Genomic DNA, 56,686 nt, shown 5'->3' with positions numbered 1-56,686 from the left:
ACACAAGGTTCACTATGGATTTTTTATGTGTTCAATTTCATTTTATAATTAAGTATGTAAAATTATTTATATCAAAGTGTTTAATTTCTACTTGCAATTTAAGACTTAAAATATATTTAACAGATGAAGAAAAAGAAATCTTTGAAAAGAAAATGAAACTTGCAAATTGCAAAACCATGTCCCACTTTCTTAGAAAATGTGTATTAGAAAAAGAAATTTATATTGTAGACCTAGAACCATTTAGAAACCTACAATGGCTACTTTCAAATATAACAAATAATATAAACCAGATTGCAAAAGCGACTAATACAACTGGTGTTATTTATAAGAAAGATATTGATTATATGAGAGAAAAAATAGAAAAATTGTCAAAAGAAATATGGTATATACATTCCTTTTTATTATACAGAACTAAATAGAATTACTTCCTTACAATATCTTAGACCTGTAAGAAGTTTTTAAAATATGATATAATATAATTAATTGAAATGCCAATTTTTAAAATTACAAGGGAGAGAAATTTATGCAAAACTTTGGGAAAATTATTTTTAAAATAGACCAGGTTTTAGAAGAAAAAAATATAAGCAAAAACAAATTAGAAAAAGAAGCAAACCTTCAAAGGACGCAACTTAATTCTTATTGTAATAACAAGGTTAAAAGGATTGACTTAGAAACTATAGCGAAGATTTGCTATGTTCTTGAGTGTAGAGTTGAAGATATTATGGATTATGTGAGGTAATAAAATGAATAGATACGAAATTATTCAAAAAATAGATGACATGTATCAGATGGGTAATACTGAATCAGGAGAATTTAGTTATGTTCAAGTACTTAGGACTGTTGGCAAAAATATAAAAGATTACCAAAAAGGAGACACAGATACAAACCATCAATACTTAGACATAAGATTTGAAAAATGATAGATTAGTTATATTAATAGAAACAAAAAATATCTTTAAGTCAAGAAAAAATAATAATAAAAGATGTAAGAAATCTTCTATCAAGATTGTTATCTAAAACAATGATGTGGACACTATAAATAAATCTGGAAAATTATCTGTGTTAAGTAGCAAGGTACTATATGATCCAGATATAGTAAATTTAACGTATGATGAGTTGCAAAAAATATTGGAATTTATAGATAATAATATAATTCCTTTTATTAATGATTCAAATACTGAAGGACAAGATTTATTAAGTTTATTCTTTACAACAATTAATAAATATGTTGGTAAATCAGATAAAAATTAGGCGTTTACCCCAGATTACATTTGTGAATTTATGTATAAAGCTTTAGGAGTAAATAATAATTCATGAATTTTAGATACATGTTCTGGGCTTCTTGTTATAGTAGTGATAGAGGAAAATAGTTATGTAAATATAAGGAGTTCAATACTTCTACTAAAGTTTAAAACTCAAGTAATAAATAATTGATGTGCTGCTTTGAGCCATGATCATTGTAAAGAGTACACTAGTATAAGGAGAGAGCAAATTGTCAAAAATAAATAAAGAACAAATTTCTGCTAAAGGATTTTCAATTCAGGTTTATACTGAAGATTTTAAAAATGACTATATAAGCTTAACGGATATAGCAAAATATAAAAATACAGATGATCCAAGATTCGTTATTCAAAACTGGATGAGAAATAGGAATACTCTTGAATTTATAGGATTATGGGAAGCACTTAATAATCCAAATTTTAACCGTGTGCAATTCGACACGTTTAGAAATGAAGCTGGTTTAAATAGATTCACGATGACACCAAGTAAATGGATAGAATCTACTGAAGCTATTGGAATAGTCTCAAAATCTGGTAGATATGGTGGAACTTATGCTCATTATGATATAGCGATAGAATTTGCGTCTTGGCTTTCTCCAGAGTTTAAGCTATATATTATTCAAGATTATAAAAGACTAAAAGAAGATGAAAATTCAAAATTATCATTAACTTGGAATCTGCATAGAGAAATATCAAAGATTAATTATAAAATCCATACAGATGCAATTAAAGAATACTTGCTTAAAGATTTAACTAATGAGCAATTATCTTTTAAATATGCAAGCGAGGCGGATATGCTGAATGTAGCACTATTTAATAAAAGAGCAAAAGAGTGGAGAAAAGAAAATCCTAATTTAAAAGGAAATATGAGAGACTATGCAAATCTAAACGAACTATTAGTTCTTGCAAATATGGAAAGTTACAACTCAGTTTTAATTGCTAAAGGTATCAAACAAAAAGAGAGAATGATAGAGCTTAGAGAGTTTGCTAGAAAACAGATTTTCGCTTTAATGAGACTAGATAGCGAATCAATAAACAAACTGGAGTGATTAGATGAAAAAGAAACCAAATATAAAAAATATAGCTCATAAATGTCAAATATTCACCCCGGAAAATTATGTTAAGGAGTTACTGGACTCAGTAGGATATCGTAAGGATATATTAGATAAAACTATATTAGAAAACTCTTGTGGAGATGGTAATATACTTGTTGAAATTGTTAAAAGATATATTGAAGAAGCAATAGAACAAAAATATTCTAATGAAAGGATAAAAGAAGGTTTACAAGATAATATTTTGGGATTTGAAATTGACACGGATCGATTTGATGAGTGTATTTATAATTTGAACTTAGTAGCAAAAAAAAATGATATACATGATGTACGATGGAAAATTTTTAATAAAGATTATTTAAAAAGTGAAGTTAATATAAAATTTGATTTTATTGTAGGCAATCCACCATATATAACTTATAGTGATTTAGCTAAGGAAGAAAGGGAGTTTATTAAGGGAAAATATAGTACTTGCAGACAAGGCAAGTTTGATTATTGTTATGCTTTCATAGAACATAGCATTAACTCTTTATCAAATAGAGGAAGGATGTCCTATCTGATACCTAGCAGTATATTCAAAACAGTTTTTGGTGAAAACCTCAGAGAATTTATGATAGATAATACTATTAGAATAAAAGATTACACAAAAGAAAAAATATTTGATAATGCACTGGTAAAATCAGCAATATTGATAGTTGATAGAGGATGTAGTAGCAAAAAAATTCAATATATTGATATGTGCAGTAATCGCAGGTTATATATTTGCAAAAAAGAAATTAAGGACAAATGGATTTTTTCTAATAAATTTAACGTTGGCGAGAAGCGTTTTGGTGATTATTACAAAGTTTCTCATGTAGTAGCAACTTTGTTAAATAAAGCATACGTAGTTAATGAAAATATGTATGATGAAAAGGAAGAATTTTATAGAGTTGGTAATTTTATGATTGAAAAAGATGTATTTATGCCAACAGCAACGCCGAGAACTATGAGGTATAGAAAGGTTGAAAAAATTATTTTTCCATATAAATATATTAATAGTCAATTAATAAGATATGAAGAAGAGGAATTTAAAAACTTATATCCAGGTGCATTTGCTTATTTAAGTCAATTTAAAGAAGAATTAATTGAGAGAAAATCAGATAGAAGAGCAAAGTGGTTTGAATATGGGAGATCTCAAGCGCTTTCGGGGATTAAATGTGAAAAATTACTCATATCAACTATTATAACAGACAAAGTTTGTATTTATAAGTTAGGCGAAGATTGCATTCCGTATGCTGGTATGTATATTTCTCTAAAAAACCAAAATCAAAAATATAATTTAGATTTTGCAAAAAAAATTTTAAAGAGTGAAAAATTTTTTGAATATGTAAAAAATATTGGAATAAATATAAGCGGAAGTTCATTGAGAGTTACATCTAAAGATATCGAAGATTTTTATTTTTAAATAGGAGGGGAAATGGAATATCTTAAGTATAGTATTGAAGATAGTACAATTGCGGAGTTATTAGGAGTACAGAATTTTTCCAAAGATGAGGCCGCAATTTTAGAATTGGTTAAAAACTCATATGATGCAAATGCTTTGAATGTCACGCTTCAATTTATAGATAAATCTACATTAAAAATAATAGATGATGGTGATGGTATGGATTCAGATGATATAAAAAAATCCTGGATGCATATTGGAAAAAGCAATAAAGGATATGACTTCATTGATGCAAACAATAAAATTAGGGTACAAGCTGGAGCAAAAGGTGTAGGTAGATTTGCTTTATCAAGATTGGGCAAAAATATTAAGTTATATAGTAAAAAGGAACATAAAGACGGAGTTATTTGGGTAACGGATTGGAATACATCTACATTAGAGATAAATTCTAGTATAGAGAATAAAGGTACTTGTATTGTAATAAATAATCTTAGGGAAAAATGGACTCTGAATAGGATTAAGCAATTAAATAAATACCTTGAAAAAACATATAATGATACGGCTATGAGAATACAAATTATAGCCAATGATTATAATGAATATGTGGATTTACATTTTCCAGAACCTAAACCTGGAAAGAATTGTAGATCATTCATTAATTTAGAGTATATAAAAGGTGATTTATTGGTATCAGTATTGTCAGATGAGTTTGCTATTGATGCGGAAAAGTATTGTGAAGGAATGAATTTAAATCAACACAGTAGAAAAATTAATATTATAGATGAATTGGAAGGTAATGAAATTTTTGATATTTATGGGGAAGAATTAATTACAGAACTAGAGGAACTTGGAGGCTTTTCAGCAAATTTATTTTTTAATTTAAATGCTACAAATTATGATAAAGAAAAGTTTCTCTATAAATACCTAAGAACGGGTGAAATTTTGGATAGTGGTGTTGTTCTTTATAGAAATGCTTTTAGCATATCTTCATTTGAAGGCGAGAAAGATTGGCTAGGGTTAGGGAAAAGATCAAGAATGTCACCAGCAGCAGCATCACATCCAACAGGTGCTTGGCGAGTAAGGGAAAATCAAATATCTGGTTTCGTATCAATAGATAAAAAAGAAAATAAAGCACTACAAGACCTTATGAATAGACAAGGATTAGATGAAAATATATATTATCAATTATTTATTCAAATAATATTAATTGGTATCAAAGAATTTGAAAGATATAGACAAAAAATAATACGAAATATTAATAAAAAAAATATTATTGAAGAGAACTTTACAAAGAGAATATCAGATGAAATCGTAAAAAATCCTAAAATAATAAATAATTTAAATAAGAACGATAAGGAGAAACTTATTAAAGAACTTAAGTTGTTTAATCAGGATAGTAAAAAACTTAAACAAGAGAAAGCGGATGTTGAAAAAAGGTATAGATATGATGTAAGAATTTTGAATGCTTTAGCAACATCAGGTATGAAAGCTACATCAATAGCGCATGAGATAAACAATGATAGAAATCAAATCGAACCTTCTTATGATCTCATCATAAATTCTTTAAAAAAATATAATGTTTGGGATATAGTTAATGATCCGGAAAATAGAAAATTGGCATTTGAAGACATACCAGGTCTATTGGAAAATAATCATGCTGCAGTAAAAAAGATACTTAGGTTCATTGATGCGATTTTAGAAAAAGTAGAAAAGGGACAATTTTTTGCTACGAAATTGAATGTCAAAGAAATTGTGAGTCGAATAATAAAAAAATGGGAAAAAGATTATGCTTGGTTAAATGTGGAATTATGCATGGATGACTTTTTAGAATTTAACATATCAAAAGACACATTTTATACAATATTTGATAATTTAATATTAAATAGTGTGCAGCAAAACAGTCAATCAAATGAATTAAAAATAAAAATTTTAATCAATAAAGAATGTAATAAGTTAAAAATCTCTTATTATGACAATGGAAAAGGATTGCCAGAAAAATATTTAAATAATCCAAGAATTATTTTAGAACCACATGAAACAAGTAGACTCAATGGGCATGGGCTTGGAATGTGGATAATTAATAATACAATTAATTTGCAAAAGGGAGAGATTCTTAATATTTCAGGTGAAAAAGGATTTGAATTTATTTTCGAAATGGAGGAGGCTTTATAACATGCAATCGATAAATATGCTTTACGTAGATGATAAAATAGATTTGTTTGTTTCAAAATATTTAAGTGGATACTCAAATGATAAGGCTCGTTATGAATATTTGGAATTAAAATTTGAAAGCAATTATTCATATGAGAATTTACTTAATAGTGAAGAGATTCAAAAATCTGATATATTATTTTTAGATTCAATGCTTTTTGAAAATAGTACTGTACTGGAGAACAAAATTTCAGGGGAAGAGCTTGGCTTGATAATAAAAAAGATATTTCCTTTTAAAGAAATAATAGTTATCACACAGTATCAAGAAAAAATGGAGTACAGCACATTAAAAAAATATAACTCCAGTACCTATAATTGTGATCCAAATTTATTTTTTAATGAGAATTGGGATAGTGTAATAGAGAAGGCAACAGAAAATATTATTTTAAATAGAAACATTCTGAAAAACATTTCATCTAAAAAATATGTTGAAAAATTTTTATTTGAGAAAATGGAAAATTCAATAAATGGAGTCTTAGATTATGATAATTTAACAAAGGATGATATTGATAATCTTATTAATGCTTTTGAAGTAATGAGAAAACTATATGAAGAATGATTATAGAAATACAAAATATTGTGATTTAAAAAATAATATTGTGTCTGAAAAAAATTTTTTAGAGAAGAAAATACTAAAGGATCATCCTAGAGTTAAAATAATATATAATCAAATAAATAAAAAAGGTAGTGAATATAATAAAAAATTTAGAATGATATATAATAACAAATGTGCTTATTGTGGTATCACAACAGATGTAATAAGTTCTGAACTATTCGAAATAGATCACTTTATTTGCGAGGCATCATTTAATGGTGATTCTATAAAAGCTGGTGAGATAAATAATTTGGTTTTATCGTGTAGAAAATGCAATCTGGCAAAAAGGGATTTTAAGTGGAGTGAAGAATATTCTTCTATGTTTAATGTTGACGATGGAAGCATAACAAAATTATTTTACAGAGATGAGGATTATTATATTAGAATAGAAAAAGAATACATAACGGACAGCGTGATTTGCAGTTTTTATAATAAACTTAAATTAAGTGAAGAAATTAGAAGATTAGATTTTTTGCTTATGAATATGTATGGATTTTATGAAAAGAATTCCAATGACAGCAGGATAAGAAGCATATTACAATATATTGTTCTTCTACAACGAAAAAGAAATGGATTATAGTTAATACATGAATAAGGTTTCGTGTATCTAATAGTAATAGCTTCAAATATTTATGTAAAATATAGGGAGTTCAAGACTTTTACTAAAGAAACAGATTTTAAACACAGGAGGAAATTTATGATTATAGCTATTGGAGGCGGGGAAGTAGCCTTAAATGAAACTTACGAGATAGATAAATTTATTGTAGAGTCATCAAAAAAAAGAAAATCCAAATTTTCTATTCATTCCGACAGCAAGTAAAGATGCCCCAGCATATGTAAAAATTATTGATAAATTATATGCTGGGCTAGGATGCAAAACTGACACCTTGTATTTATCTAATGTAGAAGTAGACAAGGATGAGGTCAATCAAAAGATAGAAAATGCAGACATCATCTATGTTGGTGGTGGCAATACCCAGTACATGATGAAAGTTTGGGAAGAATACGGTGTAGATAAGGCACTAATTAAGGCTTATAAAAGCGGCAAAGTGCTCTCCGGCTTAAGTGCGGGCTCTATATGCTGGTTTATTGCAGACCATAGTGATAGTGAGTTTATAGAAGGTATTGAAAAGCCAAAACCCATATGGGTTAAAGGCCTAGGAATTATACCTTATTTACATTGTCCTCATTATGATGAGCCTGAAAGAGTAGGTTTTGATGATTTCTATTCTGGACAGCTAACAAATGCGATTGCAATAGAAAATCAAGTGGCAGTTGTTTGGGATAATTATAAGATGTACGTTATTAAATCTAACCCTAATAAAAACGCATATAAACTTTCTTGGAGTGATATAGGTTTGAATAAAGAAGTTTTATCTTAAGGTTTTTATCCGGTACTGGGACTGGGACGGGACTAAAAATTTGAAAATGTCCTTTAATTAGATGGATTTGATGATATTAGAAAAAATAAAATCTAGTATTTTGAATGTTTTGGGATATATCGGATGTTTGGAAAAGAAGAATGGGAGTAAATTGGAGTATTGGGAAAACTGACATTTGTGTAAGTTTGTGGCACTTTGGAAAGTATTTTAGCAATACATTGATAACAGTGTATAGCACCATTATTCTTGTAATTCAGTAGTTTTGTGGTTAGAGAATATCAACCAGTGGTTATGCAATAAATAAATCTATATTATAAATTAAGTCCTTAGCTGTGGGTATGAAACTTATAGCTAAGGGCTTTTTGTCGTCTTTTATTTATCTGGTTTAAGTTAATCTTTGAATAGTTTAATTAAAGCGTAACTAAGTTACTGTAAGTATACGTTCTACCATTTTTGTGGTATTGAAAAGATATAAGAGTTGTTATAGAATTTTTCCTACAAGTGGTAGGATGTATAGGTATATTGTAGATATAGAAGAATTGCCAGCGTATATGTGTTTATGGTTGGTAAAGAATATGCTGATAGGCAAGGCGTAATGAAAAAGACGAAGAAGCCGTGAGAATGGATTGGTAGAATGAGTAACATTCAACTACGCATAAGAGAAAGAGGTCGATGCTGAATTGATTTATGTGTAACAGCAACGTGAAGGTGGCAAGAGTTTAAATCTCTGGCACCATACACTTGAAAAGCTTGAGTGATATTGCTATTGTTCGAGGATTAGAATATAATAAAAATACTAAAAATGGAGGTATCACTATGAAATATATGTCTGCAAGGGAAGCCGCCGCTAAATGGGGTATTTCACAAAGGCGAGTGGCGATTCTTTGTTCTGAAAGTAGAATTAATAATGCAACTATGGTAGGTAATATGTGGATTATCCCTACAACGGCAGAAAAACCAAAAGATGCAAGAACTACTCGATACAACAAACAAGAAGAAAAAATTATTAAGCCATTTCTTAAATGGGCAGGTGGTAAAGGACAACTTCTTAAAGAAATAGAAAAATATTATCCTTATGATAATGAGAATATCACAAAATATGCAGAACCATTTGTCGGTGGTGGGGCGGTTCTTTTTGATATATTAAGTAAGTACGATTTAGAAGAGGTTTATATTAGTGACATCAATGCGGAACTTATTAATACATATCGTATTATTAGAGATGATATTGATACTCTTATTTCTATGTTACAAGTTATGCAAGATGAATTTATTCCATTGGATACAAGCGATCGTAAAGTTTACTATATGGAAAAGAGAGAACGCTTTAATGATTTAAAAATCGATGGTGATGAAACTATTAATATTGAAAAAGCAGCATTGATGATATTTCTTAATAAGACTTGCTTTAATGGACTTTTTCGTGTGAATAAAAAAGGTTTATTCAATGTTCCAATGGGGTCATATAAAAATCCAATGATTTGTGATGAAAATAATCTTCAAGCGGTATCTCAGAAGTTACAAAAGGTTACCATTGTTTGTAGTGATTATAGATTGTCAAAAGAGTTTATTGATGAACATACTTTTGTATATTTTGATCCACCATATCGTCCGCTTACAAACACAGCAAGTTTTACAGCATATACGGAAACCTTGTTTAACGATGAAAGTCAGAAAGAATTGGCGGAGTATGTTGGCGAATTGAATAAAAGGGGTGCAAAGATTGTAGTGAGCAATTCAGATCCTAAAAATTCAAATATAGATGATGATTTTTTTGATGATATTTACGCTGAGCATAAAATTAAACGAGTAGAAGCAACAAGGATGATTAATTGCAATGGTAAATCCAGAGGAAAAATTAAAGAATTACTTATATCTAATTTTTAATGCGAAACAGTATTATAATAAATACAGAAAAAAGTGGAGAAAAGAGCATTAGAAATTCATGGCACTGCTAAATATTGATGTGAAATATATTTATTTCTTATTTGATTGATTTAGAGACAATACATATAAAGACGTACTAGATTATATGATTAGTATGCATTGTCAATATTGCTTTGAATATATATACTATCATCAAAATTGAGACTACCTATACTAAAAAAAGATGAGGAGAAATGGTAAATGGAAAGAAATTTTATAGATTGGCTATCAGGTTTTCGTAATAGCATAGCTGATTATGGATATTATATAGACTTTGAAAAAGTGCATAGAAATGTTGATGGAATAAAAGTGGAATTACATGTTTTAAACTCTCTTATTGGTTCTCAAAACATAGAAAATGATTTTGAAAGATTGATGAGAAAGTATCCTGAAATCATGAAATGTATTCCTTTACTCTTGGCAGTACGAGCAAAAGAAATTTATTGCCAAGATGAAAATGGCGGATTTTTATATCAATTTGACTTTGAAAAATATCCGCCTACTAGTCATGGTCATTATGAAAAATATAAATATTTTATGAGAGAAACAGGACTATTTGATTTGTTGGAAAAACATCTTATCAATAATTTAGTCGATTATGTTACAGGTGTTGAAACAGGACTCGATTCAAACGGCCGTAAAAATCGTGGTGGACATCTTATGGAAGATTTAGTTGAAAGCTTTATTTGTAAAGCAGGATTTGTAAAAGACGAAAACTATTTTAAAGAAATGTATATTCATCAAATTACAGATACATGGAATATCGATTTATCCGCTATTTCTAATCAAGGTAAGATGGAAAAACGCTTTGATTTTGTTATAAAAACACCAAGCATGATTTATGGTGTTGAAACCAACTTTTATACAAGTGGGGGAAGTAAATTAAATGAAACAGCGCGCAGTTATAAAACGCTTGCTATTGAAACAAACACTATAAATGGATTTACATTTGTGTGGTTTACTGACGGAAAAGGTTGGACAAGTGCGCGTAATAATCTTGAAGAAACTTTTGATGTTATGGAACACATTTATAATATCAAAGATTTAGAAGAAGGCATTATCAATAAAGTAATGATATGAGGTACAATAAATGTCGAATAGAATATTTAGATATAATGTAAATTTAGTTCCACTACATATAGAAAATCAAGCACAAAATGCTTTTAGAGATGAACTCAATAATATACCATATTTGCTATATGAGGTTGAAAATTTGTCAACAGGAGAAATAATTGCAATTAATAAACCAGGAGGAAAAAGAAACTTTGGTAGGTTATCAAGAGATGATTTTATGGTGTTTATTTTCAATCCATGTGAACAAAAATTATGGTTAATTAGCCATAGTGAAATTAGTGATGATATAGCGGATAAATATAACTATGATGAGAGGGAGGCATTATTGCTAATTAAAGGTCTTTATAATGTTTGCTGTGGTGATGAACCGGATGAGGTTATTGATAGATTGCAAATTCGTGATACTATTGGACTTCCTGTAGAAACAATTCTTAAAGTATATAAATGGATTTGGGGACAAGAAGATTGCAATTATCCGACTAAAGCTGGACGGTGGCTTTCAATGAATGCTTTGTTGGATAGATTTGGAGTTAATATAGAGGATATTTGATGATATGGCGAAAAAAATAACAAAATGGGAACCAGATGATTTTGAACTTGAAATGACTACGCACTGGTCCTTTCCAAAGCGTGGTGACTGGGCAACGCACGATGCAAAATGGAGAGGGAATTGGTCACCTTATATTCCTCGTAATATTTTACTTCGATATTCAAAGGAAAATGATTTAGTATTAGATCAGTTTGTTGGTGGAGGGACTACACTCGTAGAAGCAAAGCTGCTCAATCGAAATATTATTGGTGTAGATGTGAATGATACAGCACTTGCAAGATGCAAAGAGAAAATAGATTTTGAGCATGAGGGGGCAGATGGCAAGGTTTATTTACGTAAGGGAGATGCACGCAACTTAGATTTTATCAGCGATGAAGGAGTTGATTTAATTTGTACGCATCCACCTTATGCCAATATTATCAAATACAGCGAAGATATATCTAAGGATTTATCTCTGTTAAAAGTGAAAGATTTTTTAGAAGAGATGAAGTTAGTGGCCTCTGAAAGTTATAGAGTTTTGAAAAAAGATAAATTTTGTGCTGTCCTAATGGGAGACACTCGTCAAAAAGGCCATATGATACCCATGTCTTTTGAAGTGATGAAAATCTTTGAAGATGCTGGATTTAAACTTAAAGAATTGATTATTAAAGAGCAACATAATTGCCGAGCAACGGGGTATTGGAAAACGAATAGTGTGAAGTATAACTTTTTATTAATAGCGCATGAATATTTGTTTGTGTTTAGGAAATAGGGTGTTGTTGTATGCCACATTCTTAGTTGTCAACATATATGTTACACATTGAGAAGTATTCTGATACAACTTGTCTTGGATTGAGGGCTTTTTCCCCTATCATCTTGAGTATTCATTTTCTGCTATATTTCTCGATTTCTCTTAGTTTGATAGCATTTATTCCCGTAGCTTGGAAAACGAATACATTTAGTCAGAACATATCTTATATCAATTTACACTTATTGCTAGGGATACACATCCATGTATGTCTAGTTGGAATAGCTTTTTAAACAAACTCCCTGATAAAGCCCTCTATGTGCCATTAGGTATCATACTTATATAGGTGATTGGTACATTCAGCTATACATGGTATGATATAGATAATAGTTGTAGGGGATAGTCGTATTGTAGATGATCATAGGCATAGAAAGGGGCGACGTAATGGCAAAAAGGAAAAGACATGACGATAAGGCGAGAGAGTTTTCAGAGGAAACGCCTGTTATAGAGGGTCATAATGTCACCATATCTCGTAATCGAAATGGACATAGGTTGCATGAAAAACAGGGGCACCACGCGATGGACGTGAAAACGGATATGGCGGGATTGCCACATGAGGAGAAAGCACACTTGCCCATTGTGGCGATTTGTTATGACTTTGATAAAACGCTGTCTCCTAGTGATATGCAGGCTCAAGGGTTTATTCAGTCCTTGGATTGTGAAATTTCTGATTTTTGGAAAGATTCTAATGAACTGGCGGAACGTAACGAGATGGATCAGAATTTGGCCTATATGTATATGATGATACAAAAGGCGCATGGTAAAGTGTTGGTGACGAGAGCTAGTTTAGAGCGGTATGGCCGACAGGTTACGTTGTTCCCAGGAGTTACTACGTGGTTTCAGCGCATGAATGAGTATGGCAGGCAACATGGAGTCCAGGTAGAGCATTACATTATTTCATCGGGCCTTAAAGAAATGATTGAAGGCACGCCCATTGCCCATGAGTTCACTAAAATTTATGCCAGTTCTTTTTATTATGATCGAGCCGGCGTGGCAGTATGGCCAGCACAAGCAGTTAACTTTACCAATAAAACACAATTTTTGTTTCGCATAGAAAAGGGCACCTTAGATGTGAATGATCAGGCTGTCAATGATTACACTAGTTCGGATGAATATCGTGTGCCCTTCCGCAATATGGTGTATATTGGCGATAGTGACACAGATATTCCTTGCATGAAATTAGTCAACACGAATGGCGGTCATTCAATTGGCGTCTATGATCCTACCTTGCGTGATCGGACAAAAGTATGTCGCATGTTGACGGAACATCGTATTAGATATTTTGCTCCCGCCGATTATTCTAAAGGGTCCGATTTATCCTCGCTGGTGGAATGCATTATTGACCGCACCGCAGTGAATGAACGATTAGAACAAGTTCACTTTGCCTGTCATCGCGATACGGAAGCTTACTGGAAGAAGCAATCGGAAGAGGATAAGGCTAAGAATAAATTGATTAGCCAATTGGAAGATAGTGTTAACTTTGCTAGCACCCATTCAATTATAGAAAAATTATCTCACTGGACGACATGGCATGATGAACAGCGACAGAAATTAATTCATATTGCCTTGACGAATACACAGGTGTTGCATATTATCAACGATGAGGATATTGGTGATTTTTATGCTATGATTTGTGAACGGTGTGATACGGAAGAATCTCAAAAAATAAGGGCCTTATTGGAGGGAAAGAACGCACATACATAGCAATGCTACTGCTAGATTGGCGAATGTTACATCCAGTTAGCTGATAAAGGAGAGAGAATGAAGATTCGTAACGGTACTGAGGCCGATATACAAGCTTGTTTAGCGATTTACAATTATGAGGTGCAACACGGTGTGGCAACGCTTGATCTAACAGAGCGCACACTTTCAGAATGGCGCGTGTGGTTTCGTGAACATCATCAGGATAATCACATCGTACTGGTGGCGGTAGATGAGGTAGAAACCGTTTTGGGGTATGCCACATTGTCCGCCTATCGCGTGAAAGAAGCTTTTAAAAGTACGGTTGAATTGTCCATCTATGTGCATCCCGAGCACCGACAGCAAGGAGTGGCTACGGCGTTAATGGAAACTATCGTAGGATTGGCACGAGCCGATGAACGTACGCATTTGGTCGTATCCGTTATCACGTCGGGCAATCAGGCGAGTATAGCCTTACATCATCGGTTTGGTTTTACTTGTGCCGGAACGATCCCTGAAGTGGGATATAAAAAGGGATCTATGCAAGGTATTGATCAGTATTGGTTACGTGTGTAATCAAACGATACGAGTAATCATTGGTACATGACATGATTTTTTTCACATGTGCTTTTTAGAAAGAGCGCATAGTGAGAGACTCTATTGAACGTAATTGGTTCTTATACATTTAATATAGGTAGGTTAGCGTTGATGCATAGAGCACCATGTTATAAGAGAAAAGGCACTCTTAGGAACATTGGGGTAGCTTGTTATAGATGATTGGTGTATACTTAAGACATAATCGTAATAAGTTTGCGTATACTATAAGTGAGGTAAGAGCCTTGATGAAGATTAGAAAAGATATGCCCCTAGTGGAGGCGTTAGCGGTGTCTCCCGTGATTCCAGAAATTTTAGTCAATTATGGTATGCTATGCCTATTTTGTAATGCTACAGAAGGTGTATCGGTATTAGAAGCCTGCAAGGGCCATGGCATGACAGAGTCTTATGTAGATGATATGATTGAAGATATTAATGATTATCTAGCGAATATTACGCCAGAAGAATTAGAAAACGCGCGGGATTCTATTTACGCTAGTTTTAACACCTATCATGGGCGCATGTAAGTTAGAACTTGTGGTGCGTTCATTAGATGATTGCTATAGAAAATCTCCTTGAATTTTCCACATCTATGCTCATTGCAACTGGTATAGTACGTTTTTTAGGTGATTTTTCTAGGATCGTAAAACGTTTTTCTTATAAAGTGCTATTAGACATATAAGTAGAAATCAAAGGTATAACCAAGAATAGTGCTGTTAGAATTTTCTATCATATGAGAAGTGCCTAGCTTTAGATAACCATAAAATGGTATGGTGCAGAGTGGTTATGAAAGTCAACCAGCATAAGACGCGACTGATTTATAAGCCACGATATATAGGGAGGTTAACATGATAACCACTATAGCCTATTGTATGGTGACATGGATACCTATAGAATAAGGATAAGAAAAGCCCTTATAACACTAGACATAATTGGTGTTATAAGGGCTTATAGTATGCGGGGTGAGAATATGACTCTTAGCGATAGGCAACACGTTCTGGTTGCATGTCGTGAAAGTGCAATCGTTCCTTGGCCGTTTGTTCCCAGTCTGTACCAGGTTTACCATAGTTGGCAAAAGGGTCAATGGATAAGCCACCACGAGGCGTGAACTTTCCCCATACTTCAATATATTTAGGATCCATCAGACGAATTAAATCTTTCATAATGATGTTGATACAGTCTTCGTGAAAGTCGCCATGATTGCGGAAACTAAATAAATATAATTTTAAGGATTTACTTTCTACCATTTTTTTGTCCGGCACATAGGATATATAAATGGTGGCAAAATCTGGTTGTTTTGTCATGGGACATAAACTAGTAAATTCGGGACAGTTAAATTTTACAAAGTAATCGTTATCAGGATGTTTATTGTCGAACGCTTCTAATACTTGTGGCGCATAATCGGTTGGATAGGTAGTAGTGTGACCTAATCCAGTAACGCCGTGTAATTCTTCTGTAGTTCTTCCAGTGCTCATAATGACCTCTTTCTTAATTAGTATACGCACGTATGGCATGAGAAATCTAGGATAGGCTCTGTATGTCATACGTGCATACTATCAATTATCATATTCTATACAATCGATGTACATCTGTGATGGATGCTCAATACTACATAGTAGTACGTGATACTTTATTATACATTATTTTATGAAAGATGGCTAAGGAACTGATTTTTATACGACATAGGCGCTACTTGTAACTACTTGCCATCAGATGGATGTCACTATGCATCATAGTGCTGTATGAAGATAGAAAAGTATACAGCTAGAAACATATACGGATAGAAAAGCATCAAGATAGAAATGGTTATAGATAGAAATGGATGAGATAGGTAGTGTGTATCACCCATCTATGATAGTAGGATAGGGTGTCTATGAGAAAGAGGGATAATGAGACCTATAAAAATATTTTTACATAGTAGGAAAGACATTGGATTATATGCTATGATATAGGAATATAGATGTAATACAATGAGCACAGAACTTGTAGATGGTCTAACTGCGATTCGTAGATATAGTGTTTTTCTATGTATAAGGTATAGGGATAGTAGTGCTTGGTGTACATAAATTGATAGTATGAGGGGTAGTATGAGGCAATTATGGAAAACAATACAATATAATATAAAGCGAGTTATGGAAGTGGATCCAGCCGCCACATCGGTGATTATGGTGCTATGGACATATCCACATATGACAGCATTATTTTGGCATTTTTTTGCCCATCGCTTATACAAGCGAGGCTGGTGTATACTAGCGCGACGCATTGCACTCCATGCGCGCCGTGTTACAGGGATTGAAATTCATCCCGGTGCCACGATAGGACGCGGGTTGTTCATTGACCATGGTATGGGTGTCGTTATTGGGGAAACGGCGATTGTTGGTGATGATGTTACGTTGTTTCATGGCGTGACGCTAGGCGGTATGTCGTCAAAGCGCGTGAAACGACATCCTACAGTTGAGGATAATGTACTGATTGGTACGGGCACTAAAATTCTTGGAGATATTACCATTGGGGCACGTACAAAAATTGGCTGTAATTTGGTGATTAAACACGATATTCCTGCGGATATGATTATCTTTGAAACGGATCCAGAAAATATGTATGTGCGAAAACCACAATCGGAAACGATAGAGCCTAACCAATTAGAACGAGCAGAGCATGAATCCTCATTGGCGTCGAAGAAAAAAGAAAACTATATCGAGTATTATATTTGACAACCTATAGTGAGTATGGTATTATAGCAAAGTAAAGCTTGGAGGATTACTCAAGAGGCTGAAGAGGACGGTTTGCTAAATCGTTAGGGCGGGTTACCGTCGCTAGGGTTCGAATCCCTAATCCTCCGCCATGCTTTTTTTACAACTGAATGAAATATGCAACGTAGCAAAACCTTGTACATACTAGGTTTTGCTATTTTTATAGGAAAAATAGAAGTCACCTAACTTTCATAGTAGTGAAATAGAGTATAATAGAGCATATCGATATGAGGAATGTTCTTTTGTCAGATTGCGTACCTCATGGTAGTATAGATACAGGGATGGTACATAGCAGTAGAGAGAACGTGAGGGACGTATATGAGTACAACGGTAGGAATTATAGGATTAGGGCTATTAGGTGGTTCTATGGCAAAGGCCTTACGAGCGTTTACCGATTATGAGGTGATCGGCTATGCGCGGCGACAAGAAGTGTGCGATGCAGCATTACTCGATGGGTGTGTCAGTAGTGCCTCTACGGATGTAACAGACATAATTGAGAATTCTCACATTGTCGTCTTTGCTTTACCGCCTGATAGAAATGCAAAATTATTTACAGAAACGGCCCATTTATTTCGCCCTGGCATGGTGGTGACAGATGTATCTAGTGCGAAACGTAATTTTGTAAAAGCTGTGTATGATGCGATTCCAGAAGGTGTGCGATTTGTATCCATTCATCCTATGGCGGGATCAGAGCGAGGCGGCTTTGAAATGACCACGAAGGAACTGTTTCGCCATACCACGTGGATTGTATTAGATGATCCGACTCGGACTTGTTGGAGTGAACAAGTGGCACAGGAATTGAGTAATATGGGACGCGCTTTTGGGGCCCGTGTAATACATGTGCTGTTAGGCGAACACGATGACTACTTAGCTAGTGTGAGCCATATGCCGCACTTGATGGCGGCTACCGTAGCCGTTGTCGGCGGTGGCGGTGAGGATGGCACATTTCGCATGCAATTAGCAGCAGGAGGGTTCCGTGATGTCACTCGCATTTGTGCAGGTAATCCAAGTATGTGGAGAGAAATTTTGCGAGGAAATCGAGAGGCGGTCCTTCGTGAGTTGACCGAAGTGGAAACACAAGTGGCTAGATTGAAAGAATTGTTAGTGGCCGATGATGAAGGACGTGGGTTAGAAGAATATTTGCGCAAAGCGAAAGCGATTAGAGATACATTTACAGAGTTAATGGTCAAGTAAAGACGTAGAGGAGGACCTATGAGTACGTTTAAAGAAACATGTGCAGCGATTACAGCGCGCAATAGAGATATTGAAACCGCCATTAAAGAAGAATGGCAACAAAGAGATTGTGTAGAAGCGTATGGTAAATTAGTACCCATGGTAGCACAATATGGGGCGGCGACGGAGCAAGTGTCGCCGATGCCACCGAAACGATGTATGATTATTGCCTCGGCAGATCACGGTATTGCCAAATTAGGGGTTAGTGCCTATCCTATTGAAACAACGGTAGGCATGACACAAAACTACTTAATTCCTAAAGGAGCAGGCGCCAACGCACTGGCTAACTACTGTGAAGCGGATATGGAAGTCATCGATATGGGAGTAGCTGCTGATATGTCGTGGGTGCCAGGATTACGCTCGTGCAAGTTAGGTATGGGAACTCATAATTTTCTAGAAGAACCAGCTATGACGAAGGAGCAAGCTATTAAGGGCATCGAAGCAGGCATTCAGTTGGTAGAAGAAAAACATAGTGAAGGATATAACGTATTTTTAGTGGGAGAAATGGGAATTGCCAATACTACCTCTAGCGCCTTAATGACGGCTAAATTTGCGGGCCTAACAGCTGACGAAGCAACAGGACGAGGCAGTAATATTTCCGATGAACGATTGAAATTGAAACAACGGGTAGTGCATGACACGTTGGTAAAATACAAGGACATTCCATCAACCGATGGATTGGGCATCCTGGCGGCCGTAGGTGGTTTTGAATTTGCTTGCATTGTGGGGGTTATCTTGGGTGCTGCTGCCCATAAATGCATGGTGATTATTGACGGATTTAATACGACTGCTTGTGCCATGGTAGCGCATTCCTTAGCACCTATGTCTATGGATTATGTGATGGCTTCTCATTTATCGGCTGAAAAAGCTCATAAAAATGCGTTGGCCAAGATGGGTCTAGCCGCCTATGTGGATTTGGGCCTTTGCTTAGGTGAAGCATCGGGTGGTTCTATCCAAATGGGCATGTTAGATTTAGCAGTACACATGTATAGAACTATGAAAGGGGTATAATGATGGCACAGAGCATACCTAATACAATAGAATGGAATCGTGATGGCATGACGGTAGGCACACTTGATAGAGAGGCAATGAAAGCATGTCGTGAACGAATTGATAATTTAACGAAACCGATTTATAGTTTGGCACAATTAGAGGTTATCGCTGAACGATTAGCAGGCATTTATAAAGTACCAAAACCGCATGATTTACGATATGGAGTAATTCTGTTCTGTGCAGATCATGTAGGACCTACATCGAATATGGCACATAGTTTACAGCGCGTAATGCGCTTTCACGAAGGACGTACAGCCACACAGGGGGGCGCTAGTAAATTGAAAGCCCCTGTGTATGTAGTGGATGTAGGCCTTGGGTGTGACACATCTGACTTGTCGACCATTGCTACTATGCCCGTTGTGAAAGGACGAGGTTCAGGAGAACAGGCACTATCCAAAAAGGAGTGTCAAGAAGCGATAGCCGTCGGTGTGTCATGGGCTAAGCGTTTGCACAGAGAGGGCATCGAAGCCGTTTCTCTAGGACATATTGGCGAAGGCGCCTATTTAGGAGCGTTACTGGTTACGGCAAAGGTAACAGGTGTTGCTGTAGATACCCTGCTCGACGCGTGTCATAAGAAACTAGAGAAAGATAATGATAGTACCCATATAGATGTATCTATGATGAATGAAACAGTAGATACAGTAGATGATATCGTGCGCCTAGCTGGAGCAGATATAGCAGCCTTAGTGGGATTTGTACTAGGTGCAGTGGCTTGCCGAATGGCGATTGTGTTTGATAATGTTATAACAGGGGCAGCTGTCGTAGCGGCTACGGCGATAGAACCTAATGTAATAGAGTATGTATTCCCATCTGCCGCTTATGATGATGCGGTGCATCAAGAACAAATGAAGTATTTACAGATGAAACCTTATTTATACTATGATGTATCGATTGATGAAGGACTAGGTGCTACTATGGGATTATCAATCCTCGACGCATCTATGCATATGCTTAACGATATGAAAACTTTTGTGGAAGCAAATGTAGCGGCCGCAGAAGATGGACCAGGTAATGAACGACAAGAAAACCCAGATAATTATAAAAAGGGCAAAGCGTAAACTTAGGATATAGTAAGCAGTGTAAACGTAGTATAGTGGGGGATTAGCAAATGAAATTATATGCCTTATGTACTTCTGGTATTAGTGGTAATATGATGGTGGGCGCCTTATTAGATTATGGCGTCCCTTTTGCGTACTTTCAGAAGGAAATTGAAAAATTACATCTGGCAGGATTTGACTATATCTATCAGCCTCGCTCCTATGAGATGCATGGGTGTGAAAGTATGTTACAGGTTGTGAGGTTAGATGATAAGACAGAAGAAATGGCTGATGACAATCATATCATACATGATGAGGGACCCCATGCAAGAGAGACCGTGAAACAATCTGACAAAGTCATTGTAAATCATTATAGACCCATGACTGGACAACGTGATGTGAGAATCGAGGGCACCTTTTTTGATGTTACTTTGCATGCTATCACGCATCAACCTGTATGGAAACGGACTCTACGGCACTGGGGGAGAACGGTTACTAAATCAATCGGCGTAGCGCCAATCGTATCGCATGGAGTAAAACGCAATTATGGGGATATTGTGAATATCATTCGTCACAGTCATGTATCTGATTGGGTGAAAGAAAAATCCATAACCGCATTTACTCACCTAGGCGAAGCAGAAGCTGCTGTTCATGGCGTATCTATCGATAAGGTACATTTTCATGAAGTGGGCGCCATTGATTGTATCATTGATATAGTAGGGACGATGATTGGCATGGAATACATAGGAGCCAGTGAATTAGTCATATCGCCCCTACATGTCGGTACGGGTCAAGTGTATTGTGACCATGGGTGGATGCCAGTGCCGACACCGGCTACAGAACAATTATTGCAGGGGGTACCGACTTTTACGACGCACGTTATGGGTGAATTAGTCACACCTACTGGAGCTGCATTAGTGAAAACCTTGGCTACTCATAGTGTGTCTAGCATAGAGGAGATGGAAACATGTCTTACTGGATGCAATGCGATTGGTTATGGCTTTGGATCGCTACATTTACCCATACCAAACGTCTTAGTGATAGGTAGTCATTAAATAAGGAGTATCACTGTTACTATATAGTACTTAACTTATATTACTATTTTAGTAGTAGGCCTATTCAGTAAAAAAGTGTTGACAATGCCTAGGTGATTTGCTATTATTATAAAGCAGTCAAGAACAAGATGTGTAAGTCGGCTTGACAGTCTATAGCGATTGTGTTATGATTGTCTTCGGTTCTGTATGCGGGAATAGCTCAGTGGTAGAGCACCGCCTTGCCAAGGCGGGGGTCGCGAGTTCGAATCTCGTTTCCCGCTCCATACATTCCTCGATAGCTCAGTTGGTAGAGCAATCGGCTGTTAACCGATCGGTCGTAGGTTCGAGTCCTACTCGGGGAGCCATTTTGTTTTTGGGTAAAGTCACTTTTGAAGGGGTATCGCCAAGCGGTAAGGCAGTGGACTCTGACTCCACCATTCAAAGGTTCGAATCCTTTTACCCCTGCCAATTTCATATATGGTTCACTAGCTCAGTTGGCAGAGCACCTGACTTTTAATCAGGGTGTCCCGAGTTCGAATCTCGGGTGAGCCACCATTTATGGCCCGTTGGTCAAGCGGTTAAGACACCGCCCTTTCACGGCGGTATCGGGGGTTCGATTCCCCCACGGGTCACCAATTATATATGGACGATTAGCTCAGCTGGGAGAGCGCCTGCCTTACAAGCAGGATGTCGGCAGTTCGATCCTGTCATCGTCCACCACAATAACGGCGATAACTTCGGTTATCGCCGTTTTCGGGTTATAGGACAAAAAGTGTTGCTAAAAAGTCTGGATCCCCTTGATTTTACTGGCTTAAATAAGGTTTTATCTTTCTAGAGAGATATATTTTTTAGAAGGAGTATAATTATGAAACTAGTCAGATGTCCTAATTGTGGTTTCGTTTGTAAGAGAAATGGTAAAACAAATGCGGGTTCTCAACGTTGGTATTGCAATCAATGTTCTTGCTCATTCACAAATAAAGTGAATAAAACTAACAATAATTTACAGATGTTTTTGGATTGGTTATTTGGTAAATGCACACAGTTAGATATGTCTGGCGATGGTCGTTCATTTCGTAGAAAAACATCACAGTTTTGGGAACTTTGGCCATTACTACCAAAAGTTAAATCATCAAGTAGCGTGGTATTTGTTGATGGTATTTATTTAGCTAGAAATGCTTGTATTTTAATCTGTTGTAATGAGACTCATATCTCAGGCTGGTATGTTTGTAGATATGAGCATTCTAAGGCTTGGGAGGCTTTATTACGACGTATTTCATCACCTACAGTAGTCATATCCGATGGTGGTACCGGCTTTCAAAAAGCATTAAAAAAAGTTTGGCCAAAAGCCAAACTACAAAGATGCTTATTTCATGCATTTCAACAAGTAAAACGCTATACCACAATACGTCCTAAAACGATTGCTGGGTGTGAATTATATGGGATTGCAAGGGATTTATTAACGATACATACGCAAGATCATGCTGTGAAGTGGATACAAAACGTTATGTTGTGGAAAGTACGACATAGAGTATTCCTATCAGAAATGACAGTTGATGAAAATGGTACGATACGACCTAAACATGAACGACTTATAAAAGCAGAAAATTCCTTAGTTAAATTAATTAATAAAAGATGTTTGTTTACTTACTTAGATGCATCGTTAACATGTACTTGCTCAGCTACTAATAATCGTATAGAAGGTGGTGTAAATGCTCAGTTACGCACTATGTTACGTAATCATAGAGGAATGTCTATTGAAAGACGAATAAAAGCGGTATTCTGGTGGTGCTATATGCACTCACCGAACCCGCTTTCTAATGCAGAAATACTTAAGGTTATGCCGACCAACAAGAGTATTTCTGATATATATCATACCATACATGAACAATCTAGGTTAGAAGCTTCTATTCCGACTTGGGGTGATGCTATTATTTGGAGTGACTTGCATAATTATGATCGCCTATTTACCAATCTTTGGGATTGAAATAGCAACACTTTTTGTCCTATAACCCCCGTTTTCGTATATCTATAGGAGTGTACGTGGTAGTAGAACGTGTAAAAGTCTAGTGAAGACATACAATTAGGTATGCCTTGCTAACTCGTCATGGATAGAGAATATACATAAATAAGTATTACCATATCTTATAATTTAATTACTTTTTTATCAGAACACTTACGTCTTTGGAAAGCTCTATTTTATTATTCTTAATAAAATTTTTATAATCTGATATAAAAATATCTTTTTTAGTTTTATTCCTTCTATAAATACTATACCTTATACTCTCCCATAGCTTCTTTTACCATTCCAGCATGCCTATCTGTCGTCTCTAATGACATTTCATGGTATTTATCAAATACTTCATATAAATATTTGTATTTAACTCTATTTTCAATTATTTTTTTAGAGAATCTGTATCATCGCTTGTAGAGGTATGAATGTATAACACCAATACATCACGTTATCATGATGAAATGATACTCTTTTTAGTGGTTATCAGAATATACAGTAGCTAAAAATAATTCGGGTGAGTGAATGATTTCTTTTAATTGGCTTATAGTAGTAGCATTCTCTCTCAACATCTTGTAGATAGCACAGGCTTGTGCTTGTGTGCTAGCAGATCGCTTCGGATTAAATTCAATATCTGTAAAGATGTCGTACTTAGCAATTTCATCGGCGATAGCAGAATTTTCAGGCGCTGATAGTACCATTATGTATAACCAATTATAGAAAAAACTAGTTGGTTGTAATGGAAATGCTTTGTCTTGAAAACAGAAACCAGTTAAGGTGTCTTCGTTATGTAATCGTCGCATGGTTTGTTTTAAGGTTACAGAATCTTCTGATTCAGATATAGTACCCCACTGAGCACCGTGATGTTTAAAGACTTTGCTTTTTTGATATAATTGCTCTACTGTATAGAAATGGCCGGCTATACATGTGCTTAATCTGAAAGCACTCGCTTTTACGCCCCACGGGTTAGTAGATTTAGTAGATACTTCTAATATGTTAGCTTGTGGATAGCTTTGCTGGATAGCGGTGTGCCATTCGGCAATGGATTTTTGCTTTTGAGAACGAGCAAATCCACTGTGCCATGTAAATTCAAAACTTTTTTCTTCTACATTATTTGAAAGATAGAGAAATGCGGGTCGTTTAGCCATAAAAAAACTCCTTTGTAATAGTAAATAGAATGAATATCCTATCGTGGGGCATACATGATAATATAGACGCCAATTAAAGATACGATACCGCCAATTATATCATACCTATCTGGCATGATACCGTCGATTGCCCAGCCCCATAGAATTGATAAAACGATAAAAATACCACCATAGGCGGCGTAGACCTTACCAAAGTTGGCCGTTTGTAATGTAGGGATGATTCCATATGCAATGAGTACAAGAGATCCTGCTAAAAAATAAAAAAGACTTTTGTCATCTTTCACATAGAGCCATATTAAATAGCCACCACCAATTTCACAAAGGCCAGCCATTATAAAATAAAATATAGATTGTAGCATGGTATGCTCCTTTGTAGATACTATGAATAATTATTAAAATTGTAATATAAGTTGTAAAAATTGTAAATATTCTAGAAAAAAGAAGTATACTGATTACTCCTTATAGATATAATAGTATATTTATTTTTATATAACACATGTTCATATTTTACAAGTATTTTACTAACAGAAAGCCCCTATTATCTATCTAGTTATATTTATTTTATCGATAATGAAGAATCACTATATGATAATAATAATCAATTAATAATTTTAAAATATACATTTGTAAAATAGCCTATAATATACGATAAATTCCTATAAATGTTAAATTTAAAGGGTTTTATAGAAAAATTTCGACAGATGATGTTAAGATGTTTACAAATAAAAATTTATATGCTAATATATTGTTAAATGATAATAGTTATCATAAAGAAAATAAGGAGGTGCTAATATGAACAGGTATATGAAAAAAATTATCAAATCGATCGGCATACAATGTTTCATTTTATTAAGTTTTGTCATTCTTGCCTCTGGTTGTGGAAATACACAAGATACGGGACAAGGAAATACGGGGGATAGTCATAAATTGCAAGTGGTAGCCACTACAACTATGCTATCCGATTTAGTAAAACAAATTGGCGGTGATCAAGTTGAGGTGCAAGGCCTTATGAAAGCAGGGGTAGACCCTCATTTATATCAAGCGACAGCAGGCGATGTAGAGGTTATGAACAAAGCTGATATAGTCGTATATAATGGCATACATTTGGAAGGAAAAATGGGAGCCATTTTTGATAACTTGGAAAAACAAAAGAAATCAATTATCCGTGTAGGAGATGCCATTGATCCAGCTACCTTGCTAGATTTTGAAGAAGGTGGTACTACGGTAAAAGACCCTCACATTTGGTTTTCTGTAGCTAATTGGAAATTAGCTGCTGAGGCAGTTGCTAAAGGATTATCTAAAAAAGATCCTGCCCATGCTACGCTATATGAAGCCAATGCGAAAAAGTATATAGCCCAATTAGATGAACTAGATACGTATATTCATGAACAAGTGGCTACAGTACCAGAAACGTCACGTGTGTTGGTAACGGCTCACGATGCATTCTCTTATTTTGCACGGGATTATGGATTTACTGTAAAAGGATTGCAAGGGGTTAGTACGGTTAGCGAAGCAGGTACGGGAGATATTTCTGAATTAGCAGATTTTATTGTAGCACATCATATTAAAGCAATCTTTGTAGAGTCCTCTGTACCGACCAAAACAATTGAATCCTTGCAAGCAGCGGTAAAGGCTAAAGGACAAGATGTTGTTATTGGCGGCGAATTGTATTCTGATTCTCTTGGCAGTAGCGACACACCAGAAGGTACATATATTGGTATGTATAAGAAGAATATTCAAATTATTACAGGGGCCCTACGATAGGTAGTGATTGAAAAGAAAGGTTATGTATGGAACCAGTAATTACTGTAGATAATGTAACAGTGGCCTATGATGGTGATCCTGTATTAGAACGGGTAAGTGTAGATATTCCTAAAGGGGCGTTAATGGCGATTGTCGGGCCTAATGGGGCTGGTAAATCCACGCTATTAAAAGCCATTCTACATTTATTGGAACCTCGACAAGGCCAGATTACTTATCATATTCACGGAGCAAGAACGTTTAAAGAAGCACAACCATATATAGCCTATATTCCTCAAAATAATTCTGTGAACTGGGATTTTCCAGCGACGGTGTTTGATATTGTCATGATGGGACGATATGGTAAATTAGGTTGGTTTCGACGTCCTAAGCAACAAGACAAAGATATAGTCGCTCAATGTATTCATCAGGTAGGACTTGATGAATTTCAAGAGCGGCAAATCAATGAATTATCTGGAGGACAGCAACAACGAGTGTTTCTGGCACGGGCGTTGGCACAAGAAGCAGAGGTCTATATATTAGACGAGCCTTTTAAAGGCATTGACATTAAGACAGAGGAAATGATTGTAGGCATGTTGAAAGACATGCAAAAACAGGGAAAAACTATTTTAGTGGTTCACCATGCATTACATACGGTGAAAGCATATTTTAATGAAGTAATTTGTTTGAATCGGTATATGATAGGCGTAGGCAAGGTACAAGACATCTTTCATGATGAGTTAGTGCGGCGTACATTCTTGCCGTGGAGTGAAGCAAATGAGTGAATATATACAGGCCCTATCGGTATTGGTGAATGATTACACGTTTTTAGTTGTTCTCTGTGGCACATCGCTATTGGGTGCTTTATCCGGTGTCATTGGCTGTTTTATTGTATTGCGACAGGAAGCATTAGTAGGTGATTGCGTGGCCCACGCATCTTATCCAGGTATTGTAGGTGCTTTTTTATGGAGCGGTGTGAAAGAATTAAGCGGTCAATTATTGGGCGCGTTACTATCAGCTACTGTGGCGATTATGACGATTTTGATGATTAAAAAGCGAACTCGTTTACCGTCCGATGGATTATTAGCGACGATATTATCTGGCTTTTTTGGGTTTGGGTTAGTATTAATGACCATCGTACAAAAAACGGATAATGCAAATCAAGCAGGATTAAATCGATTTATATTGGGGCAAGCTTCAACGATTTTATTACATGATGTGGTATTTATTGGTGTATTAGGCTGTATGATTTTAGCATTGATCATATGGCGGTGGCAAGAATTATCGTATATGACCTTTGATAGCGACTATGCACGGACTGTAGGAATTGCTTGTCATCGCTATCAATATATGCTAGGCATTCTATCTATGATCACCGTATTGTTATCGATTCAATCGGTGGGCATCATTTTGATGAGTGCTCTATTAATTGCACCAGCAGTGAGTGCTAGACAATGGACATCGCATTTGCGGTCTATGGTTATATTAGCTGCCATATTAGGTGCTAGTAGTGCAGCAACAGGTACGATTATTAGCTCTTTACTGCATCGGATGCCAACGGGACCATCGATTGCCATTGTGATTTCTGGTATTACCTTTATTAGTTTATTAGTAGCACCTAAGCGTGGATTGTTGTGGAGATGAGTGATATGACGCCTTTTATTGAAATTATCCTCATTGCTATCGGCACATCTATCAGTTGTGCTGTATTGGGCAACTTTTTGATTTTAAGAAAGTTGTCGATGATGACAGATGCAATCAGTCATACTGTCCTATTAGGCATTGTCATTTCATTTTTCATCTTTCAAGATTTACATTCACCATGGTTATTGATAGGGGCTACGTTAATGGGCCTATTGACCGTATGGGGGACAGAATTATTGATACAGACGAAATTAGTGGCACCTGATTCGGCATTGGGATTATTATTTCCCTTTTTCTTTAGTTGTTCTGTCATTTTGATTAATTTATACGGTGCTAATGTACAGCTGGATACGGATGCTGTATTGTTGGGCGAACTAGCCTTCGCTCCGTTTGATCGATGGTTTATTGGGGATATTGATATGGGGGCAAAAGCCCTCTACATTTCTTGCATCAATGTAATTATCAATCTATCTATGGTCTATTTGTTCTATAAAGAATTAGTGGTGGCTACATTTGATGAAACCTTTGCAAAATTAAGCTATATTTCACCACTACTCGTATATTACGGACTTATGTCCTTAGTGTCGCTAACAGCGGTTGTATCCTTTCAGGCAGTTGGCTCAATCCTCCTCATTGCCTTTATGATTGTACCTGCTATGGTAGCCGCATTATGGGCAAAGACGTTAGGTAAACGAATTATCGTCAGTATTATCGTCGGTATTATAGGAAGTATACTCGGCATTTCTCTAGCCGTATACTATAATACGTCGTTAGCAGGTATGATGGCGACCGTATTATGTGCTTTATTTTTGCTTTCTTGGTGCATTGTACAAGGTATTAAACAGTACCGTAAAGTAGAATAGGTATGGTATTTTGCACAAGTATATGTGGTAACTAGTGAGTAACATATTTTCACCAGTTACTGAGTCAGAGTATGTGTAAGGGTATAATAGAGTTAGAAAGCATAGTCACAGTCTATAATATGATTGTGGTACATTAGGGTAGATTGCTAATTACATAACAAATAAAAACGTCTTATTACACTTGATATATCGTGTAATAAGACGTTTTTGTGCTTCATTGGCGTATTGCGTTTTGTAAAGAAGACTACGTGGCCCTACCCTATGCCATATGGATACGTCATAGACACATCGTATCATTTTCAACGGAAGGTAATAGGTTTTTATACACATTACCTCATATATACGTGCACACTAAGAAAAGGTAATCCGTAGAATACGACGTACAATCCTTATATTACAGGAATCGCCGCTAGCAATTCTTTTGTATAAGCAGATTGGGGGTGTGAAAAAAGATTAGAAATAGTGTCTTCTTCTTGCACGACGCCTTCTTTTAAAACGATGGCTCGATTAGCGATTTTCTTGACAGCCCCTAAATCATGAGAAATAAATACCATAGATAGATTTTTTTCTTCTTGTAAATCTTTTAACAGGTCGAGTATATCTAGGGCTACAGGGATATCAAGGGCAGTAATGATTTCATCAGCAATGAGTATGTTAGGCTTAAGACTCAAGGCACGAACGATATTCACACGTTGTAATTGTCCACCGGATAACATAGATGGATAGCGGTGTAAAATATCATCTTTCAGATGGCAACGTTCTAATAATCCATGAATATAGTCATTTTCTTCAGACATGCTCACGATTTTGTGTAGACGAATTGGTTCCGTTAGACTTTGTTGAATGGTGTGGAATGGATGCAAAGTGGTAAAGGGGTTTTGAAAAATCATTTGTATGTCGAGTCGCAAGGGTCCTGTTAAAGGATGCTTAATTAAATGACCTTCATAGTACAACTCTCCCGTAGAGGGAGCTGTTAAACAGCCTAGTATATTGGCTAAGGTAGATTTGCCAGATCCTGATTCTCCTACTAAGGCAACGATTTCTCCTTTGTCGATAGAAATATCTAATGGGTACAAGGCTGTTTTTTTGTGTACAGAAAACAGACCTCTTTCATAATAGACTTTGGATAGATTATTTCCTACTAATTGTTTCATAAGATCCCTCCGTACAGACGTTTACAGCCTTCTACAAGTGTTTTCGTATGCACTTCTTGAGGATGCTCCAATATTTCTTTTGTGGGACCACTTTCAATAATGGTACCTTGGTGCACGACCCATAATCGTTGTGCAATTTGTGCCACTAAGGCGATATTATGGCTGACTACTAACAGTGAAAGTGCATGGTGGGTGTGCAATTTTTTTAAGATGGTAATAAATTTTAATTGGTTAATGGCATCTAAGCTCGTAGTTGGTTCATCGGCAATGAGAATGTCAGGATTTGCAGCAAGACAAAGGGCAATGGCTACGCGTTGTCGCATACCACCAGAAAGAGATCTAGCATGGGACGAGAGAAATCGTTCGTCATTGGGCAATCCTAATTCGTTAAAAATGGTTTGTATTTTTTCACGACCTCCTTTAAGGTGATGGTGTTGAAAGGTTTGTTCCATTTGTGTTTCTAAGGTTTTGTAAGGATGAAGGCCGTTGATGGAATCTTGGGGAAGCATACATAGGGTATGTCCTTTATAGGATTGGTGCATTTCGTTGATATCCCTATATTCACCGTCATCATACCGCACTTGTCCCTGTGCCTGTGCACCATAGGGCAATAATCCCATCAAGGCTTTCATCATCATTGATTTCCCTGAACCAGAGGCACCGACAATGCCGATGATCTCCTGATTTTTTACGGTAAAATTAGCATGATGTATAATGGGACGATTGCCAATCGTGATTTGTAAGTCCTTGACGTCGATCATGATGTTTCCACCTTTCGTGTATCAAAGAGAAATTGAAAAATGATAGCCATTAAGAAAATACCAAGGCTCGGCCAGATGATTAATAATGGTTCGTTTACAATATAAACGCGATATTGATAGAGCATAGTACCCCAATCAGGCTTTGTAATATCGCTACCGAGTCCAATAAATGCTAAGGACGCGTATTGCAAAATATTGGAAGATGCCATGGAACCGAAATAAGGAAATACGAGAGGTAATACACTGGGAAGGATATGGCGGATAAGGATTCGTGGTCGCGAGTACCCCATAATGTGCAAAATAGAAATATATTCTTTTTTCTTAATCTCCTTAGTTAATGCGGCTGCATGATTGGCGAAATGTCCCATTTGACAGAGACCTAAGGCAATACCGGCACTAACAGGATGTAATCCAAATACAGCCGTTACCAAGAGGGCTACAATGAAAGTCGGTATAATCAATAGAAAATCTGTTACGAATTGTAACAGCATTGAAATATTTCCTTGAAAATAACCAGTTAGGATGCCTACGGTGACACCGACGGACAAACTAATCGTACCGGCAATGATGACAACTAAAAAGCTACGCAAACATCCGACTAGCATGAGTTCAGATATATCTCGACCCAAAATATCGGTACCCATAATATGATGCATACTGATAGGAGCTAATTTATCCATTAGATTTACGGGTACCATATCCATATGTCGTTGTGTGGCTACTAGGGCCAATAAAATGGCGAATAATAGCAATATGGCTATATTTTTTTTCATCTAACTCCTCCTCGTAACAAATATGTGAGTAAGGCACAAATAGCGTGAACAATTCCCATCCATAGAAGAATGAATAACAGATACGATTGGATAATGTTATAATCCTTCGCAGCAATACTTTGTACTAAAAATAAGCTTACACCGGGAATGGCAAACACAAATTCAACAACGGCGGTACCACCGATAACCCATGAAAATCGACCTACCATCGTAGAAATTAAGGCGATAAGAGCGGGACGAAGACCGTCGCGTAAGAGCAATGTATTTCGCTTAAACCCACGACAACGAGAAAAATATATGTACGGTGTATGGGCAATTTCTAAAAAATGACTTCGCATGACGCGACATAATTCACCGGCTGTTCCTAGAGCAACTAATAGTAATGCTAGTATGGTAGCTGCGGTGATATTACTATATACTTTTATAACTTGAAAATATACACTTAGTAAATAAATCACAAAGACGGCGGTCATAAAGGAAGGCACTGATTGCACGAATAATGATAAGGCACGACTAGCGCGATCCCAAAATCCTTTTGGTTTACATGCGGCGACATAGCCTAAGATAAATGCAAAAAATCCCCCTAATAATACACCACCCAGACCGATTGTGAGTGATAGTGGTACACGTCGTATGATTTCTACGCGCACATCGTGTCCTGTAATGAAAGAATTACCCCAATCTCCTTGCACAAAGTGGATAATCCAATACCCATATTGATACCATAAAGGTTTATCAAGGCCAAAAGAAACTGTTAAGAACTCAATATTTTCCTTTGTATGAGGGAGCTGATACGTGGTTAATAATTGAGTTACTGGATCACCAGGTATGGTGCGTACTAAGATAAAAAATAAAAAGCTTAAGACGAAAAAGCCTAATAGCCATTTTATTAGTTGTTTTGTAAATAACATAGATTCTCCTGATTATAAACGAAAAAAGAGGATACCTGAAAAGGTATCCTCTTCTTATTGTTAGAAGCCCAATTTTGCGTTAACTATATAATAGTCACCACCATATGGTTCATACCCTTTGATACTATCGCTTACTGCAATATGCCAATCTGGGTCTACCAAGAATAATGCTGGTGCATCTTCATATAGAATATGCTGTACATCTTGTGCCAATTTATTTCTTACGGCTCTATCTTTTTCAGTGCCCATTTGGTCTAGCAACTGATCAACGGCTGGGTTAGAATAGCCCATTGTATTGTTTGATTCGTTGGTTCTGAAGAATTGATTAAGGAAGAAACTAGGTTCTCCTGTAGGGGCTGTATGTTGTGCATATACCATGATATCAAATTGTCCAGATTTTTTGAATTGATCAATATTATCTACAATTGAGCTAGTTGTTTCAATGCCTAATTCTTTTAATTGGGAAGCCATTACTTGCACAATTAATCCGAGATCAGGACGGGATGTATAAGTTACTAAGCGAACAGTTAATGGTTGTCCATCTTTTTCAAGCATGCCAGAAGCATTCTTATGATAGCCTGCTTGTTCTAATAATTTAGCAGCTTCTTCCTTGTTGAATACAACTTTTTCTTTTCCTGCAAAATCATAATAGGAAGCAAATAAACCAGTAGCCACACGGCCGCCTTTTAACACGTTAATATAATCTTCACGATTCAATCCTAAGTTGATAGCTTTGCGAACAGTTGGATCCGCCATAGGACCTTCTTTTAGATTACACATGCCAAAATATTGGTAACCTGCTGGTATAGTTTTTACTGTTTTTCCTTCACTTGTAAGCATATCTGCTACATCTGGTGTTACAGTAAAGGCCATGTCAATATCGCCACTTTCAAAGGCCAACTTAAGCGCTGATGCATCTTTGAATGTACGAATTTCTACATTTTTTCGTTTATCTGCGTCAGGATAATATTTGTTAGGGGCTAATACGATTTTATTTTCTGCATCTAATGATTTAATTACATAAGGGCCAGTAAAAATAAATTTGTCCCCATCTTGTTTAAATACAACATTTGACCATTCTGCTAAGACGGAATCCATCGCCATGGTTGGTCGTTCTGATTTAATGGTGAAAGTAAATTCACCAGTAGGATCAAATTTCATTACCCCTGCTGTAGCATTGGACAACTTATTTTTTTCTTGAATCATATTCATCGCAGTACATAATGCTTTGGCATCTACCTTACTACCATCAGAGAACTTGGCATCTTCTTTCATCACCACGTTCCAAGTAGTGTCGTCGACTTGTTGAATGCTTTTGATAAAGCGACTTACCAATTTGCCATGTTCATCAAGCATATACACACCTTCTGAAACACCGTGGCTAGTTAATCCCCATGGTACAGAAGAATCAGTAGGGTCTGTGCCGCCAATGACCCAAGTTTGTCCGATGCGGATTGTGTCTTTTGATGTGGAACCGGTGGAACCAGATTGTAGACCACAAGCGGTAAGAGCACCAATTAATAGGATGCTTACTACTAACAATAAAAATCGTTTCATGTGTCTCCTCCTTATGATTTGATTAAAGTCAAGAAAATTATAGCATGTATTGTTAACTAGAACAATTCATAAGCTATGAAAGTTTTTTATTATACCATGATTTTATTTGCTAAATAGATATAGGAGCATAGGGGACTGAATATAGAAAGAAAAGGGGTGATAGGGATCTATATAGTTCTACTTTAATAAAGGCCGTAGAGACTCAGCTATCAACGTGCGTAAACACATAAAGAAAATAGATGAGAGTTTCTATCGATATAGGCGTCTATGATAGACGAATGCATTAGGGAAAAGCAGGTGAGTATATAATCTCTGTGGACATATAAAAAACCGCTTTTCTGTAGAAAAGCGGTTTTTGTGACGCCAAATTATTTTGAGTACAATTCGACGATAAGTGTTTCGTTTACTTCGATAGGAAGTTCTTCACGTTGTGGAAGACGTGTTAATGTACCTTTGAAAGCTTCTTCTTCTTTAGTAATGTAAGGAAGATCAAAAGATTTCAATTCTTGGAAGTTGGATTTGAACATTTCGTTTTCACGAGATGCTTCACGAAGTTCGATGACATCGCCAACTTTACATTGGTAGGAAGGAATATCAACGCGACGGCCATTGACTAAAATATGACCATGGTTTACCATTTGACGAGATTGGCGAATGGAATTACCAAAACCGATACGGTATACCAAATTGTCAAGACGACATTCCAATAAGATTAACATGTTTTGACCAGTAACGCCTGGCATTTTTTTAGCTCTATCATAATAGCGTACGAATTGACGTTCTAATAAATTGTAATACGCTTTAACTTTTTGTTTTTCTAGTAATTGAAGACCATATTCAGATAATTTCTTTTGTCGTTGGTCTTTCTTAACACGTTTTAAAGCCTTCGCATGACCGAATACGTTCACACCAAAGCGACGGCATAACTTAAATCGTGCTTCTCTTCTCGTTGCCATGTTATACATCACCTCATATATTAAATAAAAACATGTACATAAAATAGTACTCACCTATCATAGCACGTTGCGTGATGAGTGTCAATTCATTGTATTAATTGATTTAGAATTCTATGCGCATTCAAATTCCATAGGGTTGTCTGTTTTATATATTGTATGGTACGGTTACGCCTGGGCCATTGAGGATAGACTGCAATTTTAATAGAGAAAAACCTTTATAGTAGGTTATGTTGGTTGTTAGTTTTTACTTGCGACTATGTGCACGTGGACCTATTGTCAGTCAATATACGTTACTTTTTTTATAAAGCACGTGTGATTAGGGAAAGCAATCATGTCTATCCCTTTTATGAGGATTACTTTTATAGAGCGCATATAAGTATCGTGTTGTGGGCGGTAGGGGACACTATGTATTGGAGCATTAGCAAGTAAATTGTTTTCTCTTTGCGTACTGTAGATGGTGTATCGAGTGTATATCTAATCAGTTATTAATAAGCTAGCTAAAGTGACATCAGCATTTCGTATAGTTAAGTAATTAAATGTATTATATAATATATTAATCATAAATATGGTGATAGCTATGATGACAGAAAGAGGGCTTATATAAATTACAACGATGTGGCTTATTGCAATTCATGTATGCCAATTACAGAAATTTTTAGAACCTATTTAATAGCATATATTAAGATAATTAATACTAAAAAACAGTATGAAAAATTTTAAAATATGCTATAATAGAACCGTTAAAATAGAAATCATAGTTGATTTATAAAATAAATTGATTAAGTTCGAATAAGGAGCGGTTTCAACATGAAAGAACTACCAACTCTACAGGAATTACAAAGCTTTATAGCCTACAATAAAATGGGAAATTTCACACTAGCGGCCCAATCTATGAATATTACACAATCTGCATTTAGTGCACAGATGAAAAAATTAGAACGATTGGTAGGCGTAAAATTAATTGCTCGTTCCACAAGAGGTAGTTGCTTAACACAAGAAGGCGAACGTTTTTTACCAGAAGCAGAACATATTATTGAAAGTTTAGAACGGGCAGTTCATACAATCCGCTTATCGAGTAAACTAGAACGACCTGTACTCAATGTAGGCATATTGCGTAGTATGGGTGATATTCGCTTGAATTCTTTTGTGGCACATTTTTCAGGGGATAATCCAGACTTTTCTATTAGCGTGTTTGATATGGAAGAAGAAGAAATGCTCTTGGATCTTCGTGAAAATCGCATCGATATTGGTTTTGTATATTTGCCAAATAATAAAGACATGAGCATGTATGAAAGTGTAGCTCTTCGTGATGATAATATCGTCTATTACGCGCCATTGATAACTAATTTACCGGCAGATCAAAAAGTAACGATTCGTCAAATTGTGGAATCGCCTTTAGTAGCCTATCCGCCTAAATACTTTATGAGTCGTGCGATGAGAAGCTATTTCTCCGAAGTGTCGCAACATGATAAACCACATGGCAGTCGCTTATCCAATCCATATGCGATGGTAGATTATTGTAAGAAGAATAAAGCCGGTGCCATGGTGTCTAAACGATTCTTAGCTGAATTAGGAATTACTGAGGGATACTACGAGTTACAAAAACCGCTAAATTTGCAAGTATGCTTTGTATATCGTAAAGGTAACTCCAAATGGGAAACTATGAAAATTTTCATGGAACATGTAACACGGCAAACGTTAGGGTAGAATTAATACCCTTTGATATGTTGACATTATCTGTAAAAGTCTGTATAATTTTCTGAGTAAGCTTTTATCTAGTTTCCATTAGCCCCGGAAGCAGATAGGTAGCTTTTTGGTAGATTTAGTCGTAATTTAGGAGGAAAAGCAGCATGAAAACTACATTTATGGCCAATGCGAGCACAATTGAACGCAAATGGTATGTTGTTGACGCTGAAGGTAAAACTTTAGGACGCCTTGCTGCCGAAGTAGCTAAAGTTCTTCGGGGCAAACATAAACCAACATTTACACCACATGTAGATACAGGTGATTATGTAATTGTTATTAATGCAGAAAAAATTCGTTTAACAGGTAAAAAATTATTGCAAAAAACTTATTTCCGTCATTCTGGTTATGTGGGTGGCACTCGTTTCATCCCAGTTGCTGATATGTTGGCAAAACAACCTGAACGCGTTGTAGAAATTGCAGTAAAAGGCATGTTACCTAAAAATAAATTAGGTGCTCAAATGTATTGTAAATTAAACGTATATGCAGGTGCTGAGCATCCGCATGCAGCTCAAAAACCTGAAGTTTTGGAAATAGACGTTAGATAATTCGGAGGAGGCATATAAATGGCAGTAGCACAATATTACGGCACAGGCCGTAGAAAATCTTCCGTTGCTAGAGTGCGTCTAGTACCGGGCACAGGTAATATTACTATTAATAATCGTGGCTTAGCTGAATACTTTGGCCGCCAAACATTAGAATTAATCGTAAAACAACCATTGAATTTAACTGGCACAGTTGAACAATATGATGTTATCGCATCTGTAGCTGGTGGCGGTCCTTCTGGACAAGCTGGTGCAGTTCGTCACGGCATTTCTCGTGCTTTATTAGCTGTTGATGGCGATTTACGTCAAGCTTTGAAAAAAGCTGGCTTCTTGACTCGTGACCCACGTATGAAAGAACGTAAAAAATACGGTCTTAAAAAAGCCCGTAAAGCATCTCAGTTCTCAAAACGTTAAGAGTAGCGTTTTACAAAAATCCAGTAACCTTTTTGGTTACTGGATTTTCTTGCGTTTACTATGCTATCGTTGTTGAAAAGGTATCTCCTATGGACATAGTAGAAACAAAGCTACATTCTCTATGTTAGTATGGTCTATAATCATGAGGTTGTAATTTTATGTAATTGTATAAAACAATGCTTGCAATAGTTATAGGGTAACAGTTGCTTGATAGCGTGGTTTTCTTCGTTTACTATGCTATCGTTGTTGAAAAGGACTCTCCTATGGATATAGTAGAAACAAAGCTACATTCTTTATGTTAGTATGGTCTATAATTATGGTGATTGCAATGGGATGTGATTTTATAAACAATCGTTGTAATAGACATAAGACAACAGTCGTTTAAATGTTGTTTTTTATTTCTTAAGAATACTCAATAGTATCTGTATAAGATCGAAACATTAACCGTTGGATTTTAAGAAAGGTATCAACTTTGCTAGATAAATAGATATTATGGCTATAATTATTGAAAACTACATCTATAGTTTTTTATGTAGGTGTAACAGTAAATAATACGTGTTAGATTTTGGTAAGACAAGTGATAATTGAAGTATTAAAAAGATGTGGGATTTTTATGTGGCAACAATTTCTATTACGTACGATGCGTATTCTAGGTTATGTAACTACTATAGGACTTTTGTTCCTAGGAACGTACGCCCTAACTACATTTTATTTTTTCGTTGTACTTTTTATAGTTTTGTGCATATTGGCTCTATTAGGATTATCCTCAGTTATACTTCAAAACTTTGAATATATAATGTGGACCTTTCTTATAGGAAACTTTATATACTGCCTATATCGTTGCTTTTACAAATCGATTACAAGGACTGAAATGAAAACCATGCTCTGGTAAAGTAGTAGTTACACAACCTTTATAACGCTAATAGTCTACAACTTTGTAGGCTATTTTTACGCTTTATTCTCCTTTTTCTTGACTTTGTATATCGCCATATACAAATACATAATTTTATTACAAGACGTAGTAAATAAGGCATCTCATGAATAATCATGAGATGCCTTATTATATTTCACATCAAGTTGTAAATGGTGTCGTCAGGTACATATTTATTTTTTTATTACTTTTAAATCTACAGGAATTTTAGCTTCTACTTGTTCGCCAGCTATAATTTTAGCGGCAGTAGCAATAGCAATTTGTCCCATCATTTCAGGTTGCTGTGCAATAGTAGCACTGAGGGAACCGTTGTCAACAGCAGTTTGGCCATCTTGTGTACCGTCAAAGCCTACGATGAAAAGTTGTTTGTTAGCTGATTTAGCAGCTTCAATAGCACCTAATGCCATTTCATCATTTTGTGCAAAGATAGCTTGTACATCTGGGTTAGCTTGCAACATATTAGTAGCAACGTTTAAGCCTTTAGTGCGATCAAAATCAGCAGATTGTTTTCCTAATACTGTTAAATGTTGATCTGCAAATGCGTGGAAACCTTCGCCACGTTCACGTGTAGCAGAAGCACCAGGAACACCTTCAAGTTCGATAACTTTGGCTTTTTCTCCAAGTGCTTGTGCAATTAATTGAGCAGCCATTTCTCCACCTTTTTTATTATCAGAAGCAATGTGAGTTACCACAGTACCTTGATCGGCAGAACGGTCTAAGGTAATTACTGGAATTTTTTTGTTGTTGGCTAATTCTACAGACGTAGAGATAGCAGCAGAGTCAACAGGATTGATAATTAACAATGATACATTACTTTCTAATAAATCAGAAATGTCATTCGCCTGTTTGGCAGGGTCGTTTTGAGCATCTACAATTTTAACTTTTAGCCCCATCTTATTAGCTTGATCTTCAATACCTTTTTTTATAGATACGAAGAATGGGTTATTTAATGTTGAGATAGATACGCCGATAGTAGCACTTTTTTTGTCATTACTACCAGCATTATTATTGGAGCCACAACCAGCTACCAATGCGATAACGGTAACAGCTATCGCTACTAGTGCAAATATTTTTTTCATGGATAAACCTCCTACGCTTTTTTGCGATCCACAAGAACAGCAAGTAAGATGACGATACCTTTTACAACTTGTTGATAGAAACTAGATACATCTAAAATATTTAAGCCATTATTTAATGTGCCGATGATAAGCGCACCAATTAATGTGCCTACAATGTGGCCTTTACCACCAGATAGACTTGTGCCACCAAGAACGACGGCGGCGATCGCATCTAACTCATATCCTGTACCAGCAGTTGGCTGAGCAGAATTTAAACGAGATGTGATGATGGCACCGGCAATGGCACAGAGCATACCAGTCAATGCATAGGCTACAATTTTAATGCGATTAATTTTAATACCCGCAATAAAACTAACTTTTTCAGAACCACCAACGGCGTAAGTTTTACGCCCAAAGGAGGTTTTAGAAAGGACGAACCAAAGAATCAAGAAAGATAGGAACATGGTGATGGCTGGAATTGGAATTTCCAACAAATTACCTTGACCAAATGCATGAAAGGCACTATCGGTAGTTAAACCAGAAATAGGATTACCGTTAGTAAATACGAGGGTAGCCCCACGATAGATTGTCATTGTTGCCAAGGTGGCGATGAAAGGAGCTACGCGACCAAAGGTAATGACAATACCATTGATACTGCCCAAAATAAGACCGAATATAGCCGATACGACAATGGCTATTTCTGGATTCATGCCGCCTACGATAAAGTTTGCCATAATAGCACTAGATAGAGCGAGTATGGAACCTACTGATAAATCAATACCTCCAGTGAGAATAACGAAGGTCATGCCAAAGGCGATAATGGCATTAATCGATACTTGGCGCAGTAAATTTTTTAAGTTAGAAATTTCTAAAAAACTAGAATTTAATGTAGAAATAATAATAAATAAGATGATAAGACCGATGAGGGGTCCTAGTTTTTTTATGGTTTCAATAGCTTTCGTGTTCATATTACTCTCCTCCTGTAGCTAGTGACATAATCGATTCAGATGTGGCTTGTTCGCGGGATAGTATACCGGCTACAGCACCTTCATGGACAACCATGATGCGATCACTCATGCCAAGTACTTCGGGTAACTCCGAAGATACCATGATGATGGATACGCCATCGTTGGTAAGTTCATTCATGAGATCATAAATATCGCGTTTCGCACCAATATCGATACCACGAGTTGGTTCGTCCATAATAATAATATCCGGAGAAAGGCCAATCCATTTGGCGATGACTACTTTTTGTTGATTGCCGCCAGATAATGAGGAGGCGGGTAAATGAACCGATTGTGTTTTAACACCTAGCTTTTTAGCGAGGGTATCAGCAAATTCCGTTAATTTATTTTTGTGCATCACGCGACTAGGACATAAATGGGGTAAATTAGGCAGTGTAATATTAGATCCAATAGAGAAATCTAGTATTAATCCCTCTTCTTTACGGTCTTCCGTGATGAAAGCAATGCCAGCTTTGATGGCGTCTTCTGGTTTTTTGATATGCAGTGGTTCACCATGTAATACGATGGATCCTCCATTGTGACCGTCAATACCAAAGATGGCACGCATGATTTCTGTACGGCCCGCGCCCATAAGGCCAGCGACACCTAAAATTTCTCCTTTGCGAAGAGTAAAACTAATCGGCTTGAAAGGACCTTTCGGTTGTAAGTCTTTTACTTCCAATACAACTTCTTGTGGCGTAGTGGTGCGATCTGGATAAAATTCATTGATAGAACGACCTACCATATCTTTTACCACTTCATCTACTGTAATATCACCGATGGGACAGGAGGTAATCGTATGGCCATCACGCATAATCGTGATGGTGTCGCATTCATTAAATACTTCTTCCATACGGTGAGAAATATAGACGATGGCCACGCCTTGTTGTTTTAATTGGCGCATCATACGAAATAGGGTATTGGTTTCTCGTTCTGTTAGGGCCGCGGTAGGTTCGTCCATGATTACCACCTTTGCATCGAGCATGAGAATACGGAGAATTTCCGTCATTTGTTGCTGTCCTACAGAGCAAGTACCGGCTTCTTTTTCTAGGGGGAGAGTAATATGTAACTCTTCACATTTGGCTTGCGCCTCTTCCAACATAGCTTTTTTGTCGAGCATACCTAGTTTGTTTTTCTTAGGTCGCATAAGGTATAAATTTTCTAGCAACGTTAAGTTAGGCCAAATATTTAACTCTTGGTGAATAAAAGCAATGCCATGTTTTTCCGCATCGATGGCACTGTGATATACGGTGTCTACACCATCTACCGTAATCGTGCCAGCATCTTTGGTGTGAATGCCTGCAAGAATATTCATCAGTGTGGATTTTCCTGCACCATTTTCTCCCATAAGAGCATGTACTTCGCCAGCTCGTAGGGTGATGTTTACATTTTTCAATACCTGATTCGTGCCAAAGGCTTTGGCAATACCAGACATGATGATTTCCATTATATAAAACTCCTATCTGTGGGGATTATAAAACGCATCGCGTCTTATGTGAAAGGCTAGTAAAGATACTGCCTTTAATGATACCTATCGTTCATCATTAAAAATACAATCAGCATGTAGAATGATATTCGCATAGGGGGTAATCTCTCCCGTACGAATAATGCATTTACAAGAGCGAGTAGCCTCTTTTAACGCTTCGTGACTTGTGGTAATCCACTCATATCGATTTTGAGGATATAATTCCTGTACCACCTTATAGTTGTGAGGATTTTGTGTGCCCATTGGCTCGGCTATATGAATTGCTTCTACTTGCATGTGTTGTTGCAGTAGGCGAAGCACATCTTCGAAACTAGGTACGCCAAAGGTTAGGGCTAAGTCAATTTTGGGAACCTCTGCTGGAACGGGAAGACCACAGTCGGCAATACAGATTGTATCCGTATGACCTAAATCTGCTAATATCTTAGCAATATGGCTATTTAATATACCACCTTTTTGCATAGGAGTCATCCTTTCTATGGGTACGTAATACGATATATCTTACTTACAGATTATTCTTTAGTGCTTACTAAGGACATTACTTCATCCCTCGTTGGCATACCACCTTGTGCCCCTAATCGTGTGATTGATAAAGCAGCGGCTGCATTGCCAAATCGTAATGCCTCTTCTAGAGACTTACCATTTACGATGGCGGTAGCAAAGGCACCGTTAAAGGTATCGCCAGCACCAGTTGTATCGACGGGGTCCATAACAAAGGCGGGAATCGTTTTAATATGTCCATCCTTGGCATAAGAAACACCTTCTTTTCCTAATGTGACGATTACCTTTTCTTCATTGTGTAATAACACTTCTTCTGTCGACATATGTGGATATAGTGAAGCGAGTTCATGTTCGTTAGGTGTTATATATGTAGCAACAGCTAACCACTCCGGTTTTAAATCGCCAGCCGGTGCGGGATTGATGAGGAGTGGAATCTGTTCTTTCTGGCAACGATTGGCGATATAGCCAATCGTGGATAGGGGAATTTCATTTTGAACGAGCACTAAATCGGCCTCTTTAATAGCATCCCAAGCGTGATCGATAACGGTTGCATCTACATGGGCATTAGCCCCCATTATGACAATGATACTGTTGTCACCTTCTGCCAATGTAATATGTGCTGTACCAGTAGTTACATCATCTAAACGAACTAAATAGTCCGTATTAATACCGTAATTAGCGAAGGTTTTTTCAAAAATATCTCCATAGGCATCATTACCAATGCAACCAACCATGGTGACTTGTGCACCTAGTTTGGCGGCCGCTACCGCTTGATTGGCACCTTTTCCTCCAGGGGACATGTTGAGTCCCGTTCCAAGAATAGTTTCTCCTGCGACGGGCCGCTTATTGGCTAGTACCGTAATATCCAGATTGCAACTGCCTATGACTACAATGTTATTCATATATTAAAACTCCTCTATTGTGTACTTTTTACTAACTAAGTATATACTATTTCATGGATAGTGAAAACCTTATTATGATGATATATTGTGTATATATTATACGGTATTTATAAGATGTTTCTCTTTTTGTAGAGGTGAAATTATATCATGAATTGTATATATGTGCATAGGATTATTAAAAAAACTAGATAAATACGGTACTTGTTACATTCATACGCATAGGGGTATATATTGGATACATGCGTCAGTGCGTACAGAGGTTCACTATACGCCTTAATGGGACTTATTTAGACCCTTTTAGATTTTGCATTGACGATGAACGATTGTATCGTTATAATAGACGTATTATAAGTTATACATAAAGTACCGATGAATAGGAAGAGTACCTATGATGATCAGTGTCAGCGAGTTAGTGATAGTGAAAGACTAATACTAGATGCGTAGGGAATGGGCCTATGAGGCGTAATCCGAACTAGATAGCTAGGCGTTACCGGTCAACTCAGACCGTTATTATTGAGAACATATCGTTGTGGTGTGGATGCACGCGTGTATGGACGAATGACTTGATTAGAATGCAAGCGTTTTTCTATACTGTGATACACATTATGACTGTATGAATAAGCCGAATCATATATGATTAATTAGGGTGGCACCGCGGAGTAACCTTCGTCCCTTTTCTAGAGGAACGAGGGCTTTTTTTTGTGCCTTCTTTCCGAAATTATTAATTGGCATGTATGTGACCTAGTCCTGTATTGTTTTCTTAGTCCTTTTAGAACAGGTGAAAGCATTAGAAAACGACTAGGGCGATACAATTGGTAATCCTTAAAGGGGGTTGTACAGATGGAGAAAATTACAGATGTATCTAAATTAGTCTATACGCATGTGCAAGGGGGACAATTTAGATGGGTGACTGTGAGCACACTGCTATTAGCATTAGGTACGATTTTGCACTTAGTCAGTCCTAGCGTGGCGGGAGTAACACCTAACTGGACTATTGCTACCTATTGTGTTGCCATATTATTGACAAGACCTAGTTACAAACAAACCTTAGGGATTGGTTTGGTAGCCGCATTGATCAATGTAATGACATCGAAATCGGGATTGCCCTATGCTAATTTGTTGAGTGAACCAGTGGGGGCATTATCCTGCGCTTTTGTGATGAATCTCCTCTACCGTATGAAAGCGGTAACGATTGGTAGATTTGACATAGCACCATTATTAACAGGCTTTATTGCTACCGTTATGTCTGGCGGTATTTTCGTTACCTGTCTATTTCTTGTGTTGGGCATGCCTGTCAATGTATATCTTAAAGGCATGTTACCTCTAGTTGTTGTAGTTGCTGCATTGAATGCAATAGTAACACCTGTACTCTATTTGCCAGCCAAGAAATTATTTGCTACACGAGGCTTTTTACCTGACACTGAGGAGATTACTTCGGACCATAGTAAGTACGAATTAAAACCAGCAAGAGATGGAAAAATTTCTGTGGAACATTTGACATATTACTACGGTCGCTCACAGACACCTAGTTTACGCGATGTAAACTTGACGGTACATGAAGGCGATTTTTTGGTGATTACTGGACCTGCTGGTTGTGGTAAATCCACATTGTGTATGTCCATGATTGGGGCGGTTCCTAAATTCTATGGAGGCCGAATGGAAGGTATGGTATTTGTGGATGGCAAGGCGACGACACAACTAGAAATTCCTGAATTGGCTACTCACATTGGCGTTGTGTTAGCAGATTATGATACACAATTGGTAACTATGACGGTACAAGAAGAAGTATCATTCGCCATGGAAAATAGAGGATATTCAAGAAAAGCGATTGCAAAGCGTTGCAGAGAAGTGTTCCATCAAGTTGGTCTAGAAGGTATGGAAGATAGAAAAGTAACTAGTTTATCCGGCGGACAACGACAACGATTGGCAATCGCCTCCGTGTTGGCTACCAATCCGTCCATCTTGGTGTTGGACGAACCGACTAGCTCATTGGACCCAGATGGGACAGTGGAACTATATCGATTAGTAGGACGATTAAATCGAGAATACGGTATTACCGTTGTGGTCATTGATCATGATCTACATGCTGTATTGCCGTATGCTAATCGCATGGTGTTATTAGTAGATGGCCAAGTGAAGAGTGATGATACCGTGCAGGCTACGTTAACCTATATGTATACACATCATATCTATACAGATGCATTACCAACTGTATTTGCTGCCTATATGGCATTAATCGAAGCGGGCTATACCCTTGGGGACGCTTGGTTACGCTTGGACAGCGCGAAACAATCCTTATTCGATGTGCTAGGCGCGATAGAAAATCAAGATGAACGTGATGAAAGTGGCGTTGGCGCCACAGAGGCGATGAAACAGTGTGAAAGGGGTGAGGCACATGCTTAAGGTTAGCAACTTACGCTTTGGCTATGTGCCAACAGTTGATATTTTTCATGATGTATCCTTAACTATCGAAGCGGGCGAATTTATTGCTATCGGTGGCCGTAATGGGTGTGGTAAAACAACTTTAACTCGTTTATTGGTGGGGTTAGAACGACCAACAGAAGGGACTATCATGTATGAAGGCGTTGATATTACGTTTATGCCTGCATCGGCGCGCGGTAGATTTATTGGTTACGTGTTCCAACAACCAGACCGTCAAATGTTCCGCAACACGGTAGCGGCGGAAGTGGCGTACGGACCAGAAACCTTGGGATTTTCCAAAGAAAAAGTGGCGAAGATGGTAGATGATGCCTTAGCTCGCACGGGAATTAGCCATTTGAAAGACGCCTATCCACCTACATTGCGACGGGGTGAAAAACAACGAGTGGCGATTGCTTCCGCATTGGCGATGGAATCAAAAATTTTAATTCTCGATGAACCTACTAGTGGACAAGATGGAAAAGAAACTAAGGACTTGTTGGTACTACTAGCTGATCTACATGAACAAGGATTGACCATATTACTCATTACACACGATATGGAGATTATGGCCTCCGCGTGCACGCGTGCTATTATTATGGGAAACGGCACGAAAGCCTTTGACGGGACGCCAGAAGAATTGTTTACGACTTGCGATCATCTCCATGATTTGGGATTGACGAAACCGCCTTGTGTAGAATTAGCAGAAACGATACCTGGTCTCGGCTATTGTAAGTCCATGGAAGACTTTCAAAAACGGTTGATTGCGTACTTAGAACAGCACCACGTTCCTCGTGGCGTGTATGGTGACGAGAAAGGTAGTGCTATAGAAACGGTAAAGAATGATGGTGTGATGGATAATCACTTGTGCATTGCAGAAACGGTAGAAGAATAGGGAGGTGTGTCTTATGTCGAAATTAGTTCCACTTACAAAAATTATACTTACCTTGGTGTTTTCCGCATGGGCCATTGCCTTTCATACATCTCTACAATTATGTGGATTGCTAGGCGTAGAAGTATGCATATTGTTAGTAACAGGGTTGTTGGTAAAACAAATAAAAGCGGTCATTGCCCTTATTTGTTTCGCCGCGTTCTTGGGGCTAGTGCAATACATTGGTAGCGGCTCGGTGGAATCTGCTTTAGTGGCAGGGCTTAGAATGTTATGCATGACCATGGTATTTATAATGCTATTGGCGACTACGAAACTACAAGACTTAACAGCGTCACTAGTGACACAATGTAAAATACCTTACGAATATGCATTTATGTTTACGGCGGCCCTTCGGTTTGTGCCTGATTTCATTGCTGAAAGTCACGCCGTACAAGAGGCACAATCGTGCCGCGGCATGTCCACAGAGGGAAATATCTTTAAACGCATACAGTCGTATATGTCGGTGATTCAACCCCTTATGTTGAAATCGTTGGGCCGCTCAGAAACCATGGCACTCAGTTTAGAATTACGTGGCTTTGGTGGTAAAGAACATAGTTTTGCAGCAACTGTAGGATTGCGCACCGCTGATTATGTGGTGATTGTTCTATTAGTTATTCTTACCATCGCCGTATGTCTATATCGTTAGTTCTAATATAGAAAACTTTTTCAATAAAGGAATATAGTAGGCTTTCACAATAGGGAATACCATAAAATAGAATATATAACATAGAACATATAATAAAACGTATTATAGAATATATAAAAGTTATATTTTATAGTTATAACAGATTAGGTACATAGGATTGACGTGGACTGATGGAATGGAGTCCATGGAAAGTCATATGTACCTTTCTTGCTATCTGCTACATTATAGGAAATATTTTTATAGCCTGGATGCCCATGGATGATGATATGCCTATCATTTACATCGTATGCGATGTGCAAGGAACAGTAATTATTAGTTCAATGAATCAATACAGCATTTACATCGTATGCGATGTGTAAGAAGCAGTTTAACTAAAAAGAGTGTATTTGCCGTATCATGTGTGATGTAGTAGCCTAAAACTCAAACGGCCATCTTAACTTATAAATTTGCGTATCATGTGTGATGTAGTGGAAGGGTGTATGACAACAGAATGTAGTAGATATGGTGTGTAATAGATAGTATGGTGCGCTATAGATATGGTATATAAAATATAGTCATATACTAGCTATATAAAACTATGACTACATACTATGCTAGTCATAGCGGTAACACCCTTTTTAAGACGTTGTCATACAATTATCCTAGCTAATCAGGTAATATACACCTAATAATGGGATAATTGTTTAAGCCCTATGAGAAACGATGTAGAAATTATGTTTGACAAGGGATACTTTCTTTTGTACTATGAAAGAAAAATGAAGTATTTCATGAAAGGGGTATGACTATGAAAAAAATAGCTTCCTTAGCATTAGTGGGTCTCTTTACGGCGTCGCTTTGTGGTAGTGCCGATGCGAGTTGGCTTAGTAAGACGTTGGATAAGCTAGATGCGTGGACATCTTCAGTTTCCGATGCGGTGAATTCGAGTAGTCATACACGACCTACAACGCAGACTGTATCCTCTTCTAAGAAGAAAAAGGGGGACAGTAAGGAATATAAATTGAAAAATCAAGAAGAAAGTATGATTCTATTAGGCTCCAACCAATACTATACAACTTACTTAGATACAAAGGGGATTAGTGCTACGGGTGTAGCACCAAATAGGTATGTTAAGGCACAGGTCGTCCGTATGTTTACTCCGCTGGGATCACAATGGCTGGGGAACACGAGCGATGGCCTGGTTAAACCAGATGTTATAACAGTGTCCGTAACGCCAGTATTTTGGTTTTGGGAGAGGGGTTCATTTCAAGGAACAGATACTTTCTATTACGATGTGTATGCCAACTTAGTCCATAAAGGTAGGTTGCATGATGTGGGCTATAGCAATGGAGGTATGTATGATTATGCATGGGCCACAAAAGATTATATTACCGTAGAACGATATGTACCTAACTCGGAACTAGAGCATATGAAGGATAAGGTATTTGCCTTGTTTGACTGGGAATCGTAAGGTGTGGTGATGTAGTTAGATAGAACTATAGACATGACCCTATTGCTTTTGGTATAATACAACGTGTCAGGCACAAGAGGGCCTGACTTTTTGAGTTGCTTAAAAATATTGACAAGATATACTTTCTATGATAGAGTATATTGGTATGTATGAGTTCTATACTCTGCGAAATTTAAAAAGTTCCTTACTATAACTATAAAGCGAGGTGTGTCCAGATGCGTAATGCAGTTACTTTAGCTTGCACAGATTGTAAACAACGCAATTATCAAACTAATAAGAACAAAAAAAATAACCCTGATCGTATTGAAATGATGAAATATTGCAAATTCTGTGGTAAACATACGTTACATCGTGAAACAAAATAATTTTGATATATTTCAATACCCTGTTGATTTAAGGAGAGGTAACGATGGCAGGATCTAACTCAACAGTGCAACGTCGCGGCGGGTTTGGTAAATTTTTCCGAGGCGTAAAAGCTGAACTAAGAAAAGTAGTCTGGCCAACAAAAAAAGAGCTTATCAACTATACGATAGTCGTTTTTATCGTAACTGTATTTATTGCGACCTTGATTGGTGTAGTTGATGCAATTTTTGCCCAACTTTTTAACATGTTGATGCACTTTGTTGGATAGGAGGCCATTACATGGAAACAGAAAAAAAGTGGTATGTTATCCATACCTATTCAGGCTACGAAAATAAAGTAAAAACCACATTAGAATTAAAGGTTCAATCAATGGGCCTAGAAGATGTGATTAGTCGTATTCTTGTTCCCGTGGAAGAAGTTGTAGAAGTAAAAGATGGCGTTTCTAAAACCGTTAAACGAAAAATCTTCCCAGGATATGTTTTGATAGAAATGGAAGTTAATGATAACTCCTGGTATATTGTGAGAAATACACCGGGCGTAACAGGCTTTGTAGGGTCTACTACAAAACCAGTTCCACTTTCTGATTCCGAAGTTGAATACATACTTAAATCCCAAGGGCTTGACAAGCAACCACTAGTTGACACTGATTATGAAATCGGTGAAACTGTACGCATTACATCTGGAGCCTTTGAAGATCGCTTAGGCGTCATCACTGCTATTAATGCAGAAAAGGGAACATTGACACTGAATGTGGAAATGTTTAATCGAGATACTGAGGTAGAGGTAGATAGTTCTCAGGTTGAGGCCTATCTTTAATATATATATATAACTCTAAAAAAGGCAGACAATTGTGTTTGCCAGTGGGAGGGTGTTTAATCCGTTACCACCACATTCTGAGCGCAAGGAGGTGTAATCACCATGGCTAAAAAAATTATTAAACAGGTGAAATTACAATGTGAGGCAGCTAAAGCGAGTCCAGCGCCACCAATTGGCCCAGCATTAGGTCAAGCAGGCGTTAACATCATGGCGTTTGTAAAAGATTTCAACGAACGTACTGCTAAACAAGCTGGTTTAATTATTCCAGTTGTAATCACTGTATACGAAGATAGAAGCTTCGATTTTATCACAAAGACTCCACCAGCTGCTGTGCTTTTGAAAAAAGCAGCAGGCATCCAAAAGGGTTCTGGTGTACCTAACCGTGATAAAGTAGCAAAAGTTGGTCGCGACAAAGTTCGCGAAATCGCTGAATTAAAAATGCCTGACTTAAACGCTAACACTGTAGAACAAGGTATGCGTATGGTTGAAGGTACTGCTCGCAGTATGGGTATTGAAATCGTTGATTAATCAGCGTATGATTTGAGCAATTGGCTCGAACCAGTGGGAGGGACATCCCGTTAGACCACAAAGGAGGAAATAATATGGCAAAAGTAGGTAAGAAATATGCTGAAGCAGCAAAACTTATCGAAGCTGGTAAATTCTACGAACCAGTAGAAGCTATTGAGCTTGTTAAGAAAACTGCTACTGCTAAATTTGACGAAACAATTGAAATTTCTTTCAATTTGAACGTCGATCCTAAATACGCTGATCAACAAGTACGTGGCGCCGTTGTGTTACCACATGGTACAGGTAAAACTAAACGCGTGTTAGTATTTGCAAAAGGCGATAAAATTAAAGAAGCTGAAGAAGCTGGTGCAGATTATGTAGGCAGCGAAGAATTAGTAGCAAAAATTCAAGGCGGTTGGTTCGACTTTGATGTAGTAGTAGCTACACCTGATATGATGGCTCAAGTTGGTCGTCTTGGTAAAGTGTTAGGTCCTAAAGGGTTAATGCCAAATCCTAAAGTTGGTACAGTAACTCCAGACGTAGCACGTGCTGTTAATGAAATCAAAGCTGGTAAAATCGAATACCGTACTGATAAAGCTGGTATCGTTTCTACATCCATCGGTAAAGCATCTTTCGATGCTGAAAAATTGCTTGACAACTACCGTGTTATCGTAGATACTATTACTAAAGCTCGTCCAGTAGCAGCGAAAGGACAATATATTAAATCTGTAACATTGTCTGCTACCATGGGCCCTGGCGTTCCTTTAAATGTATTCAAATTAACTGTTGCATCTAAAGAAGCCTAAGCATTACTATAATTGAATATGTCTCTTAGCTGTAGACTGTAGGTATTTATAATGGATGCATATCCGCCTACTGAGGCTCTAGATTAAATAAATCTGGTATTAGACCTCAGTTTGTGTATACATTCTGAGGTCTTTTTAGCTAAGATAGTACATAGAAGCATCACCAAAATCTATAAGGAGGTACTCTAATGGCTGTCACTGAACAAAAAAAAGTTATTGTTGCTCAAATGAAAGACACTCTTTCTGAAGCCAAAGGTGCTGTGTTGATCGGTTACTCTGGATTAACAGTGGCACAAGCAACTGAACTTCGCCGTAAATTCTTAGCGGAAGGTGTAGAATACAAAGTAATTAAAAATACTTTGACTCGCATTGCCGTTAATGAATTGGGCATTGAAGGGTTCGCTGAACATTTGGAAGGTCCTACTGCATTAGCTTCATCTAAAGAAGACGCAGTGGCTCCAGCTCGTATCATCGAAACCTTCATCGACGATACTAAAACTGAAGCACTTACTGTTAAAGTTGGTATGGTCGAAGGTGCTGTATTAAGCACTGAAGAAGTTAAAGCTATCGCTAAATTACCAAATCGCGATGGTATGCTTTCCATGTTGCTTTCTGTATTGCAAGCTCCTATCCGCAACGTTGCATATGCTGTTAAAGCAGTTGCAGACGCACAAGATGGCGAACAAGCTGCAGAATAATATGAGATTAGCAATATAATGTATAGCATGTAATCTTAGTAATGGAGGAAATAAAAATGGCATTGAACATTGAAAATATCGTTGCTGAATTAGAAAACGCAACAATCTTAGAACTTAACGATCTTGTAAAAGCAATCGAAGAAAAATTTAACGTAACTGCTGCTGCTCCTGTAGCTGTAGCTGCTGCTGGCGCTGCTGATGCTGGTGCTGCTAAAGACTCTTTCGATGTAATCTTGAAAGATGCTGGCGCTTCTAAAATCGGCGTAATCAAAGTAGTTCGTGAAGTAACTGGTCTTGGCTTGAAAGAAGCTAAAGCTATCGTTGATGGTGCTCCTGCTCCATTGAAAGAAGGCGTACCTGCTGCTGACGCTGAAGCTTTAAAAGCTAAATTAGAAGAAGCTGGTGCTTCTGTAGAATTGAAATAATTTCATCTACTATACTAGAGGAAACTTCCTCTATATGAAACCTCATGATGCTTGCATCATGAGGTTTTTTGCATGATATGATAACAAGTATAACCACTCAGCTTCTGGATACATTCTATGATAAGGATATGGCGGATGCGTCTGAGTAGAAAATGAAATGCCTTGCATCGTGATGTACGAAGATGTCGCTATAAGCGTAGTATACTTTCATGGTTGATATAAGGGATTTCTCAATACTGAAAGTGCAGATAGTGCCCCTTCGTAGCGTAGTATACTTTCATAGTTCGTATAAGGAAATTCACGTAGTGTGAATGCTCCGAATAATAATTAAACTATCTATATGGTTTATTTTGTAAACGGTGTGCTCCACTATTATAAATACGCAGATAATTAGTTCTAGTATGTAGTGTTAGCTATGGTAATACTAGGACGGTGATGAGTTGGTATAAGTATGATTTTAATGCATGATTATGAAATTGAGTATAGGCATGATATAATTCAGTAGCAACGATAAAATATGAGAAAAACCAGCAGATACATATCAATTTTATATAGGATCCTCTAAAACTCATGCCTTTTGTATCTTGTATACAAAGTATATTTGATATAAGATACAAGTATAAGAGGTGTGTACTATCGTTACATAGTCCTAGATGTATAAGCGTGACTTGCACATGATATTAGTAGATGGAGGAGTAATGTGTTAGATTGTACTTATTATAAGTTGTGTATGCAGTGGCATGTATCTATCTGATTCAACCTTGATGGCTAGTTACAAGATAGAAGTTCGTTGCATTTTATGTTGCCTTAGTGCGGAACAAATGGCACATTAAAACAACTATGTATCAATCTATGCATGTGTATACATTGTCATGTGTGATAGCCATGCGTATGGAGGAGATGGATAAACTATGAGAAAAGAACATGATTTTTTAGGCGAATTAGAATTACAAGATGATATGTATTATGGGGTGCAAACATTACGGGCCTTAGAAAACTTTCACATTACGGGCAAACATTTAGATCATGATTTCATTGTATCCCTAGCCATGGTAAAAAAAGCATGTGCTATGGCAAATATGAAAACAGGTCGCCTAGATGCCACCATTGGTAAAGCGATTGTAGAAGCGGCGAATGATGTTATTCAAGGAAAGTTGGCCGATCAATTTCCAGTAGATCCTATTCAAGGTGGCGCGGGTACGTCGATTAATATGAATATGAATGAAGTGCTAACGAATCGAGCCTTAGAAATTTTGGGACATCCGAAAGGAAGTTACGACATCATCAGCCCTAACAATCACTTGAACATGGCACAGTCCACTAATGATGCATTTCCGACAGCCATCAAAGTATGTGCCATTTTAAAAAGTGTTCCTTTAATTGCAGCATTGCAGCGATTAGTAGATGAATTAGAAAAGAAAGCGGAAGAATATAAAGAAGTGTTAAAAATGGGTCGTACTCATTTGCAAGATGCAGTGCCTATCACATTGGGCCAAGAAATGGGGGCCTATGCGTCTGGTATTTATCGCGGTATTCGGCGGATTAATTCTGCCTTGGAAGGAGCTCATATTATCAATATGGGGGCGACAGCTGTCGGCACTGGTTTAAATGCAGAACCTTCCTATATTGAAGATGTGGCCTATGAATTGACACAAGTGGTAGGTGTGCCATTTTATACAGCCGATAACCTTATTGATGCCACTAATAATACCGATGTATTTGCTGATATTTCTAGCGGGGTGAAAGTTACGGCATTGGTACTCATTAAAATGGCGAATGATTTTCGCTTAATGGCATCGGGACCGCGTTGTGGGATTGGGGAATTAAAATTACCCGCTCGCCAACCAGGCAGCTCTATTATGCCAGGTAAAGTTAATCCTGTTATCGCCGAAGTGTTAAACCAAGTTTGCTACCAATGCATTGGCAATGATTTGACCATCACATTAGGCGTGGAAAATGGCCAATTTGAATTAAATGTTATGGAACCGGTCATTGCGTATAATCTATTTAATAATATGTGTTACTTAAAAAATGCGGTGAACACATTCGTGGATAAATTGCTAATTGATTTGGAAGTGGATCGTGACCGGTGTGCTTACTGGTTAGAACAATCTGTCGGCATCGTTACGGCACTTTTACCTCATGTGGGCTATGAAAATGCGTCCGCTTTAGCAAAAGAAGCATATCAATCGGGACGTGCAATTCGTGAAATTATTCTAGAAAAAGGGTTATTAACAGAAGAAGAAATGAATCATATTTTATCTCCTGCAGAAATGACTCGTCCTGGTATTGCAGGGGCCGATATTTTAAAACATAAAGGTAATTAGTACTTACGCTACATGGCGTGGCGTAGGAAATGAGATAAAAAATAGTCCTCTGTATCCATAATTTCCTACTGATAGTAAGCACTTATTGGTAAATGGCATGCAGTTGTTACTTGCATATGCACTTTACCATGTGCGAAACGATGCTGTTTGACATAGACGAGCATGAAAGATAGTGCAATTATAGTGATACGCATTTAACAGTATTCTAGGTGGCGGATTTTCTTCCAATAGAATCATGGCGAGGCAATTGGAAGATACTATATCATAGAATACGCATTTAGAAGTTCTCTAGATGGCGGATTTCATAATTTTTTCAATGGAATCGTGCTGAGGTAATTGGAAGATATCATAATCATAGTGATAGTTATTTAAAATTCTCTAGATGGAGAATCTCCAATTCTTCTCGACAGAGTTATGCTGGGACATTTGAAAATCATACATAGTGATATGCATTCACAAGTCCTCTAAGTGACGAAATTTGTTATTTGTTTCAACAGAGTTATACTGGAAAACTCTGTGAAATAGATGTATGTGATACAGGTGCATCTATTTGTAAGTCTGGTACGCATAGTAGATGAGTGGTGCCTTTTATTCAAGATATTTAGCTAAAGGACTACAATACTATAACGACACGCAAAGCGTAACCCTTAGTATATATAAGGGTTGCGCTCTTTTGCGTTTGGATACATGATAGGCGAATGTAATTATCTAAGCACGATAAGGGTAGTCGCCATAGGTTCTGCGTTTATGATGTCATGATAAAGTAAATTAGGTTTACATAAGAAGTGATGTAATCCATTACTTGCTATGCTTTTTTGTGTTTGGATGCATGATAGAGTAGATGTAATTATCTAAGAAATGGAGAAATCGGTAAATATACATTGTTTCTGACACTGTGATAGGGTATCTGCAATCAGTTACGAGTAGTATACTCCTTTATATTTTTAATGGACGATAGGGCGTATATAATTATGTAAGAACGGTGAGAAGCGTACGTACCTATACTCTTTTTTATGTATGATGGTGTGATACGGTATAGATGTAATCTAGTATGGTACATGTAGGGTGGGTATCTTTTAGGAATAAGATAGCAATATGACATGAAAACGATACTTATATAATTTTGCGATAAAAATTATAAGCTTTATACATATACCTATTGTTTAGAGAAATATATTGCTATATAATCAAGCTATGTAAGATGATAAAATCATAGAAAATCAAAATGGATGAGGTGTTATATGGATACTCATGATGTACTAGTAAAAGGCACGTTACTGCATGATATTGGTAAAATATGTATTCGTGCTAATGAGGGGAAATACGTGGGGTATTGGTAATAGCAAGGAATCAGACTGTGTGATTGTATAGAAAATTAAAAATAGATGATGTAATGTAAAAAATCCCCTTGCAATTTATGATGCAATAGGATACAATACTAATACAGTTCAGCCATGAGCTGTTTTAATTTGCTTTTCTAGAGAATATGTACTAGATGAGCGAGAAAAATCATAAAAAGTTGTTGACAAGACATCTTGAAAA

General features: G+C 36.8%; 57 protein-coding genes, 7 tRNA genes and 1 other annotated feature. Of the genes, 50 read left to right on the top strand and 14 right to left on the bottom strand.

The window, feature by feature from the left end; translation table 11 throughout:
- Nucleotides 1-83 precede the first annotated feature (83 nt).
- From P6940_RS06980 to P6940_RS06895, 18 genes are all read left to right on the top strand, one after another.
- A complete protein-coding gene (locus P6940_RS06980) occupies nt 84-419 on the top strand; it encodes a plasmid mobilization protein (RefSeq protein WP_277293600.1) in 336 nt (111 codons plus the stop codon).
- Nucleotides 420-523: 104 nt separating this feature from the next.
- Nucleotides 524-739: a helix-turn-helix domain-containing protein gene (locus P6940_RS06975; protein WP_277293598.1), complete on the top strand. Its 216-nt coding sequence runs from the start codon at nt 524-526 to the stop codon at nt 737-739.
- Between the two features lie 4 nt (nt 740-743).
- The gene (locus P6940_RS06970) at nt 744-920 is read left to right on the top strand and encodes a hypothetical protein (RefSeq protein WP_277293597.1); all 177 of its coding nucleotides are present in this window, start codon (nt 744-746) and stop codon (nt 918-920) included.
- A gap of 106 nt (nt 921-1,026) precedes the next feature.
- Nucleotides 1,027-1,251, top strand: coding sequence for a hypothetical protein (locus tag P6940_RS06965; protein WP_277293596.1), 225 nt, complete (start codon nt 1,027-1,029; stop codon nt 1,249-1,251).
- Between the two features lie 241 nt (nt 1,252-1,492).
- Complete coding sequence (locus P6940_RS06960; RefSeq protein ID WP_277293595.1) at nt 1,493-2,329, top strand: KilA-N domain-containing protein; 837 nt, start codon at nt 1,493-1,495, stop codon at nt 2,327-2,329.
- A gap of 4 nt (nt 2,330-2,333) precedes the next feature.
- Complete coding sequence (locus P6940_RS06955) at nt 2,334-3,776, top strand: Eco57I restriction-modification methylase domain-containing protein (protein WP_277293594.1); 1,443 nt, start codon at nt 2,334-2,336, stop codon at nt 3,774-3,776.
- A gap of 12 nt (nt 3,777-3,788) precedes the next feature.
- The gene (locus tag P6940_RS06950; RefSeq protein ID WP_277293593.1) at nt 3,789-5,927 is read left to right on the top strand and encodes an ATP-binding protein; all 2,139 of its coding nucleotides are present in this window, start codon (nt 3,789-3,791) and stop codon (nt 5,925-5,927) included.
- Between the two features lies 1 nt (nt 5,928).
- Nucleotides 5,929-6,525: a hypothetical protein gene (locus P6940_RS06945; protein ID WP_277293592.1), complete on the top strand. Its 597-nt coding sequence runs from the start codon at nt 5,929-5,931 to the stop codon at nt 6,523-6,525.
- Nucleotides 6,515-7,141 carry an HNH endonuclease gene (locus P6940_RS06940; RefSeq protein WP_277293591.1) on the top strand — a complete coding sequence of 209 codons (627 nt, stop codon included), beginning with the start codon at nt 6,515-6,517 and terminating at the stop codon, nt 7,139-7,141. The genes P6940_RS06945 and P6940_RS06940 overlap by 11 nt, the downstream gene beginning before the upstream one ends.
- A gap of 117 nt (nt 7,142-7,258) precedes the next feature.
- On the top strand, nt 7,259-7,381 hold the full coding sequence (locus P6940_RS06935; RefSeq protein ID WP_277293590.1) for a hypothetical protein: 123 nt from the start codon (nt 7,259-7,261) through the stop codon (nt 7,379-7,381).
- Nucleotides 7,365-7,943: a Type 1 glutamine amidotransferase-like domain-containing protein gene (locus P6940_RS06930; protein WP_277293599.1), complete on the top strand. Its 579-nt coding sequence runs from the start codon at nt 7,365-7,367 to the stop codon at nt 7,941-7,943. The genes P6940_RS06935 and P6940_RS06930 overlap by 17 nt, the downstream gene beginning before the upstream one ends.
- 750 nt (nt 7,944-8,693) lie before the next feature.
- A complete protein-coding gene (locus tag P6940_RS06925) occupies nt 8,694-9,830 on the top strand; it encodes a DNA adenine methylase (protein ID WP_277293589.1) in 1,137 nt (378 codons plus the stop codon).
- A 240-nt stretch (nt 9,831-10,070) separates the two neighbouring features.
- Nucleotides 10,071-10,949 (top strand): type II restriction endonuclease, encoded by an 879-nt coding sequence (locus P6940_RS06920; protein ID WP_277293588.1) that lies wholly within the window; start codon nt 10,071-10,073, stop codon nt 10,947-10,949.
- A gap of 10 nt (nt 10,950-10,959) precedes the next feature.
- Nucleotides 10,960-11,493 carry a hypothetical protein gene (locus P6940_RS06915; protein WP_277293587.1) on the top strand — a complete coding sequence of 178 codons (534 nt, stop codon included), beginning with the start codon at nt 10,960-10,962 and terminating at the stop codon, nt 11,491-11,493.
- 4 nt (nt 11,494-11,497) lie between these two features.
- Nucleotides 11,498-12,244 carry a TRM11 family SAM-dependent methyltransferase gene (locus tag P6940_RS06910; RefSeq protein WP_277293586.1) on the top strand — a complete coding sequence of 249 codons (747 nt, stop codon included), beginning with the start codon at nt 11,498-11,500 and terminating at the stop codon, nt 12,242-12,244.
- Between the two features lie 420 nt (nt 12,245-12,664).
- The gene (locus P6940_RS06905; protein WP_277293585.1) at nt 12,665-13,984 is read left to right on the top strand and encodes a haloacid dehalogenase-like hydrolase; all 1,320 of its coding nucleotides are present in this window, start codon (nt 12,665-12,667) and stop codon (nt 13,982-13,984) included.
- A gap of 57 nt (nt 13,985-14,041) precedes the next feature.
- Nucleotides 14,042-14,536 (top strand): GNAT family N-acetyltransferase, encoded by a 495-nt coding sequence (locus P6940_RS06900; RefSeq protein ID WP_277293584.1) that lies wholly within the window; start codon nt 14,042-14,044, stop codon nt 14,534-14,536.
- 266 nt (nt 14,537-14,802) lie between these two features.
- On the top strand, nt 14,803-15,081 hold the full coding sequence (locus P6940_RS06895) for a DUF1858 domain-containing protein (RefSeq protein ID WP_051212169.1): 279 nt from the start codon (nt 14,803-14,805) through the stop codon (nt 15,079-15,081).
- Nucleotides 15,082-15,531: 450 nt separating this feature from the next.
- Here the strand turns inward: P6940_RS06895 and queF are convergent, their stop codons facing one another.
- Nucleotides 15,532-16,029 (bottom strand): preQ(1) synthase, encoded by a 498-nt coding sequence (queF, locus tag P6940_RS06890; protein ID WP_028258083.1) that lies wholly within the window; start codon nt 16,027-16,029, stop codon nt 15,532-15,534.
- A gap of 612 nt (nt 16,030-16,641) precedes the next feature.
- Between queF and epsC the strand changes: the two genes are divergently transcribed.
- From epsC to P6940_RS06825, 13 genes are all read left to right on the top strand, one after another.
- On the top strand, nt 16,642-17,268 hold the full coding sequence (gene epsC, locus P6940_RS06885; protein WP_423839126.1) for a serine O-acetyltransferase EpsC: 627 nt from the start codon (nt 16,642-16,644) through the stop codon (nt 17,266-17,268).
- Nucleotides 17,269-17,308: 40 nt separating this feature from the next.
- Nucleotides 17,309-17,399, top strand: a tRNA-Ser gene (locus P6940_RS06880).
- A gap of 226 nt (nt 17,400-17,625) precedes the next feature.
- Nucleotides 17,626-18,501, top strand: coding sequence for a prephenate dehydrogenase (locus tag P6940_RS06875; RefSeq protein WP_277293582.1), 876 nt, complete (start codon nt 17,626-17,628; stop codon nt 18,499-18,501).
- Nucleotides 18,502-18,519: 18 nt separating this feature from the next.
- Complete coding sequence (locus P6940_RS06870; protein ID WP_028258080.1) at nt 18,520-19,551, top strand: nicotinate-nucleotide--dimethylbenzimidazole phosphoribosyltransferase; 1,032 nt, start codon at nt 18,520-18,522, stop codon at nt 19,549-19,551.
- Between the two features lie 2 nt (nt 19,552-19,553).
- Nucleotides 19,554-20,651, top strand: a complete 1,098-nt coding sequence (locus P6940_RS06865; protein ID WP_277293581.1) for a nicotinate-nucleotide--dimethylbenzimidazole phosphoribosyltransferase — start codon at nt 19,554-19,556, stop codon at nt 20,649-20,651.
- Between the two features lie 50 nt (nt 20,652-20,701).
- The gene (locus P6940_RS06860) at nt 20,702-21,685 is read left to right on the top strand and encodes a LarC family nickel insertion protein (protein WP_277293580.1); all 984 of its coding nucleotides are present in this window, start codon (nt 20,702-20,704) and stop codon (nt 21,683-21,685) included.
- Nucleotides 21,686-21,873: 188 nt separating this feature from the next.
- Nucleotides 21,874-21,948: transfer RNA gene (locus tag P6940_RS06855), tRNA-Gly, on the top strand.
- Between the two features lie 5 nt (nt 21,949-21,953).
- Nucleotides 21,954-22,029 (top strand) — tRNA-Asn (locus tag P6940_RS06850).
- A 28-nt stretch (nt 22,030-22,057) separates the two neighbouring features.
- Nucleotides 22,058-22,132: transfer RNA gene (locus P6940_RS06845), tRNA-Gln, on the top strand.
- An 11-nt stretch (nt 22,133-22,143) separates the two neighbouring features.
- Nucleotides 22,144-22,219 (top strand) — tRNA-Lys (locus tag P6940_RS06840).
- Nucleotides 22,220-22,224: 5 nt separating this feature from the next.
- Nucleotides 22,225-22,299 (top strand) — tRNA-Glu (locus P6940_RS06835).
- Between the two features lie 9 nt (nt 22,300-22,308).
- Nucleotides 22,309-22,384: transfer RNA gene (locus P6940_RS06830), tRNA-Val, on the top strand.
- Nucleotides 22,385-22,529: 145 nt separating this feature from the next.
- A complete protein-coding gene (locus P6940_RS06825) occupies nt 22,530-23,648 on the top strand; it encodes an IS1249 family transposase (RefSeq protein WP_277293579.1) in 1,119 nt (372 codons plus the stop codon).
- Between the two features lie 500 nt (nt 23,649-24,148).
- On the opposite strand, the gene P6940_RS06820 is transcribed toward P6940_RS06825, so the two are convergent.
- Both P6940_RS06820 and P6940_RS06815 read right to left on the bottom strand, forming a co-directional pair.
- The gene (locus P6940_RS06820) at nt 24,149-24,820 is read right to left on the bottom strand and encodes a DarT1-associated NADAR antitoxin family protein (protein ID WP_052076904.1); all 672 of its coding nucleotides are present in this window, start codon (nt 24,818-24,820) and stop codon (nt 24,149-24,151) included.
- Between the two features lie 38 nt (nt 24,821-24,858).
- Nucleotides 24,859-25,179, bottom strand: coding sequence for a YnfA family protein (locus tag P6940_RS06815; protein ID WP_038152855.1), 321 nt, complete (start codon nt 25,177-25,179; stop codon nt 24,859-24,861).
- A 433-nt stretch (nt 25,180-25,612) separates the two neighbouring features.
- Between P6940_RS06815 and P6940_RS06810 the strand changes: the two genes are divergently transcribed.
- The 4 genes from P6940_RS06810 to P6940_RS06795 are packed head-to-tail and all read left to right on the top strand — an operon-like array spanning nt 25,613 to nt 29,067.
- Nucleotides 25,613-26,584 carry a metal ABC transporter solute-binding protein, Zn/Mn family gene (locus tag P6940_RS06810; RefSeq protein WP_081936461.1) on the top strand — a complete coding sequence of 324 codons (972 nt, stop codon included), beginning with the start codon at nt 25,613-25,615 and terminating at the stop codon, nt 26,582-26,584.
- 26 nt (nt 26,585-26,610) lie between these two features.
- On the top strand, nt 26,611-27,345 hold the full coding sequence (locus P6940_RS06805) for a metal ABC transporter ATP-binding protein (protein WP_038152857.1): 735 nt from the start codon (nt 26,611-26,613) through the stop codon (nt 27,343-27,345).
- Nucleotides 27,338-28,204, top strand: a complete 867-nt coding sequence (locus tag P6940_RS06800) for a metal ABC transporter permease (RefSeq protein WP_038113736.1) — start codon at nt 27,338-27,340, stop codon at nt 28,202-28,204. Before P6940_RS06805 ends, P6940_RS06800 begins: the two co-directional genes overlap by 8 nt.
- Nucleotides 28,205-28,209: 5 nt before the next feature.
- Nucleotides 28,210-29,067 (top strand): metal ABC transporter permease, encoded by an 858-nt coding sequence (locus tag P6940_RS06795; RefSeq protein WP_051212149.1) that lies wholly within the window; start codon nt 28,210-28,212, stop codon nt 29,065-29,067.
- A 389-nt stretch (nt 29,068-29,456) separates the two neighbouring features.
- On the opposite strand, the gene P6940_RS06790 is transcribed toward P6940_RS06795, so the two are convergent.
- The 6 genes from P6940_RS06790 to rpsD form a co-directional block, all read right to left on the bottom strand.
- Nucleotides 29,457-30,221 (bottom strand): ABC transporter ATP-binding protein, encoded by a 765-nt coding sequence (locus P6940_RS06790; protein WP_038152859.1) that lies wholly within the window; start codon nt 30,219-30,221, stop codon nt 29,457-29,459.
- Nucleotides 30,218-30,982: an ABC transporter ATP-binding protein gene (locus tag P6940_RS06785; protein ID WP_277293578.1), complete on the bottom strand. Its 765-nt coding sequence runs from the start codon at nt 30,980-30,982 to the stop codon at nt 30,218-30,220. Before P6940_RS06785 ends, P6940_RS06790 begins: the two co-directional genes overlap by 4 nt.
- Nucleotides 30,979-31,755 (bottom strand): ABC transporter permease, encoded by a 777-nt coding sequence (locus P6940_RS06780; protein ID WP_277293577.1) that lies wholly within the window; start codon nt 31,753-31,755, stop codon nt 30,979-30,981. Before P6940_RS06780 ends, P6940_RS06785 begins: the two co-directional genes overlap by 4 nt.
- Nucleotides 31,752-32,666, bottom strand: a complete 915-nt coding sequence (locus tag P6940_RS06775; RefSeq protein ID WP_277293576.1) for an ABC transporter permease — start codon at nt 32,664-32,666, stop codon at nt 31,752-31,754. The genes P6940_RS06780 and P6940_RS06775 overlap by 4 nt, the downstream gene beginning before the upstream one ends.
- 60 nt (nt 32,667-32,726) lie before the next feature.
- On the bottom strand, nt 32,727-34,223 hold the full coding sequence (locus P6940_RS06770) for an ABC transporter substrate-binding protein (protein ID WP_038152866.1): 1,497 nt from the start codon (nt 34,221-34,223) through the stop codon (nt 32,727-32,729).
- A 368-nt stretch (nt 34,224-34,591) separates the two neighbouring features.
- Nucleotides 34,592-35,179 (bottom strand): 30S ribosomal protein S4, encoded by a 588-nt coding sequence (gene rpsD / locus P6940_RS06765; protein WP_028257907.1) that lies wholly within the window; start codon nt 35,177-35,179, stop codon nt 34,592-34,594.
- An 807-nt stretch (nt 35,180-35,986) separates the two neighbouring features.
- Here rpsD and P6940_RS06760 point away from each other — a divergent pair.
- The 3 genes from P6940_RS06760 (at nt 35,987) to rpsI (ending at nt 37,881) form a co-directional block, all read left to right on the top strand.
- The gene (locus P6940_RS06760) at nt 35,987-36,886 is read left to right on the top strand and encodes a LysR family transcriptional regulator (protein WP_038152867.1); all 900 of its coding nucleotides are present in this window, start codon (nt 35,987-35,989) and stop codon (nt 36,884-36,886) included.
- A 143-nt stretch (nt 36,887-37,029) separates the two neighbouring features.
- Complete coding sequence (gene rplM / locus P6940_RS06755; RefSeq protein ID WP_277293575.1) at nt 37,030-37,470, top strand: 50S ribosomal protein L13; 441 nt, start codon at nt 37,030-37,032, stop codon at nt 37,468-37,470.
- An 18-nt stretch (nt 37,471-37,488) separates the two neighbouring features.
- The gene (rpsI, locus tag P6940_RS06750; protein ID WP_028257910.1) at nt 37,489-37,881 is read left to right on the top strand and encodes a 30S ribosomal protein S9; all 393 of its coding nucleotides are present in this window, start codon (nt 37,489-37,491) and stop codon (nt 37,879-37,881) included.
- A 1,104-nt stretch (nt 37,882-38,985) separates the two neighbouring features.
- On the opposite strand, the gene rbsB is transcribed toward rpsI, so the two are convergent.
- From rbsB to rbsK, 5 genes are all read right to left on the bottom strand, one after another.
- Nucleotides 38,986-39,891 carry a ribose ABC transporter substrate-binding protein RbsB gene (gene rbsB / locus P6940_RS06745; protein ID WP_028257911.1) on the bottom strand — a complete coding sequence of 302 codons (906 nt, stop codon included), beginning with the start codon at nt 39,889-39,891 and terminating at the stop codon, nt 38,986-38,988.
- Between the two features lie 11 nt (nt 39,892-39,902).
- Complete coding sequence (locus tag P6940_RS06740) at nt 39,903-40,838, bottom strand: ABC transporter permease subunit (RefSeq protein WP_277287955.1); 936 nt, start codon at nt 40,836-40,838, stop codon at nt 39,903-39,905.
- A 1-nt stretch (nt 40,839) separates the two neighbouring features.
- Complete coding sequence (locus P6940_RS06735; protein ID WP_028257913.1) at nt 40,840-42,321, bottom strand: sugar ABC transporter ATP-binding protein; 1,482 nt, start codon at nt 42,319-42,321, stop codon at nt 40,840-40,842.
- 84 nt (nt 42,322-42,405) lie between these two features.
- Nucleotides 42,406-42,819 carry a D-ribose pyranase gene (rbsD, locus tag P6940_RS06730; RefSeq protein WP_028257914.1) on the bottom strand — a complete coding sequence of 138 codons (414 nt, stop codon included), beginning with the start codon at nt 42,817-42,819 and terminating at the stop codon, nt 42,406-42,408.
- 50 nt (nt 42,820-42,869) lie between these two features.
- Entirely contained in the window at nt 42,870-43,760 is an 891-nt protein-coding gene (gene rbsK / locus P6940_RS06725; RefSeq protein ID WP_277293574.1) for a ribokinase, read from the bottom strand.
- Nucleotides 43,761-44,120: 360 nt separating this feature from the next.
- Nucleotides 44,121-44,437 (top strand) — a binding site (T-box leader).
- Nucleotides 44,438-44,600: 163 nt separating this feature from the next.
- On the opposite strand from rbsK, the gene P6940_RS06720 reads away from it, so the two are divergent.
- From P6940_RS06720 to P6940_RS06665, 12 genes are all read left to right on the top strand, one after another.
- On the top strand, nt 44,601-46,163 hold the full coding sequence (locus P6940_RS06720; protein WP_277293573.1) for an energy-coupling factor ABC transporter ATP-binding protein: 1,563 nt from the start codon (nt 44,601-44,603) through the stop codon (nt 46,161-46,163).
- On the top strand, nt 46,156-47,073 hold the full coding sequence (locus P6940_RS06715) for an energy-coupling factor ABC transporter ATP-binding protein (RefSeq protein ID WP_277293572.1): 918 nt from the start codon (nt 46,156-46,158) through the stop codon (nt 47,071-47,073). The genes P6940_RS06720 and P6940_RS06715 overlap by 8 nt, the downstream gene beginning before the upstream one ends.
- A 13-nt stretch (nt 47,074-47,086) precedes the next feature.
- The gene (locus P6940_RS06710; RefSeq protein ID WP_277293571.1) at nt 47,087-47,755 is read left to right on the top strand and encodes an energy-coupling factor transporter transmembrane component T; all 669 of its coding nucleotides are present in this window, start codon (nt 47,087-47,089) and stop codon (nt 47,753-47,755) included.
- A 784-nt stretch (nt 47,756-48,539) separates the two neighbouring features.
- Nucleotides 48,540-49,202: a hypothetical protein gene (locus tag P6940_RS06705; RefSeq protein WP_277293570.1), complete on the top strand. Its 663-nt coding sequence runs from the start codon at nt 48,540-48,542 to the stop codon at nt 49,200-49,202.
- Between the two features lie 215 nt (nt 49,203-49,417).
- Nucleotides 49,418-49,567, top strand: coding sequence for a 50S ribosomal protein L33 (rpmG, locus tag P6940_RS06700; RefSeq protein WP_028257918.1), 150 nt, complete (start codon nt 49,418-49,420; stop codon nt 49,565-49,567).
- A gap of 44 nt (nt 49,568-49,611) precedes the next feature.
- Nucleotides 49,612-49,833, top strand: coding sequence for a preprotein translocase subunit SecE (gene secE, locus P6940_RS06695; RefSeq protein WP_277293569.1), 222 nt, complete (start codon nt 49,612-49,614; stop codon nt 49,831-49,833).
- 11 nt (nt 49,834-49,844) lie between these two features.
- Nucleotides 49,845-50,381 carry a transcription termination/antitermination protein NusG gene (gene nusG / locus P6940_RS06690; protein WP_277293568.1) on the top strand — a complete coding sequence of 179 codons (537 nt, stop codon included), beginning with the start codon at nt 49,845-49,847 and terminating at the stop codon, nt 50,379-50,381.
- 102 nt (nt 50,382-50,483) lie between these two features.
- On the top strand, nt 50,484-50,909 hold the full coding sequence (rplK, locus tag P6940_RS06685) for a 50S ribosomal protein L11 (protein WP_028257921.1): 426 nt from the start codon (nt 50,484-50,486) through the stop codon (nt 50,907-50,909).
- A gap of 74 nt (nt 50,910-50,983) precedes the next feature.
- On the top strand, nt 50,984-51,694 hold the full coding sequence (gene rplA, locus P6940_RS06680) for a 50S ribosomal protein L1 (protein ID WP_038153293.1): 711 nt from the start codon (nt 50,984-50,986) through the stop codon (nt 51,692-51,694).
- 188 nt (nt 51,695-51,882) lie between these two features.
- Entirely contained in the window at nt 51,883-52,392 is a 510-nt protein-coding gene (rplJ, locus tag P6940_RS06675) for a 50S ribosomal protein L10 (protein WP_277293567.1), read from the top strand.
- A 56-nt stretch (nt 52,393-52,448) separates the two neighbouring features.
- Nucleotides 52,449-52,817, top strand: a complete 369-nt coding sequence (rplL, locus tag P6940_RS06670) for a 50S ribosomal protein L7/L12 (protein ID WP_028257924.1) — start codon at nt 52,449-52,451, stop codon at nt 52,815-52,817.
- A gap of 911 nt (nt 52,818-53,728) precedes the next feature.
- The gene (locus tag P6940_RS06665; protein WP_028257925.1) at nt 53,729-55,144 is read left to right on the top strand and encodes an aspartate ammonia-lyase; all 1,416 of its coding nucleotides are present in this window, start codon (nt 53,729-53,731) and stop codon (nt 55,142-55,144) included.
- The last annotated feature ends 1,542 nt before the right edge of the window (nt 55,145-56,686 follow it).

Source organism: Veillonella montpellierensis, assembly GCF_947090115.1.
GTDB classification, from domain to species: Bacteria; Bacillota; Negativicutes; order Veillonellales; family Veillonellaceae; genus Veillonella; species Veillonella montpellierensis.
The sequence above is the reverse complement of the archived record's forward strand: the minus strand, read 5'-3'. Positions and strand labels throughout refer to the sequence as shown.

Coding starts and splice junctions, on each gene's coding strand:
- rplL (WP_028257924.1), top strand. CDS start 52,449: ATGGCATTGAACATTGAAAATATCGTTGCTGAATTAGAAAACGCAACA.
- P6940_RS06900 (WP_277293584.1), top strand. CDS start 14,042: ATGAAGATTCGTAACGGTACTGAGGCCGATATACAAGCTTGTTTAGCG.
- P6940_RS06970 (WP_277293597.1), top strand. CDS start 744: ATGAATAGATACGAAATTATTCAAAAAATAGATGACATGTATCAGATG.
- P6940_RS06735 (WP_028257913.1), bottom strand. CDS start 42,321: ATGGAAATCATCATGTCTGGTATTGCCAAAGCCTTTGGCACGAATCAG.
- rplJ (WP_277293567.1), top strand. CDS start 51,883: ATGGCTGTCACTGAACAAAAAAAAGTTATTGTTGCTCAAATGAAAGAC.
- P6940_RS06935 (WP_277293590.1), top strand. CDS start 7,259: ATGATTATAGCTATTGGAGGCGGGGAAGTAGCCTTAAATGAAACTTAC.
- P6940_RS06975 (WP_277293598.1), top strand. CDS start 524: ATGCAAAACTTTGGGAAAATTATTTTTAAAATAGACCAGGTTTTAGAA.
- P6940_RS06860 (WP_277293580.1), top strand. CDS start 20,702: ATGAAATTATATGCCTTATGTACTTCTGGTATTAGTGGTAATATGATG.
- P6940_RS06800 (WP_038113736.1), top strand. CDS start 27,338: ATGAGTGAATATATACAGGCCCTATCGGTATTGGTGAATGATTACACG.
- epsC (WP_423839126.1), top strand. CDS start 16,642: ATGAGGCAATTATGGAAAACAATACAATATAATATAAAGCGAGTTATG.
- rpsD (WP_028257907.1), bottom strand. CDS start 35,179: ATGGCAACGAGAAGAGAAGCACGATTTAAGTTATGCCGTCGCTTTGGT.
- P6940_RS06710 (WP_277293571.1), top strand. CDS start 47,087: ATGTCGAAATTAGTTCCACTTACAAAAATTATACTTACCTTGGTGTTT.
- P6940_RS06780 (WP_277293577.1), bottom strand. CDS start 31,755: ATGAAAAAAAATATAGCCATATTGCTATTATTCGCCATTTTATTGGCC.
- P6940_RS06865 (WP_277293581.1), top strand. CDS start 19,554: ATGGCACAGAGCATACCTAATACAATAGAATGGAATCGTGATGGCATG.
- rplA (WP_038153293.1), top strand. CDS start 50,984: ATGGCAAAAGTAGGTAAGAAATATGCTGAAGCAGCAAAACTTATCGAA.
- P6940_RS06915 (WP_277293587.1), top strand. CDS start 10,960: ATGTCGAATAGAATATTTAGATATAATGTAAATTTAGTTCCACTACAT.
- P6940_RS06870 (WP_028258080.1), top strand. CDS start 18,520: ATGAGTACGTTTAAAGAAACATGTGCAGCGATTACAGCGCGCAATAGA.
- secE (WP_277293569.1), top strand. CDS start 49,612: ATGGCAGGATCTAACTCAACAGTGCAACGTCGCGGCGGGTTTGGTAAA.
- P6940_RS06945 (WP_277293592.1), top strand. CDS start 5,929: ATGCAATCGATAAATATGCTTTACGTAGATGATAAAATAGATTTGTTT.
- P6940_RS06770 (WP_038152866.1), bottom strand. CDS start 34,223: ATGAAACGATTTTTATTGTTAGTAGTAAGCATCCTATTAATTGGTGCT.
- P6940_RS06825 (WP_277293579.1), top strand. CDS start 22,530: ATGAAACTAGTCAGATGTCCTAATTGTGGTTTCGTTTGTAAGAGAAAT.
- nusG (WP_277293568.1), top strand. CDS start 49,845: ATGGAAACAGAAAAAAAGTGGTATGTTATCCATACCTATTCAGGCTAC.
- P6940_RS06795 (WP_051212149.1), top strand. CDS start 28,210: ATGACGCCTTTTATTGAAATTATCCTCATTGCTATCGGCACATCTATC.
- P6940_RS06955 (WP_277293594.1), top strand. CDS start 2,334: ATGAAAAAGAAACCAAATATAAAAAATATAGCTCATAAATGTCAAATA.
- P6940_RS06715 (WP_277293572.1), top strand. CDS start 46,156: ATGCTTAAGGTTAGCAACTTACGCTTTGGCTATGTGCCAACAGTTGAT.
- P6940_RS06810 (WP_081936461.1), top strand. CDS start 25,613: ATGAACAGGTATATGAAAAAAATTATCAAATCGATCGGCATACAATGT.
- P6940_RS06950 (WP_277293593.1), top strand. CDS start 3,789: ATGGAATATCTTAAGTATAGTATTGAAGATAGTACAATTGCGGAGTTA.
- rbsB (WP_028257911.1), bottom strand. CDS start 39,891: ATGAAAAAAATATTTGCACTAGTAGCGATAGCTGTTACCGTTATCGCA.
- P6940_RS06785 (WP_277293578.1), bottom strand. CDS start 30,982: ATGATCGACGTCAAGGACTTACAAATCACGATTGGCAATCGTCCCATT.
- rplM (WP_277293575.1), top strand. CDS start 37,030: ATGAAAACTACATTTATGGCCAATGCGAGCACAATTGAACGCAAATGG.
- rbsD (WP_028257914.1), bottom strand. CDS start 42,819: ATGCAAAAAGGTGGTATATTAAATAGCCATATTGCTAAGATATTAGCA.
- P6940_RS06720 (WP_277293573.1), top strand. CDS start 44,601: ATGGAGAAAATTACAGATGTATCTAAATTAGTCTATACGCATGTGCAA.
- P6940_RS06740 (WP_277287955.1), bottom strand. CDS start 40,838: ATGAACACGAAAGCTATTGAAACCATAAAAAAACTAGGACCCCTCATC.
- P6940_RS06895 (WP_051212169.1), top strand. CDS start 14,803: ATGAAGATTAGAAAAGATATGCCCCTAGTGGAGGCGTTAGCGGTGTCT.
- P6940_RS06910 (WP_277293586.1), top strand. CDS start 11,498: ATGGCGAAAAAAATAACAAAATGGGAACCAGATGATTTTGAACTTGAA.
- rplK (WP_028257921.1), top strand. CDS start 50,484: ATGGCTAAAAAAATTATTAAACAGGTGAAATTACAATGTGAGGCAGCT.
- P6940_RS06820 (WP_052076904.1), bottom strand. CDS start 24,820: ATGGCTAAACGACCCGCATTTCTCTATCTTTCAAATAATGTAGAAGAA.
- P6940_RS06815 (WP_038152855.1), bottom strand. CDS start 25,179: ATGCTACAATCTATATTTTATTTTATAATGGCTGGCCTTTGTGAAATT.
- P6940_RS06665 (WP_028257925.1), top strand. CDS start 53,729: ATGAGAAAAGAACATGATTTTTTAGGCGAATTAGAATTACAAGATGAT.
- P6940_RS06940 (WP_277293591.1), top strand. CDS start 6,515: ATGAAGAATGATTATAGAAATACAAAATATTGTGATTTAAAAAATAAT.
- rpmG (WP_028257918.1), top strand. CDS start 49,418: ATGCGTAATGCAGTTACTTTAGCTTGCACAGATTGTAAACAACGCAAT.
- P6940_RS06905 (WP_277293585.1), top strand. CDS start 12,665: ATGGCAAAAAGGAAAAGACATGACGATAAGGCGAGAGAGTTTTCAGAG.
- P6940_RS06775 (WP_277293576.1), bottom strand. CDS start 32,666: ATGTTATTTACAAAACAACTAATAAAATGGCTATTAGGCTTTTTCGTC.
- rbsK (WP_277293574.1), bottom strand. CDS start 43,760: ATGAATAACATTGTAGTCATAGGCAGTTGCAATCTGGATATTACGGTA.
- P6940_RS06790 (WP_038152859.1), bottom strand. CDS start 30,221: ATGAAACAATTAGTAGGAAATAATCTATCCAAAGTCTATTATGAAAGA.
- P6940_RS06705 (WP_277293570.1), top strand. CDS start 48,540: ATGAAAAAAATAGCTTCCTTAGCATTAGTGGGTCTCTTTACGGCGTCG.
- P6940_RS06920 (WP_277293588.1), top strand. CDS start 10,071: ATGGAAAGAAATTTTATAGATTGGCTATCAGGTTTTCGTAATAGCATA.
- queF (WP_028258083.1), bottom strand. CDS start 16,029: ATGAGCACTGGAAGAACTACAGAAGAATTACACGGCGTTACTGGATTA.
- P6940_RS06875 (WP_277293582.1), top strand. CDS start 17,626: ATGAGTACAACGGTAGGAATTATAGGATTAGGGCTATTAGGTGGTTCT.
- P6940_RS06805 (WP_038152857.1), top strand. CDS start 26,611: ATGGAACCAGTAATTACTGTAGATAATGTAACAGTGGCCTATGATGGT.
- P6940_RS06760 (WP_038152867.1), top strand. CDS start 35,987: ATGAAAGAACTACCAACTCTACAGGAATTACAAAGCTTTATAGCCTAC.
- rpsI (WP_028257910.1), top strand. CDS start 37,489: ATGGCAGTAGCACAATATTACGGCACAGGCCGTAGAAAATCTTCCGTT.